This window comes from Kribbella sp. NBC_01245, from assembly GCF_036226525.1.
GTDB lineage: Bacteria > Actinomycetota > Actinomycetes > Propionibacteriales > Kribbellaceae > Kribbella.
On sequence record NZ_CP108487.1, the window covers coordinates 2820158 to 2877828 of the forward strand.

At 68.2% G+C, this 57671-nt stretch carries 43 protein-coding genes, 1 tRNA gene and 1 other RNA gene (2 of these 45 running past the window's edge); 19 read left to right on the forward strand and 26 right to left on the reverse strand.

The window, feature by feature from the left end; genetic code table 11:
• On the reverse strand, positions 1–201 hold the beginning of the coding sequence (locus OG394_RS12400) for a winged helix-turn-helix domain-containing protein (protein ID WP_328995392.1). Its footprint begins 1101 nt before the window's first position; only the first 201 of its 1302 coding nucleotides appear in the window; the start codon lies at positions 199–201; the stop codon falls past the left edge of the window.
• A 59-nt stretch (positions 202–260) separates the two neighbouring features.
• On the opposite strand from OG394_RS12400, the gene rnpB reads away from it, so the two are divergent.
• Positions 261–689, forward strand: an RNA gene (gene rnpB, locus OG394_RS12405) — RNase P RNA component class A.
• A gap of 19 nt (positions 690–708) precedes the next feature.
• Here rnpB and OG394_RS12410 read toward each other — a convergent pair.
• The gene (locus tag OG394_RS12410; RefSeq protein ID WP_328995393.1) at positions 709–1557 is read right to left on the reverse strand and encodes a phytanoyl-CoA dioxygenase family protein; all 849 of its coding nucleotides are present in this window, start codon (positions 1555–1557) and stop codon (positions 709–711) included.
• 73 nt (positions 1558–1630) lie between these two features.
• On the opposite strand from OG394_RS12410, the gene OG394_RS12415 reads away from it, so the two are divergent.
• Positions 1631–2284 (forward strand): helix-turn-helix transcriptional regulator, encoded by a 654-nt coding sequence (locus OG394_RS12415; RefSeq protein ID WP_328995394.1) that lies wholly within the window; start codon positions 1631–1633, stop codon positions 2282–2284.
• 8 nt (positions 2285–2292) lie between these two features.
• On the opposite strand, the gene OG394_RS12420 is transcribed toward OG394_RS12415, so the two are convergent.
• Positions 2293–2802, reverse strand: coding sequence for a GNAT family N-acetyltransferase (locus tag OG394_RS12420; protein WP_328995395.1), 510 nt, complete (start codon positions 2800–2802; stop codon positions 2293–2295).
• A gap of 81 nt (positions 2803–2883) precedes the next feature.
• On the opposite strand from OG394_RS12420, the gene OG394_RS12425 reads away from it, so the two are divergent.
• Positions 2884–3453, forward strand: coding sequence for a TetR/AcrR family transcriptional regulator (locus OG394_RS12425; RefSeq protein ID WP_328995396.1), 570 nt, complete (start codon positions 2884–2886; stop codon positions 3451–3453).
• Here OG394_RS12425 and OG394_RS12430 read toward each other — a convergent pair.
• From OG394_RS12430 to OG394_RS12445, 4 genes are all read right to left on the reverse strand, one after another.
• Positions 3439–4875 carry an RNB domain-containing ribonuclease gene (locus OG394_RS12430; RefSeq protein WP_328995397.1) on the reverse strand — a complete coding sequence of 479 codons (1437 nt, stop codon included), beginning with the start codon at positions 4873–4875 and terminating at the stop codon, positions 3439–3441. The genes OG394_RS12425 and OG394_RS12430 overlap by 15 nt on opposite strands.
• Positions 4876–4927: 52 nt before the next feature.
• Complete coding sequence (locus OG394_RS12435) at positions 4928–6052, reverse strand: bifunctional RNase H/acid phosphatase (protein ID WP_328995399.1); 1125 nt, start codon at positions 6050–6052, stop codon at positions 4928–4930.
• Positions 6049–6765: a zinc ribbon domain-containing protein gene (locus OG394_RS12440; RefSeq protein WP_328995400.1), complete on the reverse strand. Its 717-nt coding sequence runs from the start codon at positions 6763–6765 to the stop codon at positions 6049–6051. The genes OG394_RS12435 and OG394_RS12440 overlap by 4 nt, the downstream gene beginning before the upstream one ends.
• A 66-nt stretch (positions 6766–6831) precedes the next feature.
• Positions 6832–7965, reverse strand: a complete 1134-nt coding sequence (locus OG394_RS12445; RefSeq protein WP_328995402.1) for a Nif3-like dinuclear metal center hexameric protein — start codon at positions 7963–7965, stop codon at positions 6832–6834.
• A gap of 77 nt (positions 7966–8042) precedes the next feature.
• On the opposite strand from OG394_RS12445, the gene OG394_RS12450 reads away from it, so the two are divergent.
• Entirely contained in the window at positions 8043–8396 is a 354-nt protein-coding gene (locus tag OG394_RS12450; protein ID WP_328995403.1) for a VOC family protein, read from the forward strand.
• A gap of 47 nt (positions 8397–8443) precedes the next feature.
• Here the strand turns inward: OG394_RS12450 and OG394_RS12455 are convergent, their stop codons facing one another.
• From OG394_RS12455 to OG394_RS12485, 7 genes are read right to left on the reverse strand one after another with little or no spacing between them, the layout of a single operon-like run.
• Entirely contained in the window at positions 8444–9028 is a 585-nt protein-coding gene (locus tag OG394_RS12455; RefSeq protein ID WP_328995404.1) for a histidine phosphatase family protein, read from the reverse strand.
• 3 nt (positions 9029–9031) lie between these two features.
• Entirely contained in the window at positions 9032–10507 is a 1476-nt protein-coding gene (locus OG394_RS12460; RefSeq protein ID WP_328995405.1) for a hypothetical protein, read from the reverse strand.
• Between the two features lie 25 nt (positions 10508–10532).
• Positions 10533–11969, reverse strand: a complete 1437-nt coding sequence (locus tag OG394_RS12465) for a hypothetical protein (RefSeq protein ID WP_328995406.1) — start codon at positions 11967–11969, stop codon at positions 10533–10535.
• Positions 11970–11995: 26 nt separating this feature from the next.
• Positions 11996–12892, reverse strand: coding sequence for a carbohydrate ABC transporter permease (locus tag OG394_RS12470; RefSeq protein WP_328995407.1), 897 nt, complete (start codon positions 12890–12892; stop codon positions 11996–11998).
• Positions 12889–13767: a carbohydrate ABC transporter permease gene (locus OG394_RS12475; RefSeq protein WP_328995408.1), complete on the reverse strand. Its 879-nt coding sequence runs from the start codon at positions 13765–13767 to the stop codon at positions 12889–12891. The genes OG394_RS12470 and OG394_RS12475 overlap by 4 nt, the downstream gene beginning before the upstream one ends.
• Positions 13767–15083, reverse strand: a complete 1317-nt coding sequence (locus OG394_RS12480) for an ABC transporter substrate-binding protein (RefSeq protein WP_328995409.1) — start codon at positions 15081–15083, stop codon at positions 13767–13769. The genes OG394_RS12475 and OG394_RS12480 overlap by 1 nt, the downstream gene beginning before the upstream one ends.
• Before the next feature lie 52 nt (positions 15084–15135).
• Entirely contained in the window at positions 15136–16797 is a 1662-nt protein-coding gene (locus tag OG394_RS12485) for a glycoside hydrolase family 13 protein (RefSeq protein ID WP_328995410.1), read from the reverse strand.
• 62 nt (positions 16798–16859) lie between these two features.
• On the opposite strand from OG394_RS12485, the gene OG394_RS12490 reads away from it, so the two are divergent.
• Positions 16860–18107, forward strand: coding sequence for an ROK family transcriptional regulator (locus OG394_RS12490; protein ID WP_328995412.1), 1248 nt, complete (start codon positions 16860–16862; stop codon positions 18105–18107).
• A 216-nt stretch (positions 18108–18323) separates the two neighbouring features.
• Here OG394_RS12490 and nagZ read toward each other — a convergent pair whose 3' ends face one another.
• Positions 18324–19769, reverse strand: coding sequence for a beta-N-acetylhexosaminidase (gene nagZ / locus OG394_RS12495; RefSeq protein WP_328995414.1), 1446 nt, complete (start codon positions 19767–19769; stop codon positions 18324–18326).
• A 246-nt stretch (positions 19770–20015) separates the two neighbouring features.
• Between nagZ and OG394_RS12500 the strand changes: the two genes are divergently transcribed.
• The 4 genes from OG394_RS12500 to OG394_RS12515 all read left to right on the forward strand — a co-directional run bounded on the left by OG394_RS12500 (position 20016) and on the right by OG394_RS12515 (position 27381).
• Positions 20016–24311 (forward strand): NEW3 domain-containing protein, encoded by a 4296-nt coding sequence (locus OG394_RS12500; RefSeq protein WP_328995416.1) that lies wholly within the window; start codon positions 20016–20018, stop codon positions 24309–24311.
• Positions 24308–24925, forward strand: coding sequence for a DUF7158 domain-containing protein (locus OG394_RS12505; protein ID WP_328995417.1), 618 nt, complete (start codon positions 24308–24310; stop codon positions 24923–24925). The genes OG394_RS12500 and OG394_RS12505 overlap by 4 nt, the downstream gene beginning before the upstream one ends.
• 9 nt (positions 24926–24934) lie before the next feature.
• Positions 24935–25846 carry an ROK family protein gene (locus OG394_RS12510; protein ID WP_328995418.1) on the forward strand — a complete coding sequence of 304 codons (912 nt, stop codon included), beginning with the start codon at positions 24935–24937 and terminating at the stop codon, positions 25844–25846.
• Between the two features lie 839 nt (positions 25847–26685).
• Entirely contained in the window at positions 26686–27381 is a 696-nt protein-coding gene (locus OG394_RS12515) for a hypothetical protein (protein ID WP_328995419.1), read from the forward strand.
• 114 nt (positions 27382–27495) lie between these two features.
• Here the strand turns inward: OG394_RS12515 and OG394_RS12520 are convergent, their stop codons facing one another.
• Both OG394_RS12520 and OG394_RS12525 read right to left on the reverse strand, forming a co-directional pair.
• Complete coding sequence (locus OG394_RS12520) at positions 27496–38952, reverse strand: non-ribosomal peptide synthetase/type I polyketide synthase (protein WP_328995420.1); 11457 nt, start codon at positions 38950–38952, stop codon at positions 27496–27498.
• Positions 38953–39382: 430 nt separating this feature from the next.
• A complete protein-coding gene (locus tag OG394_RS12525) occupies positions 39383–39883 on the reverse strand; it encodes a luciferase domain-containing protein (protein ID WP_328995421.1) in 501 nt (166 codons plus the stop codon).
• 118 nt (positions 39884–40001) lie between these two features.
• On the opposite strand from OG394_RS12525, the gene OG394_RS12530 reads away from it, so the two are divergent.
• Positions 40002–40325 (forward strand): winged helix-turn-helix transcriptional regulator, encoded by a 324-nt coding sequence (locus OG394_RS12530; RefSeq protein ID WP_328995422.1) that lies wholly within the window; start codon positions 40002–40004, stop codon positions 40323–40325.
• A gap of 4 nt (positions 40326–40329) precedes the next feature.
• Here the strand turns inward: OG394_RS12530 and OG394_RS12535 are convergent.
• The 3 genes from OG394_RS12535 to OG394_RS12545 all read right to left on the reverse strand — a co-directional run bounded on the left by OG394_RS12535 (position 40330) and on the right by OG394_RS12545 (position 41349).
• Positions 40330–40401 (reverse strand) — tRNA-Val (locus OG394_RS12535).
• Between the two features lie 34 nt (positions 40402–40435).
• Positions 40436–40918 carry a peroxiredoxin gene (locus OG394_RS12540; RefSeq protein WP_328995423.1) on the reverse strand — a complete coding sequence of 161 codons (483 nt, stop codon included), beginning with the start codon at positions 40916–40918 and terminating at the stop codon, positions 40436–40438.
• Positions 40915–41349 (reverse strand): DUF3052 domain-containing protein, encoded by a 435-nt coding sequence (locus OG394_RS12545; protein ID WP_328995424.1) that lies wholly within the window; start codon positions 41347–41349, stop codon positions 40915–40917. The genes OG394_RS12540 and OG394_RS12545 overlap by 4 nt, the downstream gene beginning before the upstream one ends.
• A gap of 351 nt (positions 41350–41700) precedes the next feature.
• Between OG394_RS12545 and aceE the strand changes: the two genes are divergently transcribed.
• Entirely contained in the window at positions 41701–44430 is a 2730-nt protein-coding gene (aceE, locus tag OG394_RS12550; protein WP_328996828.1) for a pyruvate dehydrogenase (acetyl-transferring), homodimeric type, read from the forward strand.
• Positions 44431–44493: 63 nt separating this feature from the next.
• Here the strand turns inward: aceE and OG394_RS12555 are convergent, their stop codons facing one another.
• Positions 44494–44973: a hypothetical protein gene (locus OG394_RS12555; protein ID WP_328995425.1), complete on the reverse strand. Its 480-nt coding sequence runs from the start codon at positions 44971–44973 to the stop codon at positions 44494–44496.
• 87 nt (positions 44974–45060) lie between these two features.
• Between OG394_RS12555 and OG394_RS12560 the strand changes: the two genes are divergently transcribed.
• From OG394_RS12560 to OG394_RS12575, 4 genes are all read left to right on the forward strand, one after another.
• The gene (locus tag OG394_RS12560; RefSeq protein ID WP_328995426.1) at positions 45061–45915 is read left to right on the forward strand and encodes a GH39 family glycosyl hydrolase; all 855 of its coding nucleotides are present in this window, start codon (positions 45061–45063) and stop codon (positions 45913–45915) included.
• Positions 45916–45985: 70 nt separating this feature from the next.
• The gene (locus OG394_RS12565; protein ID WP_328995427.1) at positions 45986–46729 is read left to right on the forward strand and encodes a hypothetical protein; all 744 of its coding nucleotides are present in this window, start codon (positions 45986–45988) and stop codon (positions 46727–46729) included.
• Positions 46730–46802: 73 nt separating this feature from the next.
• Complete coding sequence (locus OG394_RS12570; RefSeq protein WP_328995429.1) at positions 46803–48284, forward strand: peptide MFS transporter; 1482 nt, start codon at positions 46803–46805, stop codon at positions 48282–48284.
• A gap of 39 nt (positions 48285–48323) precedes the next feature.
• Positions 48324–48860 carry a hypothetical protein gene (locus tag OG394_RS12575; RefSeq protein ID WP_328995431.1) on the forward strand — a complete coding sequence of 179 codons (537 nt, stop codon included), beginning with the start codon at positions 48324–48326 and terminating at the stop codon, positions 48858–48860.
• Here the strand turns inward: OG394_RS12575 and OG394_RS12580 are convergent.
• The 4 genes from OG394_RS12580 to OG394_RS12595 all read right to left on the reverse strand — a co-directional run bounded on the left by OG394_RS12580 (position 48815) and on the right by OG394_RS12595 (position 52632).
• Complete coding sequence (locus OG394_RS12580; RefSeq protein ID WP_328995433.1) at positions 48815–49780, reverse strand: helix-turn-helix domain-containing protein; 966 nt, start codon at positions 49778–49780, stop codon at positions 48815–48817. The two genes, OG394_RS12575 and OG394_RS12580, sit on opposite strands and share 46 nt — an antisense overlap.
• 93 nt (positions 49781–49873) lie before the next feature.
• Entirely contained in the window at positions 49874–50908 is a 1035-nt protein-coding gene (locus OG394_RS12585) for a pirin family protein (protein ID WP_328995434.1), read from the reverse strand.
• A 13-nt stretch (positions 50909–50921) separates the two neighbouring features.
• Positions 50922–51965 carry a PHP domain-containing protein gene (locus OG394_RS12590; RefSeq protein WP_328995435.1) on the reverse strand — a complete coding sequence of 348 codons (1044 nt, stop codon included), beginning with the start codon at positions 51963–51965 and terminating at the stop codon, positions 50922–50924.
• 34 nt (positions 51966–51999) lie between these two features.
• Entirely contained in the window at positions 52000–52632 is a 633-nt protein-coding gene (locus tag OG394_RS12595) for a PadR family transcriptional regulator (RefSeq protein ID WP_328995436.1), read from the reverse strand.
• Between the two features lie 53 nt (positions 52633–52685).
• Here OG394_RS12595 and OG394_RS12600 point away from each other — a divergent pair, with 53 nt between their 5' ends.
• Complete coding sequence (locus OG394_RS12600) at positions 52686–53567, forward strand: class I SAM-dependent methyltransferase (protein ID WP_328995437.1); 882 nt, start codon at positions 52686–52688, stop codon at positions 53565–53567.
• Here OG394_RS12600 and OG394_RS12605 read toward each other — a convergent pair.
• On the reverse strand, positions 53548–54207 hold the full coding sequence (locus OG394_RS12605) for a class I SAM-dependent methyltransferase (protein WP_328995438.1): 660 nt from the start codon (positions 54205–54207) through the stop codon (positions 53548–53550). The genes OG394_RS12600 and OG394_RS12605 overlap by 20 nt on opposite strands.
• Positions 54208–54390: 183 nt before the next feature.
• On the opposite strand from OG394_RS12605, the gene OG394_RS12610 reads away from it, so the two are divergent.
• The 3 genes from OG394_RS12610 to OG394_RS12620 form a co-directional block, all read left to right on the forward strand.
• The gene (locus OG394_RS12610) at positions 54391–55638 is read left to right on the forward strand and encodes a PucR family transcriptional regulator (RefSeq protein WP_442914304.1); all 1248 of its coding nucleotides are present in this window, start codon (positions 54391–54393) and stop codon (positions 55636–55638) included.
• A 78-nt stretch (positions 55639–55716) separates the two neighbouring features.
• Positions 55717–56910 carry an acyltransferase domain-containing protein gene (locus tag OG394_RS12615; protein ID WP_328995441.1) on the forward strand — a complete coding sequence of 398 codons (1194 nt, stop codon included), beginning with the start codon at positions 55717–55719 and terminating at the stop codon, positions 56908–56910.
• On the forward strand, positions 56907–57671 hold the 5' portion of the coding sequence (locus tag OG394_RS12620) for a beta-ketoacyl-ACP synthase III (protein ID WP_328995442.1). 234 nt of this gene lie beyond the right edge of the window; only the first 765 of its 999 coding nucleotides appear in the window; it begins with the start codon at positions 56907–56909; the stop codon falls past the right edge of the window. Before OG394_RS12615 ends, OG394_RS12620 begins: the two co-directional genes overlap by 4 nt.

Below are 57671 nucleotides of genomic sequence, written 5' to 3' on the forward strand. Positions count from 1 at the left end.
CAACGGCAGATAGTGGGACCGGCAGAGCACGTTCACCGAGTCGAGCTGCAGTACGCCGACGCGGTCGATCGCCCGCCGGAGGTGCCGTACGTCGACGCGGCCAGACGGCTTCGGCTCGGCGAACCCCTGTGCGTTGAGCGCGATCCGTCGCGCCGCGTCGATCGGGATCAGCTCGCCACCCGGGCGCCGTACCGCTGCCATAGGCCGAACCTATCCCGCAACCAGTCCGGCGGCCGAGCGGGTAGACTGCGGAGAGTGAACGGGTCGGCCGGGCGGCCGCGTTGTTCGCCGGTTCGCCGGTGAGCACCGAGGAAAGTCCGGACTCCACAGGGCAGCGTGGTGGGTAACGCCCACCCGGGGCAACCCGCGGGACAGTGCCACAGAAAACAGACCGCCAGCGGCTTTGGTGAACCCCGTGGTTCATCGGAGTGCGGGTGAGGGTGAAACGGTGGTGTAAGAGACCACCAGCCCCGTAGGTGACTACGGGGGCTCGGTAAACCCCACGTGGAGCAAGGCCAAGAGGACGACGGGAAACCGCCGTCTGTGTGAGCGTTCGAGGGCTGCCCGCCCGATGCTCGCAGGTAGGCCGCTAGAGGCGATCGGCAACGATCGTCGTAGATGGATGGCCGCCGCCGCCGCGCCGCAAGGCACGACGCGCACAGGATCCGGCTTAAAGGCCGACCCGCTCACTCTTCAATCCGAACGGCTTCAGAGCCAGTCTCGGTCATGCCAGTCGTTCTGCCAGCGCAGGTCGATGGGCTGATCCGCGCGCTGATAGCGGATGTCGGTGGACAGCCGCATCACCCCGCCGGCGTCAACGTTGTCCAGGGCGGCATGCACCGTATAGGCGGTGTGCACGACCATGTCGCCCGCGGCGTAGTCGGCCACCAGCCAGCGCGCGTCGTACTCGTCGGCCAGCGACGGCAGGTCCGCCGTGATCGAGGCGGCCGGCGGTTTCAGCCAGTCGTTCGCCTCGTCGGCCAGCACCCGGTGGTGACTTCGTTCGAGGTAGACCAGGCCGCCGCGCGTGACCGGACAGTCGCCCAGCGGGATCCACGATGACAACACCCGGTCGGTGCCGTCGCGCAGGTAGACCAGGTCATAGTGCGCCTGAGTCGCGGTGCCGATGCCCGTCTCTCCCGGTGCGGTGTGCCGGATGATCTTGCGCTTGTGCAGGAACGTCTCGCCGCCGAGGAACCACGCGTACCAATCCCGCACCGCCGGCTGGGTGCAGAAGGCCCGGTACGCCGCACCCGGCACCACCTGACCGAACAGCACGTGTCGCAGGGCTTCCCGGTCGATCTGCGCACCTGCCAGCCCGACCTGTGGATCTGAGCCCAGCTGGATCAGCCCGGTCGCTGCCAGAGCGTCGAAGTAGTACCGCCGGAAGCCCCGAACGGTCTCCTGGTCCAGCGCGCCGGGCAGGTAGAGGTACCCCTCCCGCCGGAGTCGTTCCCACAGGGCCTGGCGATCACCGCGCTCGGCGTCGGGGACCGCGACCAGCTCGCCTAGACGCGCGGGCGATTCGTCCAGCCGGTATCCGTTTGAGGTCAGCATAGGCACCAGGATGCTGCCGTGCCTCACCGCGGTGAATGGACTCCCGTGACCTAGTTGTTGGACTCTTGTACGCATGAGTCGTGTCCATGCCGAGCCCAATAAACATTGGTCTACCTATCTCACTCCGGGTCCGGTTCATCGGCGACTTGGACTGTTCTGCCTCGGCGCCGGCGAAGGGCAGAACCCGCCGGAACCAAGCCCGGAACGCGCCCTCGGCTGCCACGCCGCTGTCCTGCTGCGCTCGGGCCACGGAGCACTGCTGCACAGTCCGCGCCGGCAACTCGTCGAGGTCCGGGCCCCGGCCGTGCTCTGGCTGTTCCCGGGCGTGCTGCACGGCTATCGCCCAGCCGGGGCAGGTTGGACGCAGGCCTGGGTCCTGTTCGACGGCCCGGCCACCGCGGCGTACGGCGCACTCGGCTACCTCGACCCCGACCGGCCGGTGTTGCCGCTCGGCACCGCGCCCAGCGGGCCGTACGGCGACCGTCTCCGCGTCGAGAAGGCGTTCGCGCAGCTGCTCGACCTAACCCCGCAAGAGCTCATCCTCGGCGTACGCCTGAACGAGGCGAAGGCCCTCCTTACCGGATCCACCCTCACCATCGCCACCATCGCCCACCGAATCGGCTACGACGACCCCGCCTACTTCAGCCGCCTCTTCACCACCCGCGTCGGCCAATCCCCCCGCACCTTCCGCACCCACGGCGCAATCACAGCCAAATCGCCAACCTGAGCTGAGGGCTAGACGGTTAGGTCTAGGGCGTAGAAGAGGTCGGTGGCGGAGAGGGTGGCGTTGGGGCGTTTGCCGGTTAGGGCGAAGCCGCGGTCGGTGTAGATCTTTTGGGCTACCACTTGCTGGTCGGTGGTCCAGAGCTTCATGCGTTGATAGCCGACGGATCGGGCGAAGGCGAGGCAGGTGTCGACCAGGCGGCCGCCGATGCCGTGACCGCGGCCGTCCGGATGCACCAGGAGGACGCGGAGCTTGGCGGTTTCACCCGAGTCATCGTCGTCGGCACGCACGCAGAGGATGCAGCCGACGCGGCGGCCGTTGAGTTCGGCGATCCAGCCGGCCTCGCGTTCCGGATCACGGCGTGTGAAGGACGCCATGATCTCCAGCACAACCGCCTCAAAGCGGCTGTCGAATCCGAACTCGCGGGCGTAGAGCTCACCATGCGCCTGCACGACCCAGCCCAGATCCCCTGGCCGGCCGATCCGCCGGATCACCACTGCGCCTTCTACCTCACCCGTCACAACACCCTCCACAACGCACTCCAAAGGCTCTCCACGGACACCTTACTGACACAGTCGTTTCAGTAGGGTAAGAATAGCCTTGTGACGACCACCGGAACACCCCCGTCCGCCCGGGAGACCGAACTGCTCGAGCGCGCCTATGCGTACTCGCTCGAGCACGGCCTGGCGGATCTGTCCCTGCGTCCCCTCGCCACGGCCATCGGGTCGAGCCCGCGCGTGCTGCTGTTCCTGTTCGGCAGCAAGGACGGCCTGATCCGCGCATTGCTCAACCGGGCAAGGGCCGACGAGCTCGCGCTACTGGATCGCATCCCCACGCAGTACGACGAGCCCGGCCTCGAGGTGGTCGCGCGTGAGCTCTGGAAGTGGCTCTCGGCCCCAGAGCGACGGGCGTTGATGCAGCTTTGGGTGGAGGCGTACGGGCGGTCGCTGGTCGATCCGGCCGGACCGTGGGCCGACTACGCCCGCACCTCGGTCGAGGTCTGGCTGGAGCTGCTCGCCAAGGCACAACCCGCCGCGGTACGTCGTACGGCTAGAGGGCGCGCACGACGTACCGCCGTACTGGCGATGCTCCGCGGAGGTCTGCTCGACCTGCTCGCGACAGGCGACCTCAAACGCACCACCGCCGCAGTGGAATCCCTACTGCACGAGTGAGAAGGCGACCAGGCGTTTGGCGATATCGGCCGCGGTGAGCCGCACCCGGACCGGCTGCCCGAGCGGCAACTGCGTCGTACCGGTGACTCGCCCCTCGACGGCGACATCGGACAGTACGACGATGCCGCGCGTCGGTTCGCGTTCGTCGACGTCGGTGATGACGCCGTCGAACTCCTGGCCGACCTCATCCGCAACCAGGCCTGCCTCGACCATGCCGACGATGGCGCGTTCGTAGGCGTTGGCCTTGCGGTCGCACTCCTCCATGATCTTCGGGATCTCGTTCATCGACTCGTGCACCCACGCCGGCACCTCGGAGCCGGCGCACAACGCGACGCAGATCTCGCTGGTCCACCGGTCCACCAGACGGCGCAAGGGTGCGGTGACATGGGCGTACGACGACTTCATCGCGGCATGCTCCGGCTGCTCCGGCACAGAACCCGAGAACGCCGTATAACCCGCCCCCCGGAACAGCACTGTGCACGCCGCCAGCATCGCGGCATGCGCCGGCACCTTCGCGTCCAGCGTGTGGATGAAATCGGCGTACGACAAACCGGGCGGCCACGGGATGCTCAGGGCCTTGGCCGTGTTCTCCAGCCGGCTGCGCACGCCATCCTGCGAGTCGGGCAGCGTGCGGAGGATGCCGATCTTGCCGTTCATCATCAGCTGCGCGGCGGCCATCCCGGTCAGCAGCGAGATCTGCGCGTTCCAGCCCTCGACCGGGAGTTGCGCGCGGAATTCGAGCGTCCAGTCGCCGTTGCCGGTGACAACCTCCTGGTCCGGGATGGGCAGGTTGACGCCACCGCGCGCGCGCTCGCGTTGTTCGCGCAGCAGGCCGACCTCGCGCAATAACGTCAACGACTCCCCGGCCGTACCGGCGTCCAGGTCCTTCTGCACGCCCGCGTAGTTCAGCTTGGCGCGCGACTTGACCAGCGCACGCCGTACGTCGACCTCGGTACCTTCGCCCGCCGCGTCGACCGTGATGGTCCAGAGCAGCGCGGGCCGAACCTCGTCGGGCAGCAGTGACGCCGCGCCCTCGGACAACTCCGGCGGGTGCAACGGCGTGCGCTTGTCCGGCGCGTACAGGGTCTCGCCCCGCTTGCGCGCCTCCAGGTCGATCGGATCGCCCGGCTGCACCCACGCGGCCACATCGGCGATCGCGTAGTGCACGGTGTAACCGTCGCCCGCGCGCTCGATGTGCAGTGCCTGGTCCAAGTCCATCGAGTCCGGCGGGTCGATCGTGACGAACTCGATCTCCGTCCGGTCCAACGCGGGCAGACGCGGGTTCGCCGCAGCGTGCAGGGCCGCCGCGACCACCTCCGCGGGGAACTCGGCCGGCACCTCCAGCTCCCGCCGGATCGCCTGCAAGGACGCGCGGAACACCTCGGGTACTTCCTCGGCGAAATGCACCTTCTGCAACGGCACGCGCGTCCTCCGTCCACTCAGCGTCCCGACCTCGCTGTCGGGGCTGTAGGGGTCAGACTAGTGCGGGGATGGTGTTGAAGCTCCTGAGGGACGCCAAGCCGTCGGCGTACCAGTGGATCTCGGTGATGGTGGCGGGCCGCAATTCCATCCGGAAGAGCGAGGACATCGGCGCCTGGAGCACCGCCCGGACCATCAACTTGATCGGCGTCACGTGCGTCACCACGACCACGGTCTTGCCCGGGTACGTCGACAGGATCCCGTCGCGCGCCGCCCGGATCCGCCGTCCGCACATCTCGAACGACTCCCCGTTCGGCGGCGCCACCGCGGTCGAGGCCAGCCACGCGTTCATCTGGTCCGGCCACTTGTGCTGGACCTCGGCGAAGGTAAAGCCGTCCCAGTCGCCGAACGAGCACTCGCGCCACTCCGGCGAGATGTCGACGTCCAGCCCGTACGACGCCGCGACCGCGCTCGCCGTCTGCTGGGCGCGACGCATCGGCGACGACACGATCGCGTCGATCTGGCCGACTCGCGCCTTCAGGTACGCCGCCGCGGCGCGAGCCTGCGCCTCGCCGTTCTCGCTCAGACCGGGATCATCCCCGCCCGAACCGGAGAACCGCTTGTCGACCGTGTGCGGCGTCTCGCCATGCCGCAGGAAGATCACCTGGGTAGGCGGCTCGGCCTGAGCGCCCCAGCCCTGCAAGGCCTTCGCCAGGTCAGACGGCTCCTCATCGACCCCTTTCGCGGCTACCACCTCAGTAGGGCGGAGCGGGACCGTCTTGCCGTCGAGCGCCATGTTCGCGAGGGCGTCGGCGGCGGAGTTCTGCGCGCGCGGCACCCAGGTCCACTCGGTACCGAGCGGCGCCAGCGACTGGGCCTTCGCCGCGAGCGGTTTCATGTCCGGGTGCTTGACCTTCCAGCGCCCGGCCATCTGCTCGATCACCAGTTTGGAGTCCATCCGGACCTCGATCGAGGCGTCCGGCGCGTACTCCCGGGCCAGCTCGAGCCCGGCGATCAAGCCGCTGTACTCCGCGACGTTGTTGGTCGCGATCCCGATCGTCACCCCGACCTGGGCGATCACCTCACCGCTGGCCGGGTCCCGCACCAGCGAGCCGTACGCCGCGGGACCCGGGTTGCCGCGGGATCCCCCGTCGGCCTCCACAATGACGTGGTCGATCACTTGGCGGGCTCTCCCGTCCGGACGAGGATCCGCCCGCACTCCTCGCAGCGCACGACCTCGTCGGCCGGCGCCGCCTTGATCCGGTTCAGGTCGGACGGCGTGAGCTCCATCCGGCAGCCCATACAGCGCTTGCCGACCAGCGGCGCGGCGCCGATACCGCCGTTGCGCTCGCGCAGCTTCTCGTACGTCGTGACCAGGTCCGCGGGCAATGCGGCCGAGGTCGACGAGCGCTTGTCCCCGAGGGAGGCGCGCTGCTCGTCCAGCTCCTTGAAAGCGCTGTCCCGGGCGGACTCCAGCTCGGCCTGACGCCCGGCGAAGGCCGCCGCGCGGGCGCGCAGGTCCTCCTGCACGGCCTCGGCCGCCTCCAGCCGCTCCATCACCTCGAGCTCGGCGTCCTCCAGGTCGGAGATGCGCCGGTCCAGCGAGACGATCTCGTGCTGCAGGTTCTCCAGATCACGCGGCGAACCGACCTGACCGGAGTCCATCCGCTGCTGATTACGGGTCCGGCGCTGGCGGACCTGCTCGACATCGCTGTCGGCCTTCTTCTGCTCGCGCTGCAGGTCACTGACCTCGGTCTCGGCGGCGACCAGCTCGGAATCGACGACGCTCTTCTCCTTGCCCAGCTCCGCCAGGGCGGCCAGCTCGGGCACGGCCTTGCGCTTGTGGGCGACCTGATCCAGCTGCAGGTCGAGGTCCTGCAGGTCCAGTAACACGCGTTGGACAGCGGGCTCGGCGTTCAGGGTCGGCTCCTTAGTTCTTCGTTCAGTTGTTCCCCCGTGTCAGAGCCGGAGATCCCAGGCATCTGTGCAGAGGGTCGAGATGTGAGTGTCCACGCTACTGCCCCGCGCCGCCAGCTCCGAGGTCAGGAGGCGTTCGGCGTCCGCGAGCCACGGCCATTCGCTCGCCCAGTGCGCCACATCGACCAGCGCCGGCCCCTCGTCGTACGCCCTCGCCTCGGTCGCCGGGTGGTGCCGCAGATCGGCCGTCACGTACGCGTCCGCCCCCGACGCCCGAACCCGGCCGAACTCCGAATCCCCCGCGCCACCGACCACCGCGACGGTCTCGATCATCCGCTCGGGATCACCGGACACCCGTACGCCGTGCGTCGTCCGGGGCAACGCTGTCGCGACCCGCTCGGCGAACTCCTTTAGCGGCAGCGGCTCAGCCAGTACGCCGATACGCCCACCACCTCGCGTGCTGGGCAGTTCCGCGAGCTCGAGCACGTCGAACGCGGGCTCCTCGTACGAATGGGCGGCCCGCATCGCCTCCACCACCTGACGCCGTCGGTAGCGCGGCAGCACCATCTCCACCTTCGCCTCGGCCACCCGCTCGATCCGGCCGGGTTCGCCCAGCGTGGGATTCGCGCCTTCGCCAGGCCGGAACGTGCCTTCGCCAAGCGTCGTCCACGCGGCGCGGTCGTACTCGCCGATGTTCCCGGCGCCCGCGGCCGCGAGGGCATCGATCATCGCGTCGGCCTCGGCGGTCGGGACGTGGACGACGATCTTGTCCATCGGGTCGGCCGGCATGGCCTTGAGCGGCCGGGTGCGGGTCAGACCGAGGGCCGCGGCGAGGGCATCGCTGACGCCCGGGTTCGCGTTGTCGGCGTTGGTGTGGCAGACGTGCAACGCCGTACCCGACAGGATCAGGTCGTGAACGACGCGGCCCTTGGGAGTCGTCGCGGCGACGCTGTTGACGCCCTTGAGGTAGAGCGGGTGATGCGTGACCAGCAGGTCGTACTCCCCCGCGATCGCCTCATCGACCACCGCTCGCATCGGGTCCACGGCGAACAAGATGCGGCGCACGGGTTGCGCCGGATCCCCCGTCACCAGACCGACCGCGTCCCAGCTCTCCGCCCAGGACGGGTCATAGAGGCGATCGAGAACGGCCAGCACATCGGCAAGAGTCGGCGTCACCCGCCCTATCCTGCCAAAGAACGCCCTCACAGCTATCCGGACGGGAATCGTCCGCGATGCGTATTACCGTGATCGGCATGGCTATCGCACAATTCCCCAGCTTTGTCATCGACTGCCCCGATCCCGGCGTGCTCGCGAGGTTCTATGGCGCGCTGCTGGATTGGAAGGTCAGCGTCTCCGACGACTGGGCCGAGATCCGCGCCGAGGGGCAGTGCATCTCGTTCCAGCCGGTGGAGAAGTACACCCCGCCCGTCTGGCCGGGCCAAGAGGTGCCCCAGCAGATGCACCTCGACGTGATGGTCGAGGACCTGGACGCCGGTGAGGCCGCAGTGCTCGAACTCGGCGCGACCAAACACGACCACCAACCCGGCACAACCTTCCGCGTCTTCCTAGACCCCGCCGGCCACCCCTTCTGCCTCTGCGTCAGCTAGGCAGGTTTCGACGCGCGAGTGGACAGCCCGGCAGCGTCCGCCGGATGTCACACCGTCCTGTCGTGGTGAATGATTTGCCAGGGACTGTCAGCGGTTCGGTAGATCAGGTTGCTGCACGCATTCCTCAGGTCGGCGGCCGGGATCGCACCATCGGATATCGCCAGCAGAAGGCTCTTGATCACCGAGCCGTGGGTCACGACCAGGGCGGATCCTCCAGCTGACCTGGTCGCCAGCCGTTCCAGTACCGGCCAACATCGGCCGCGGACGTCCGCGCGGGTCTCGGAGGCGGGATAGACGCCATCCGGGAACCGTCTGGCGGCTTCAACCTTGGTCAGGCCTGAGGCCGCGCCGTAGTCCCGTTCCATCAGCTCAGGGATTGCAACCGGTTCGGGCAGGCCAAGGCGCGCGGCCATGATCGTGGCCGTCTCCCAGGCGCGGCACAGCGGACTGCTCACCAGCAGATCCCAACGGTCGACGGCCAGTGCGTCGGCGAGTTTCCGGGCCTGGTCTCGCCCCCGGTCGTTGAGTGGAACGTCTTCGCGGCCTTGGAGCCTGCCTTCGCTATTCCAAGCCGTCTCGCCGTGTCGGACGAGGCAGATCGACGTCACTGAGGGGGAGCCGACGCGGTCCACTCGTCAGGAGAAGTGCTTGTTCAGGATGTCGATCGCGAGCGGTTGCAGGACTGCTGCCCGCTCGCTGTCGAGGGCGGTCTTGCTTGTGACCCCTCGGGGGAGGCCGAGCCCGAACTGCAGGCGCAGCGTGATGCGGTCCGCGACCTCGACGTACAGGTCGTCACGGCGAGACTTGGGCTCCACGAACGAGAAGTGCGTTCCCGGCCGGCCCTGCACGGTGACCTCCTTCCCGTGCGGCACGTACACGGTCTTCGGCGTCGGTGGCGCGTCGACGACCGATACCGCGAAGCTTTGCCCGTGCGACTGCTCGACGAACTCGCAGCTCCGGTGCGCCAGATACTTAGCTGAACTGTTGAGAGTCGCAGGTCGGAACCCCGGCCCTAGGTGCTTGCGGACAGCATCAACGGCTATGGCGCAGTTGACATTCGGATCGGCCTTGACCCGCCGCAGAACCTCCTGAGCTCCTGTCGGCGCCTCGACCTGGTGGTAGGGCTCGCACGGCTCAAGGGTCCCGACGTCAGCACAGGCACCTGCAGCCGCCCTATCCGGCTCACCCGACTTGTAGATCAGCGGGTGCTGCGGTTTGGCCTGAGCCGGCGGCGGACCGTCGAGCACCTTCATCAGGACCAGCGCGCTCTTGTCCGCCTGGGCACAGGTCTTCGCCCGTACCGTCACCACGCGCTTGGGAGCGGTCGCAACGCCTGAGGGGCCTTGGCTCCATTCGAGGTCACAACCGGAGTACGTGTACTGGCGGACACGCTTACCGCCGAGCTGTCGGACAGTCGCGTCAGACGACGGCTTGAAGTCACGGCCGAAGCTCAGCTCGACCTGCAGTCCGTCGGGATCAGTGCACCCGTCCAGCCCGTTGGCGAAGTCGTGCTTACTCGTCGGCGCCGTCAGGCCTAGAGACCGCGCGAGCGCCGTACAAGCGTTCCAGCGGGCCGCAGGCATCCGGGCGAGATTGGCCTCCGGATTCGCCAGCCGGGTGATGACCGCCTCCGTCATCGTCCGAACTCGCTTGCAGGTAGCGGGGGTCGGGTCTCGCAAAGTCGTCAATCCCACCTCGATCGTGTGGGTGAAGCTGACGGGAATGTCCGCCTTACACCGATCGAGGTCCGGGCCCTGGAAGTACACCCGCGCACCCTTGACGGTCTGTAGGTCACTCCCGTACCGCTCCTGCCAGGTCAGCGGCGTGCCGAGGGTCAGCGTCATGCTCTCGCCCACGCCGGTCTCGAGCCGGCAGCGATGAGGCGTCATCGGCACCGCCTTCGCCGAACCCATCAGCGCGCAGGCGTCGAGCCGGGTCAGCGCCGCCGCAACCGCCGCGGGATCCCGATCCTTCGGCACCTCGGCCTTGGGATGGACGACGGCAGGCAGATCCGGCAACGGCCCGCCGTCCGGCTTGTCTTCCTTGCCTCCGGTGCACCCGCTCAAGGCGCAGACGAGCAGGACCCCGAGAACCACGCGCGCGATCGACACCGCAAAAGGCTAGGCGTACCCAGGGTCAGAAGTATTTGCCGACAATGGCGTTCGTCAGGGGTTCGATTTCGGCGCTGCGATCGACGTCGTTCGGCTTGGCCCGACCTCGTGGCGGGCCGAACGAGAAGGTGACCGACAAGTGGATCTCGTTCGTCACCGCGACCGTCGCCTGCGTCAATGTCGGAATCGGCGTGTCCAGGACCCCGGGATGCCCGCTGAACTCCTTCTGCACAGTGCCGGACGGCGCTCTCTTCCAGCCATCGGTGAGTCCGACCGTCACCTTCAACTCGTGCGACGGCTCGACGAAGACGCATTCCGGCGTCCGTTCGTCGCTGCCGACTCGCGTCACCGGCTGGAACCTCGGCCCGAGTCGATCCCAGACCACGTCGACCGCGATCGCGCACAGCACATTCGGATCTGCGTCGACCTGGCGCACCACCTCGACCGCACCGCCGCTCGGTACGTCGACCGGGTGGTACGGCTCGCACGCCGGCTTGACCGGCAGTTCGCGACACCCGCCGGCTCGCGGGCTATCCGGCTCCATCACGCCGTACGTCAACGCGCCGGCAAACCCCGGTCCCGCGGGTGGCGCCGTACTGAGCGTCTTCATCGTCGCCACCGCGAGTCGTTTCGCCTCGGCACAGTCCGCTGCCTTGAGCTCGATCTCGCGCTGCCCGAATTCGGGATCCTTAGCGCCCGAGGTGCCCTGGTTCCAGGGCACCCGGCAGCCGTTGCCCACCAATTTGTAGATCTTGCGTCCGCCGAGTGGTTCCATGTCCCGGTAGCGCAGTTGTGGTCCATAGCGGAACGACAAAGTCGCCACGCGAGCCACCGCGGCCATGTCGCTCCGGTTTGTGGGCACCTGCTCGCAGTCGTCCAGACCGGCGTCACCAGCCGCCAACTTCCCGGCCGATGCGCCGAGGACGTGCCCCAGCACCGTACAAGCGTCCCAGCGCGCCGCCGCCGGGATGACCGGAATGGCCGCCGGCTTCGCGAGTAGACGCACCGCGGTCGCGGCAGCCTTCTCGGCCGCGGCGCATCCCTTGGGCTTCTCCTTGCTACTGATCTTGATCGTCTGGGTGAAGCTCACCGGTAGGAAGACATCGCAGGCGTCAGTCCACAACGGCAGGTTGCGATAAGCCTTCGCGCCACCGATCACCAGCACTTCGAGCTTGTCCCGCGCATCCATCGACAGCGCCGCGCCGAGCCGGATGGTCAGCGCGGTCGCGGCCCGGCAGCCGTGCGGTCCGATCGGGACCTTGCCCGGCGCCGGGCCCAGCAACGCGCACGCGTCGATCTTGCGCAGAGCCGAGAGCACCGCCGCCGGATCGCGGTCCTTCGGCACCGGCGCCGCCTCGTGCACGACCGGCTGCACCTTCGCCTTCTCCTCCGGGTCGGACGAACACGCCACCGATCCGGTCATCAGTAGCAACAGGACAACGGCAAGACGAATGAACGACACCCGCGAAGATTAAGTGCCTCCAGGGGTCAGGTTTTCGAGCCGGATAGGGCGATGCCTTCGACGATCTGTCGTTGGGCGATGACGAAGATGATGAGCAGTGGCGCGGCCGCGAGGGTGGAGGCGGCCATCAGGCTGGTCCAGTCCGAGGAGTACTGGCCTTTGAACTGGTTGACCAGCAGCGGGATGGTGAAGTTCTCCTCGCTGTTGAGGAAGATCAGCGGCGAGAAGAAGTTGTTCCACTGGCCGAGGAAGGTGAAGATCCCCAGCGCCGTGAGCGGTGTCCGCAGCAACGGCAGCACGATCGTGAGGAAGATCCGCGCCCGGCTCGCTCCGTCGATGGCCGCGGCCTCCTCCAGCTCGAGCGGGATGCCCCGGATGTACTGCCGGAGCAGGAAGACGCCGAACGCGTTGAACATCGCCGGTGGCACGATCAGCGCCAGGTGGGTGTCCACCCAGCCGAGCCAGCCCATGATCAGGTACAGCGGGATGATCGTCAGCTGGATCGGCACCATCATCGTGGCCAGGAAGGCGATGAACAGCGTCCGGCTGCCGAAGAACCGGATCCGGGCGAAGGCGTAGGCGGCCATGGCCGAGGTCACCAGTGACACCACCGTGACGGTGACGGCGATGTAGAACGAGTTGAAGAAGCCACGGCCGAAGTCGGCGGCCTCGAGTGCGCGGCTGTAGTTCTCCGGCTGCCACAGTTGCGGCAGCAGCTTGGGCGGTTGCAGGAAGATCTCGTCGAGTGGCTTGAACGACGACAGGATCATCCAGATGAAGGGGCCTGCCATCACCAGGGCGCCTACTGCCACCACCAGGTGCAGAGGCAGACGCCACAGCCGGGCGGGCTTGGACTGCGGTGGTGCCTCGGCCGGCGGTTCAACCGGGACGACTTGCTGAGGGATTTCTTCGACGGTAGTCATTCGGTGTAATGCACCCACCTCTTCTGAGCGGCCAACTGCAGGCCGGTAAGGGCCAGCAGGGCAAGGAACAGGCAGGCCGCCAAGGCGGAGGCGACACCGAAGTCGAACTCCCGGAAGGCGATCTGCACGATCTCGTAGACGATGGTCCGGGCCGGTTCGGGTGCCGTGGTGTCCATGAACACGTAGATGTAGTCGAACACCTGGAACGAGCCGATGACCGACGTGATCGACAGAAACAGGATCGTTGGCGACAGCAACGGCAGGGTGATCCGCCGCAGCTTCTGCCATTCGCTCGCGCCATCGATATCGGCGGCTTCCATCAACGTGCCTGGGATGTTCTCCAGTCCGGCCATGAACATCACCACCTGATAGCCGAGCCCCTGCCAGATCCCCACGATCGCGAAGGCCGGGATGACGAACCGCGCGTCCTGCAACCAGTCCGGCGCGGGCAGTCCCACTTGCCGCAACGCGTTGTTCACCGGGCTGATCTCGGGGTTGAACAGCCACAGCCAGATCGCCCCGACGGCCACGGTCGAGGTGACCACCGGCGCGAAGTAGAAGATCCGGTAGAACGACTTCAACCGCCCGGCCCGTTGGAGCATGAGCGCGACCACCAGAGCCGCGAGCATCATCCCTGGCACCTGCAGGACCGTGAACCAGACCGTGTTGCGCACGGACGTCCGCAGTTGCGGATCGCTGAAGACGCGTTCGAAGTTGGCCAGCCCGGCGAACGACCTCGTACCGAAACCGTCCCAATGCGAGAAGCTCAGCACCACGGCGAAGATCAGCGGGCCCACCATGAACACGACCAGGCCGATCAGCTGCGGTGCGAGAAAGGCGTAGCCGGCCAGATTGCTCCTGCGCCCCTTCTTCATCACTTGGTGCCGTTGATCAGCTGAACCAACTTCTGGCTGAAGGACAGCGGGGTCTCCTTCCCCGCCTTCAGCAGCCGGTCCATCAGCAACGGCAGGTTGGTGGCGACCTCGGCGTTACCGGCGATGGCCAGCGGGATCGCATAACCCTTGCGAGCGATCTCGGTGAACAGCTTGCCGTGAGCCGGAAGGTTGCCTTCGGTCACCAATTCGTCGAGTCCGTTCACGGACGGGCAGGCGTTGCCACCGCCGGACAACCGGAACTTCTGGCCCTCCGAGCTGACGTAGTTGCCCAGGAACGCCAGTGCCGCCTCCTGGTTCTTCGCCTTCACGTTGACCGACATCGCCGCCGTCGCGACCGGCACCGGCATGATGTCCTTGCCGGACTCCGACGGCAGCGGCGCGATGTCGTACCCGAACTTGAGCTTCTTGAGGTTCGGCAGGATCCACCGCCCGTACTGGATCGTGGCCAGCTGACCGCTGTAGAACAACGCGTCCGCGCCCTGCCCCTTCGGCAGCGAACCACCGAACGTGATGTTGCCCGAGGCAAGCTGATCGAACAGCCAGGCCACCGCGGTCTGCGCCTTCGGGTCGGTGTCGAACACGGCCTTGCCGTCGGTGTCGATCGCGGTGCCACCGAAAGTCGTGATCCACGACATCAGGTCGAACCAGCCGGCCTCCAGGACCATGCCGCGCTTACCGGTGGCACGCACCTTGTCCAGCAACGACGTCAGCGCGTCCTGCGTCCAAGTCCCGGCCTCGAACATCTGCGCCGGCGTCTGCGTCACCCCGGCCTTGGCCAGTACGTCACTGTTGAACCAGAAGACCTTCGGGTTGCAGTCCACCGGTACGCCGTACAGGCCCTCGCCGCCCTTCGGCCGGCACCACTGCATCAGGCCCGGGAAGAAGTCGGCCTCCTTGACCGGGCTGTCGGCGGCGTTCAGGTAGGAGGTCAGATCCACCAGCTGCTTGGACCCGACGAGCTTCGCCATCTGCCCGTCGCCGACGTAGAACGCATCCGGCGCGGCGGCGCCCGCGAGCTGGCTCAGCAGCTTGGCCTGATAGTCGCCGACAACGGTCTGATACGTGATCTTGGCACCCGACGACTGCTCGTAGGACTTCGAGTACTCCTTGAACCGGATGGCCTCACCCGGGTTCGCCCACGAGGCCCAGGTCACGGCCCCCTTGCTGCTCGCGCCCGGACCACCACTGGAGCCACTGCCACACCCGGCCAGCACCGTGCTGCCGCCGGCGATCGCAAGGGCGCTCGTGCTGAGGAACCGGCGCCTCGACATCGCAGGCCTGAAGAGTTCAGTCATGTCTTCCTCCATAGCTGTTCGCCGCCGTCGGTGGCCCCGCCGGCGGATCGGTTCAGACGATCCAGGCGGTGGTGTCGGCCGGCAGCCGGCCTTCGTCCAGCGGTCCACTCGCGAGTACGACGGACCCGGCCGGCAGCTCCACCGGCTCAGTGCCGAAGTTGGTGACCGACCGCCAGCCACCAGGGCGGACCAGGTGCAGCACAGACGGGCCGGCGTCGATCCACTCCAACGTCTCGGCATCCTGCAGCCGGCGGCGATGCTCCAGCGCTTGCCGGTAGAGGTTCAGCGTCGACTCCGGAGCGCCCTCCTGCTCCGCGACGGCGTACGAGCCGAACCAGGCCGGCTGCGGCAAGTGCGCGCCCGCCGGGCCGAACCCGAACGACGTACCGTCCGAAGTCCACGGGATCGGCACGCGACATCCATCGCGCCCCTTCTCCGCACCGGCCGACCGCTGGAACGCCGGGTCCTGCAACACCTCGGCGGGCAACTCCCCCACCTCGGGCAGGCCGAGCTCTTCCCCTTGATAGAGGTACGCCGAGCCCGGCAGCGCCAGCATCAGCAGTACGGCGGCTCGCGCCCGTCGCAGGCCGAGTTCGGTATCGACAGCAGGCGTGGCGCCGTTGGTGAGTAGCCAGGCCTTGCCGTCTTGCCAGTCGCCATCGGCCCGTTGCGGCAGGCCGTACCGGGTCGTATGGCGGACCACGTCGTGGTTGGAGAAGACCCAGGTGGACGAGGCACCGGAGGCATCCGCCTCGGCGAGGTTCCCGGTGATGACGGCACGGAACTTCGCCGGGTCCCAATCGGCCTGCAGCAGGTCGAAGTTGAACGCCTGCCCCAGGCCCTCGGGGCTCGCGTACCGCGCGCGCCGCGTCGCCGGTACGAAGGTCTCGGCCACCGCGGTGCGCGGCGGGTCGTACTCGTTGAAGACCTGGCGCCATTCGGCATAGATCTCGTGGACGCCGTCCTGGTCCCAGAGCGGGTGGGAGCCCGGCGGCAGCGCCGGGTCCTCCAGCGACGCCCAATCCGGAAGGGGCTCGGCGAGGTCCTTCACCAAGGCATGCGCGACGTCGACGCGGAAACCGTCCACGCCACGGTCGGACCAGAATCGCAAGGTGGTGAGGAAGTCGTCGCGTACCTCGCGGTTGTCCCAGTTCAGATCGGGCTGCTCGGGGGCGAACATGTGCAGGTACCACTGGCCGTCCGGGACGCGGGTCCAGGCCGGTCCGCCGAACACGGACTGCCAGTCCGACGGCGGCAGCGAACCGTCCGGGCCGAGGCCGTCGCGGAAGACGTACCGCTGCCGGGCGGCCGAACCGGCTGGTGATTCGAGTGCCTCGCGGAACCAGGCGTGCCGGTTCGACGAGTGGTTCGGCACGATGTCGACGATCAGCTTGATCCCCGCTTCGTGCAGGGCGGTCGCGAGGTCGTCGAAGTCCGCCAGCGAGCCGAGCCGGGGATCGACGTCACGGTAGTCGTCGACGTCATAGCCGCCGTCGGCCAGCGCCGAGGGATAGAAGGGGCTGAGCCACACCGCGTCCACGCCCAGCGACGACAGGTACGGCACGCGGGACACGATGCCGCGCAGATCGCCCAGTCCGTCGCCGTCGGAGTCGGCGAAGCTGCGCGGATAGACCTGGTACACAACGGCCTGCCGCCACCAGTGCGGGTCGGGCAGCACGTCTGCCGGGTCGAACGGAGTGAGGGTGTCGGTCATTCGCAACGGAGGTTTCCTTCATTTATATAGACTCTAAATTTAGATTCCGGAGTATTCTGCTCATGGAACGACGAGAGGGTCAATGGCTCATGGGGGACGTTGTGGGTGCCACTCCGCCGCTGCTGCGGCGCGTCAATGCCGGCAAGGTGCTGTCAGTGCTGTCCGCCGGCGGCGTGCAGACCGGTTCGGACCTGATCGAGTCCACCGGGCTGACCCGCGCCACCGTGCACGCGGTCTGCAACGACCTGATCGCGATGGGCTGGGTCCGCGAGCTCGGCACCGGCCGCGAAGCCGGCACGTCCACCGGCCGGCCTTCGCGCCGCTTCGAGTTCAACAGCCGCGCCGGTTACGTCCTCGGCATCGACATGGGTGCGGGCAAGACCACCGTGCTGGTGGCGGATCTGCGTGGTGAGGTGCTCGGCAAGGCCGTGCACTCCTTCCGCGATGTGCAGCTGCCCGCGACCGAGCGAACCGGCGTCGTCGACCGGGCGGCAACGGAGGCGCTGGCCTCGGCTGGGGTCCGCGCCGACGAGGTGCTCGCGGTCGGCGTTGGCGTCGCGGCGCCGGTCAGCCGGGACGGGAAGATCCTGGACACCGACAAGTTCTGGCGGGCCTTCGACGTCGGCCTCGACACCACCCTGACGAAGCTGCACGGCTGGCGGGTCCTGATCGAGAACGACGCCAACCTCGCCGCCCTCGGCGAACGGTGGCGTGGCACGGCCAGCGGGGTCGACGACCTCGCGGTGGTGCTGTCCGGCGAGCGAATCGGCGCCGGTCTGCTGGAATCCGGCCGGCTACTGCACGGCCACCGGGGTGGTGCCGGCGAGATGGTCTACCTGGAGCTCGTGGAAGGTGTCGGCAGCGCCGACGGCATCGCGCGCCTGGCCCGCGAATGGGGCGCCGCGGCGATCACCAAACGCAGCCCGCGAACGGCGTTGCGCAAGCTCGCCGGCGGTTTGGACGCCGTCACCGCGGAGATGGTGTTCGCCGCTGCGGCGGACGGCGACGCGGTGGCACAGGACATCCTCGACCGCCTCTCCACCCGGATGGCCCGGGTGATCGCCTCCGTGGGCGTCCTGCTCAACCCGGAACTGGTGGTGATCGGCGGAGCCGTCGCCGAAGCCGCCGGCGTGCTGGTGCCGGGCATCACCGCGCAACTACCGTCCTTCACCACCAGCCCACCCCGAGTCGCGGTCTCCTCCCTCGGCGACGCCATCGTCTCCGTCGGCGCCGTCCGCCACGCCCTAAACCACGTCGAAGCCAACGCCCTAGACATCGCCCTCCCAACTCCCCAGCCCTCCGCCAACTAACCCACGCGCGGGTTAGTCGGCGACGGACACCAAAGGCCCCGCCCACGCACAACAGCCAGCCATTTTGTGGAAACCACAATCCACCACTTCTGCCGCGAGTGGTCACCTCTGCACCTCTACTCCCGCGAGTGGACGGGTCAGACGCGACCGCTCGTGCCCAGAAACTCCACGAGTCGTCGCGTCATGACGTGACCGCTCGCGGGAAAAGGGAGAGTCCTAGCGGGTCAGGGTTTTGGCTACGGCTTCGAGGACGATGCGGTTGCGGCCGGAGGTGGTTGCTGAGGGCACCTTTGTTGGGACCAGGGCGCGGTCTTGGGGGATGCCGGTGCAGAGTACGAAGGAGTCGCGGGTCTTGAGGATGTCGGCGAGGGCGGCGGACATCCATGGCGTACGGACGGCGTCTTGGACCGCCACGACCAGCGGACGGTCGGCCGAGGCGGCGAGGGCTTTCGCGATGGCCTCGGGATCGTCGTTCCGGATGATGACGCCATCCGAACCAGGAGCGATACCGGCGAAGACCTCTGGCAGGCCGCTGAAGTAGGGGTTCCAGGCCGGGTGCAGGCCCTGCGTCAGGTCGATGATGTACGGCGTACCGCCCAGTGCTGGTAGTTCCTGCCCGGCCAGCAGGCGTTCGGCCACTTCGCGGACTGGCGCGCCGTCGAGACCGGGCAGTCGGGTCCGGCCGGCCAGGTCCGTCGCGAGGCCGCGTACTCGCGCAGCGGCGTCGGCCAGGCGGGAGGCGTCGAGGCGACCGCTGGCGACGGCCTCGACGAGGTGTGCGGTGAGGCGCTGCGGGTCTGCCTCACCGATCGCGATCATGGCCAGATCGGCGCCGGCCCGGATCGAGGCGACGGCCGCGTCCTCGATCGACTGGTGCTTGGTGATCGCCTGCATCTCGAGGGCGTCGGTGGTGATCACGCCGTTGAACCCGAGCTCCTCGCGCAACAACCCGGTCAGGATCCGGCGGGACATCGTCGCGGGCTGGTCGTCGTACGCGGAGAAAACGATGTGCGCGCTCATCACCACATCCGCGCCGGCCGCGATCGTGGCGGCGAACGGCGCGAGCTCGACCGCGGTCACCTCCTCGATCGAACGGTCGACGCGCGGCAGTGCGAGGTGTGAGTCCACCGCGACATCGCCATGGCCGGGGAAGTGCTTCGGGCAGGCGGCGATACCGGCGTCGTGAACGCCCTCGACGAAGGCGACACCGTGGCGCGAGACGACGTCGGCCGTCGTACCGAAGGAGCGGGTGGAGATGATCGGGTTGGCCGGGTTGCTGTTCACGTCGACCGAGGGCGCGAGCATCACGTCAATGCCGAGCCCGGCCAGCGTGGCGGCGGCGTCCCGGGCCGAGGCGCGAGTCAGCGCCGGGTCGTCGACATCGCCGAGCGACCGTGGGGACGCCAGCGGCCAGGGGTTGGCGGGGGCCAAGTGGCTGAACTCGCCACCTTCGTGGTCGATCGCGATCAGCAGGTCCGGCCGCTCGGCCCGCAGGGTGGCGGTCAGGGTCGCGACCTGGTCGGCGTCGGCGACATTACGGGTGAAGAGGATGACCGCACCGAGTCCGGCCGCGACTGCGCGGCGTAACCCATCGGGTGCGGTGGTCCCGGTGAAACCGACGATGAGGGCGCCCGCGGCGTCTTGGTCCAGTTGATCGCTCATAAGAAAACTCTCTCCTAAAGTCGCCCGCCGCGCTAGCGTCCCCCGCCTGTCACGCGGAGGGGTTTGACCTTGTCCAGCACCGCTGAGGCCGACGTTGTCATTGCCCTTTCGTACCGTCTGATGGGACGCAACCAGGCTATGAGCGGCGTGATTAGCAGCATGATGCAGAGTTGTCCTCTCGCTGTATCGGGCAGTTACAGATAACGTTGTCTCGACCTAACCCGCTCTCGACGGAGCCACATCACCGTGACCGTGCAGATCACCCACGTCTCATCCCCCGAACTGTTCGTCGGTTCCGACGACGACCCGCGCCAGATTCTGCGGGTCGAACTCGCCCGGCCGGCCGCGGCATCCGCGCTCACCGTCCGTGTCGAGGGCGCCGGCATCAGCGGTCAGACCAGCCTGCCCGCGGGCGCCGGTCCGGTCCGGCTGGAGGTCCCGCTCGACGTCGCGGACAGCCTGCGGACGTCGTACGGCCAGGCCGTCGACTGCACGGTGACAGTGTCTACTTCTAGCGAGAAGACACTGTCTACTTCTGCTTCTGGTGACGTTGTCGCGAGTGACAGTGGGCAGGTGGTCATCGCCGAGCCTGGCTGGACGATGGTGATGGTCTCGCACTTCCACTACGACCCGGTCTGGTGGAACACCCAAGCGGCGTACACGACCAGCTGGGATCTGCAGGGCGCTGACGGCACCACGCGGCCGGTCTACACGCACAACGCGTTCTACCTGGTCGACGCGCACCTGAAGTTGGCGTTGCGGGATCCGGCGTACTGCTTCGTGTTGTCGGAGCTGGACTATCTCAAGCCGTACTTCGACACCTTCCCCGAGCAGCGGCAGGTCCTGCGCCGGCTGATCGCGGAGGGCCGGGTCGAGATCATCGGCGGTACGTACAACGAGCCGAATACGAACCTCACGGGCGCCGAGACCACGATTCGCAACATCGTCTACGGCATCGGCTACCAGCGGGACATCCTCGGCGGCGACCCGCAGAACGCGTGGCAGCTCGACGTGTTCGGGCATGACCCGCAGTTCCCGGGATACCTGGCCAAGGCCGGTCTGACCGGTAGCGCCTGGGCCCGCGGCCCGCACCACCAGTGGGGGCCGCTGCGGCAGGCGTGGAGTGATCCCAAGAGCGGAACTGCCGCGGTCATGCAGTTCGCCAGCGAGTTCGAGTGGATCAGCCCGAGTGGTGACGGCGTACTGACGCACTACATGCCCGACCACTACGGGCCCGGCTGGGAGATGCAGCACGCGCCCAGTGTGGAAGCAGCCGGCGACACGGCGTACAACCTGTTCGCGACGCTCAAGAGTGTTGCGGCCACTAAGAACACGTTGTTGCCGGTGGGCGGCGACTACGCCCCTCCGAACAACTGGATCACCGCACTCCACCACGACTGGGCTGAGCGCTATGCGTGGCCCAAGTTCGTCTGTGGCACCACTAAGCACTTCATGGACCGGGTGCGTTCTGAACTTGCCGATGAGGGCCGCAAGCCTTCGCCGCAGTCACGGGACATGAACCCGATCTACACCGGCAAGGACGTGTCGTACATCGACACCAAGCAGGCCCAGCGTGCGGCCGAGGTGGCGGCCGTCGACGCGGAGAAGCTCGGCACGTTCGCGGACCTGCTCGGGCTCGGGACGTACGCCGATGCCGCGCTGGACAAGGTCTGGCGGCAGCTGGCGTACGGCGCCCACCACGACGCGATCACCGGGTCCGAGTCGGACCAGGTCTACATCGACCTCGTGACGGGTTGGCGCGAGGCGCACGACCTGTCGGCGGACGCACGTGACGCCGCCTTGCAGGCCTTCGCCGCGCGCATCGACACCTCGGCCCTTGGCGCACAAGCGGTCGTTGTGACCAACACGCTTTCCTTCACCCGCACCGACCTGGTCTCCGTCGCCGTCGGTTCGGACGCTCGCGTCGTGCTCGATGAGAATGGCGTTGAGGTTCCGTCGGTCGTGGAAGGCGGCACGCTGACCTTCCTGGCGAAGGACGTCCCATCCGTGGGTTGGCGCAGCTACCAGTTGGTTGCTGGCAGCAACAATTCGGCATGGGACGCGGGCGACGCCGAGGACACGGTCGCGAACGAGTTCTTCAGCGTGACGGTCGATCCCACTCGCGGTGGCGGCATCTCCAGCGTCGTGGATAGGCGCACCGGCCGCGAGATGCTGACCGGCCTCGGCAACGAACTACGCGTCTACGAGGAATACCCGGACCACCCACGGTTCGGCGAAGGCCCGTGGCATCTCACGCCTTCCGGACCGGTCGTCGGCTCTTCGGCCCAGCCCGCGAAGGTCTTCACCCAGACCAGCCCGCTGGGTAGCAGGGTGGTCAGCCGTGGCGAGGTCGACGGCATCGCGTACGAGTCCGTCGTCACCGCCTTCGCGGGGCTTGACCGGATCGAGTTCACCACGCGGGTGCTGGATCACGCGCAGTCGGACCGGTTGGTGCGGGTCAAGTTCCCGGCGGACGTGCCCGGCGCGCTGCCGTTGAGCGAGGTCGCGGGTGCGGTCGTCGGGCGCGGCTTCGGCCTGATCGACGTGGACAGCGAGAAGGCGCCGTGGACCCTCGACAACCCGGCCAACACCTGGTTCGGCCTCGGCGCGACCGCGCGGGTCGACCTGATCGATGCCTCCGGCAACCAGGTCGGCACGCGACCGATGGCCGTTGCCGAGATCGTCGTACCGGATGGGTCCGAGCCGTCGGACGTGCGCTCGTTGGTGGTCGCGCTGGCCCGGGTTGGCGTGACGGCCACGACCTCGCTCGCGAGTGGCTCGCGGTACGGCTCGCTGGCGGTCGACTCGAACCTGCCGGATCTGCGGATCCTCATCGGGTCTGCCGCTGACAACCCGCTGATCGCTTCGCTCGGCTCATTGCCTGCCGGGGCGGTGTTCGTTCCGCCGAAGACCACGCTGGCCGAGGTCTGGCAACCGAATGCGGACGTGCGGGATGTTCGCGCATTGCCCGCATTGGTCTTGTCGGTTGATGACGTAGAAGCTGCGATCGACGGGCTCGCCAACGCGCGGATCACGGCCACGGTGGTGGGCGATGGCGTGGTCGAGCCGTTCGACGACTACACGGTCGCGCTGCTGACGTACGGCCTGCCGGGCTTCGCGGTGGACGCGACTGGCGCGTTGCACGCGTCGCTGCTGCGCTCATGCACGGGTTGGCCGTCCGGGTTGTGGATCGACCCGCCGCGTCGTACGACGCCGGATGGTTCGGCCTTCCAGCTGCAGCACTGGACGCACGAGTTCCGGTACGCGCTGGTCACTGGTGCGGGCGATTGGCGTGGGCTGCAATTGCCTGCGCGAGGTCAGGAGTTCTCGTCACCGTTGCTGGCGGCAACCACCTCGGCGCACTCGGGAGAGCTGCCGGCGACGCATTCGCTGCTGCAGGTTTCGCCTGAGCGCGACGTACTGCTGTCGACGGCGAAGCCCGCTGGGAACCCGATCGCGCACGGCGCCTCGCGGCCGTCCGACCCGCGCGACGGGGTGACGGTGCGTTTGATCGAGGCGACTGGCCTTGGTTCGACGGCTCGAGTGACTTCGGCTCTGCCCATCGCCGGTGCGGCCTTTGCGGATCTTCTGGAGAAGCGGGGTGCTCCCCTGGTTGCGACCGACGGCGGGTTGGAGGTCGAGCTGGCGGGGTCTGCGGTCGATAGCTTTGTCGTCGACTTCGCATCGGTTCTCCCTCGCGATCAGCGTGTGCTCGGGCCCGCTGGCGAGGTGGCCCAGCCGTCGTACGCGCGTTATTGGCTGCACAACCGCGGCCCGGCGCAGATGGGCTTCCTGCCTGTCAGCCTGTCGGTCTCCCCCACCCTCGCGACCACCGTCACGGAACCGATCGACCTCACGCTGGTAATCGCCAGCCAGTACGTCGATGCGGTCGTCGCGGGCCGGCTCGTCCTCGACCTACCGGACGGGTGGACGTCGAGCCTTGCCGATCAACGTGTCGTCATCGCCGACGGTTACGTGAAGTTCGTTGCCCGCGTCACGCCGGTCAAGGATTGCGTGCCCGGGCAGTACTTCGTCGCCGCGCAGGTGCATACCGAGACGGATGAGCTCGCGGGTGGTGCCGGGGTCCAGGTGGTTGAGGACGTCGTCACCGTCTTCGTTGGCGACAGCCCGGAGGCCACTGGGACGATCGGCTTCGGGCGGCCGCCGGCGCAGGCGCCCGACCACGGTTCGGGTGCGGTCGACGGCCAGCCCGGACGGGCGACGGGCCTCGAGATCGAGCCGTCGACCACGTCGATCCGGCTCGCGCCAGGTGAGCGGACGACGCTCGACCTGACCTTGACGAACAGCGCCCGCTCGGAGATCCGCGCCGAGCTGCAACTGGCCTCGCCGTACGGGACCTGGTCCTGGTTGCCCGAACCGCTCAGCGCCGTCGTCGTACCGCCGCGGTCGACGATCGTCGTCCAGGTGCCGGTGGTCGCGCCCGCGGACGCGACGCCCGCGCACGCATGGGTGATGCCGAAGGTGATGTGGTTCGGCCGCGCCCAGTACGCCCCGACCGTCCGGCTGGAAGTGACCGCATGACGGCGACCGTTGCCCACGGCCACGGTCATGGGCATTCGTTGCCTGAAGCACCTTTTGGCGTGATGGGGTACGTCGGCGGAGCGCCGATCGACCGGGCGTTCCTGGACGAGCGAATGGCCGCGCTCCGGGCCGGTGACGCGGCAGGCCTACTACCCCGACCTGACACCCGCGAAGGGCGGCAGCTGGTTCGTTGGGTCGCGCAGGTCGTCCTCACCGAACAGCTCTGCGCCGACGAACTGCGCCGCCGCGGTCTGACCGACGCGACTTTTAGCGATTCCGTGGCGCTGGATGTCTCGACCGCGATCGCGATCGGGTCGATTACGGCGGCGGCGTTGGCCGGTTCTGCCGTCGTACGGCAGGTGGCCGCGTTGGTGAGCGCGGACGTACGGATCCCCGCTTCGCAGCTGGCGTATGCGGCGGACATGCTCGGCGAACCACCCCCAACAGACCCGGACGTGCCGTCGCAGCAGTGGCACGCCGATCTGCTCACCAGCGCCAGGCTGGAGGCGTTCTCGCGCTGGCTGAACAAAGCCAGGTACGACCGGTTGCAGCTGGTCCACGGACTCGAGCATCCCGGCGACAGCAACCAACCTGACAACCTGCACCGGCACTGAGGGGGATCTGTGAACGACGAGACCGTTCTCGGTATCGACATCGGCGGCACCAAACTTGCTGCCGCGATCGTGAACGCCGACGGCGAAGTCCTTACCCAGGACCGGATTCCGACGCCGGTGGGCAATGCCGACCAGGTCTTCGCCGCGCTCGGCGAACTGATCGAGAAGGTCCGCGGCGACGCCACCCCGGCCGCCGTCGGCATCGGCTCGGCCGGTCCGCTCGATCAAAGGCACGGCCTCGTCTCGCCGGTGAACATCTTCGGCTGGCGCGATTTCCCGCTGGTGGATCGCGTCCGCGCGCTGGTGGACGACGTACCGGTGACGCTCGGGGTGGACGGACACTGCTTCGCGCTTGGCGAGTTCTGGACGGGCGCCGGCCGGGGCGAGTGCAACCTGCTCGGCATCGTCGTCTCCACTGGCGTCGGCGCGGGCATCGTCACGAACGGCCGTCCGCTGCTCGGCCAGTCCGGTAACGCGGCCCACCTCGGCCACATCGTCGTCGACCTCGACGGCGAACCGTGCGCCTGCGGTTCCTTCGGCTGCGTCGAGACCTACGCGAGCGGACCCCGGATGGTCGCCCGCGCTCAACGCCGCGGCTGGCGTCCCGGCGAAGCGGTCGACGCCGCCGTACTCTCCGCCGACGCAGCTTTGGGTGACGAGACCGCCCTGGCCACCTTCGACGACGGCGCCCAGGCGCTCGCGGCCGGCATCGTCGCGACCGCCGTCACCGTCGACCTCACCACCGTCGTCATCGGCGGCGGCGTCGCCAAAGCCGGCCCGATCCTCTTCGACCCGGTCCAACGCTGGGTCAAACGCCTCGCCCAGCTCCCGTACGTCACCGACCTGAGCGTCCGCCCCGCCCAACTAGACAACGCCGGCCTAATCGGCGCCGCCCGCCTAGGCCTCGACTCCCTCCGCTAAATCAGACCCCCGGCCCACCGCGGCCGCCCTCCCCTCTCTCCTCCCGCGAGTGGTCGCGTCTTTCTCGTCCCGCGAGTGGTCGCGTCCTTCCCCTCCCGCGAGTGGTCGCGTCCCTCCTCTCCCGCGAGTGGTCGCGTCCCTCCCCTCCCGCGAGTGGTCGCGTCCCTCCCCTCCCGCGAGTGGTCGCGTCCACTCGCGAGTTGGTTCGGGGTGGTTGCCCGAGGGCGGTGCGCTCTCTCCGCCGCCCGCATCGCGAGTTGGTTCGGGGCCCGCATTCGTGCGTCGTCGCGTCGACTCCTGGGTTCCCGTGCCGAATAGCCGGCCCGGAACCCAGGACTTCAGGGGACAACGCACGAATGCGCGGACCTCGGAACCGGCGGTCGGCGGGGGCGACTGCGCAGGCGCGAGGGCGAGTGGGCGATGACGGTGTGTGGTGGGGGGAGCAGGATTTCCGGAGTGAGGGGCGTCGGGCGCGGGTTGATCCGGTCGGCGTTGGCAGATGCCGGGGATTTGGTCGAAAACCGGACTAACTGAGGTTCTTTCAACATAATTCGTGCCCGGAAAGGGCCTTCCCGTGCACTTGTGCGCAATTAACACTCAGTTACCAAAATCCTTGTAACGCCGCGCCCTGCTCACGCGATGCTACGGGTGGATGGGGTGGGGGCACCGTATCCACGGCAATCAGGGGGGCCTGCCTGCCAGGGATTGTCCTCCGCGAGTGTGGCGAAGTTCTGCTTCGCCGCACTCGCGGATTGTCCGACTATCCGCCAATCAGACGATGCCACGTCCACCCAAAAGCGTCACTCGGGGCGCCATATGACGGCAGGGGTAGGTAACACATGGACGTCTTCGTTCTTCTGATATTCGCCGGATTCTTTGCCGCGCTCACCGTGGCCACCACGGCCAACGGTGGTCTGCTGCGCGCGTCGATGCGCCGGCCCGGGCTCTTCCAGGCTGTCGCGGTCGGCGCCGGGACCGTACTCGTACCGCTTGACCTCTCGGTCGCGGCGTACGGAACCATCGGCGGCGGCCAGGCCAGGTTGTCCGATATCGCCGCCCAGTTGCTCCTGCTGAACGTCGCCGCCTCGTGCGGGATCGCCGCGCTGCACGGGTACCTTCGCCGCCTCGGCTTCGCGCCGGACGGCAGCTGGACGCCCGACGACCGGCGCGCGCTCGACGACGACCCGGCGATGACCAGCGGCACGGTCCCGACCAGCGGTGAGGCGATGAGCGGCTCGGTCATGACCGGCAGCGCCGTGATGACCGGCAGCCCGGTAATGACCGGGATTCGGGTGACGAGCGGCGGTTCGGCGATGGAGCCGGCGTTGCGGCTGGGCGTGCTGGGCTGGGTCGGTCCGCTGGTGGCGCTGGTCGCCGTCGCGGGCATGGTCGTACTCGGCCAACTTCGGAACCACGAAGGCGCCGCAGCCGTCGGACCGGTCTGGGCCTTCTACTCGGTCCTGATCTGTGTCATCAGTGCCTACGCCCTGCTTCGGCAGCGCGCCAGGGGAGCGATCGATCCTCAGGAGGGATGAGGATCGACGCGGGTTCTGCACCGCGGACGGTGGATCGCCGGGCTGTCGGAGGGGACGGCGCCGGAACAACCGACCACCCGTCCGCGGTGCAGAACGCTAAACGTCGATAGCGGGCTAGATGATCCCGCCGGGGCTGAGCGTCAGCTCATCGAGTACGTCGAGGAAGGCCTTGCGCCAACCGTCGATGGTCTTCTCGTCGAACAAGTCCGTCGAGTACTCGAACCGCCCACTGAGACCGCCTTCGGTCGGAGCGAGCACGAAGTACAGCTCGGTGCGCGCTGTCCCCGGCGCCTCGAGCGGCTCGATCGCCGCTGACGCGCCCGGCAGTTCCAGCCGTGATTGCGGCGTCGTGTCCACCGTGAACAGAACCTGCGGCGACTCCGCCGGACGCTCCGGATCCACCAGCCGGTAAACCTCGGCCAGCCCGAGCGCGTGGTGGTCGAGCGCCTTGAACACCCTCGTCCCGACCTGCGCGACCAGATCCGCGAACCGGATCTGCGTACCCAGGCTCAACCGCACCAGCAGCGCCTCGCCCACCGGCCCAACGGTCTTCGCGTGTTCCGGCCGGACGCGGCTCGGGCTCGACAACGCCACCACCAGGTCGCGCTCGCCGGACAGCCTCGACATCCAGACGGCGTACGCCGCGGTGAGCACGGACGCCCGCGTACTACCGAGCTTCTCCGCCACTCGGTCGAGCAGCGTCGCCGTCCGCGCCGGTACGTCGAACCGCATCGTCGCGCCATTGCCCGACAACCGCTCGGGCCTCGGCAGGTCGTACGGGAGTGGCAGCCGCAACGGCGCTCCATCGAGCTCCGACTGCCAGAACCGCTCCAGCTCCGTACGACGCGTCGCCGCCTCCGCGAGCCGCCAACGTGTGTACTCGGTGTACGACGCGGAGGGGCCGAGCGGGTTCGGCATCCCCGCGAGCACTTCGGCGTACAGCGATGACAGGTCAGACCAGATCAAAGCGGTCGACCAGGCATCGGTGATGAGGTGATGGACCACCAGCACGAGCACCCAGCGGTCATCGGCCAACCGGCCGAGGTGGGCCCGCCACAACGGCGCCTCGCCCGGCTCGAGGCCTTCGGACGCGAGCGCCTCGCTCCAGGACTCGCCGCCGTCGGTCGCCATGCCGAGGTCCTCCACCGGCAGGCGCACCGGCACCTGGTCGAGCACCTCCTGCACCGCGCCACCCGGGCGGTCAACGAAGCGCGTCCGCAGCGCGGGATGACGGTCGACCAGCATCCAGAGAGCATGCTCCAGCGCGGCCGGATCAAGGTCGCCACTCAGGACGACCCGGTGCGCGACGTTGTAAACCGCCGGCCGCTCCCCCACCTGGTGAAGCTCGCGCAGTCGCGTTTGCGTGCTGCTCAACGGCGCCGAGTCGACCACCACACTCGCGATGCCGTGCCCGTCCGACAAGGCCCCGATCAGCATGCCGTCGCCAACGACCCGATCCTCGTCGTCATCCACGAGATCAGCCTCAGGCAACCCTGCCGCCACAGCCTCGGCCTCAGCCTCACCGGCAGCATCAACCTCATCGGCCACCGCAGCCTCAGCCTTACCCGCCGACTCGACCTCGTCGGCTACCGCAGCAGCCTCGCCCGGGTTGGCTGCTCCGGCTTCGTCCGGTCCCTCAGCCTTATCCGCCGACTCGGCCTCATTTACTGCCGCGGCCTCGTCCGGTGCCTCAGCGTTACCGGCTTCCACCTCATCGGCTGCCGCAGCCTCGTCCTCGTTGCCGCTGGCAACCGTCTCGGCGACGACCTCCACGTCCTCGACTGTCTCGGCGTCGCTCACGTCCGCGGCAGCTTCCGCCGCCTCGATCTCGTCCTGAGCTGCCACGACCGTTTCAGCGACCGCCGTCCCAGCGTCAACCGTCTCGCCGTTAGCCGTTCCATTTGCAACCGGCTCGGCATCAACGGTCGCAACGGCAACAGTTCCGTTCGCGTGGGCTTCGGCAGGAACCGGCTCGCTTTCGGCTGGTTCGACGGCAGCGGCTGCCTTTGGCTTCGAGCGGCTGCCCTTGCCATTGAGCTTCTTCGGCGCGGTCTTCCCATTCGGCACGCTCTCGACCGACGCAGTGGCGACCTCCGCACCGGCGACCGGCGCACTTTCGCCCGATGTGGTCTTGCCATTCAGCGCGCTAGTCGGAGCCTCGTCGCCCGACGCATCGTCAGCCGACGCGTCCTCGCCTGACGCGTCCTCGTCCGACGCGTTCTCGGCACACGCGTTCTCGGCAGACGCGTTCTCGGTGGGGACCTCGATTTCGATGACCTGGATCGGCATCGACGTGACGACAGGCGTCGGCTCGTTGACCTGGGCAACCGAGGACGGGTCCAGCGCGGCCGCCAGGGACCGGATGGTCTGCGCCTGGAAGAGCTGCACCACATCCGCCCGCAACCCGGCCGCCCGCAACCGCTCGATCAACCGAACCGCGGCCATCGAGTTACCGCCGAGCTCGAAGTACGACCGATCCACCGGCACCTGCCGGACCCCGAGCTCCATCGCCCAGATCTCCTGCAGCCCACGCTCCAACTCGGTCCGCGGCGCGCCATCCCCCTCAACCGGCGAATCCCAAGCAGGCAAGGGCAATCCGGCCCGATCCAACTTCCCACCCGGCGTCAACGGCAACGCCTCGATCGGCATCAGCAACGCCGGAACCAGATACTCCGGCAGTACCTTCCGCAACTCACCAATGACCTCAGCCGGCCCCGAGACGTCCTCCGCGAGTACGACGTACCCGATCAAACAAGTCTCGCCAGCAGGATCGTTGCCCACGACAACTACCGCGTCGACAACCTGCGGGAGCTCGGCCAGCACATGCTGTGTCTCTCCCGGCTCGACCCGGTTCCCACGAATCTTCACCTGATCGTCCAGCCGCCCGAGGTACTGCAGACTGCCATCCGGACGCCAACGACCAAGGTCCCGAGTGCGATAAAGCCGCGCCCCCGGCTGTTCCGGATCGGTCACGAACGCGGCAGCGGTCTCGTCCGGCCGACCGATGTACCCGCGGGCGACCGACGTACCACCCAAGTGGATCTCGCCGACCGCGCCAACCGGCACCGGCCGCGAGCGCTCATCCAGCAGCCGGACCAGCACGCCCTCGATCGGACGGCCGATCGCCGGACGCTCCTCCGCGCCGTACACGGGCTGGCTCGTCGCGATGATCGACGCCTCGGTCGGCCCGTACTCGTTGGAGAGCAGGCAATCCGGGTGCGACGCGAAGAAGTGCCGTACGTCGTCCGTGACGACCAATTCCTCGCCCACCGAGACGATCTCGCGCAACCCCGGCAGCGACGGCCCGCTGGCTAGGAACCGGGTCAGCGGCGTGTACGTCATGAAGAGCCGCTCGACGCCCGCCGAGTTGATGACCGACGAGATCGCGGCCGGGTCGAAGCGCGACTCCTCCGGCAACAACACCAACGCCGAACCCGACGCCAGCGTGCTGAACAGCTCCTGCACGCTCACGTCGAACCCGAACGACGTCCACTGCAACGTACGCAGAGCCGCTCGCTCCCGCTGGTAGTGCCGGATCAACGCGACCGGCCCACGATGCGGCACGGCCACGCCCTTCGGCCGGCCAGTCGAGCCGGAGGTGTAAGCGCAATAGGCGATCCGGGTCGGATCAGCCGGCACGCCGGGACCCTTCGCCGCGCGCGGGTCATCGGCAGAGGCGTTCGCCGGGATGAGCCGGAGGCCGAGGCGATCCGCCAGCGCGGCGTCATCGCCGACCAGCGCGACCGCGCCTGCGTCGCCCGTCATGAACGCCCAGCGCGCCTCGGGCAAACCCGGGTCCAACGGCAAGTACGCCGCGCCGGCCTTCAGCACGGCGAGCACCGCGACGACCAGTTCGACACCCCGGTCCTGACGAATGGCCACCAGCTGATCCGGCTCGATCCCGAGATCCACCAACTGCCAGGCGATCGCGTTGGCGCGCTGGTCGAGCTCGCCGTACGTCATCGAGCGCTCGCCGTCGATCAGGGCGATCGCGTCGGGCGTCCGCGCGACCTGCTCCTCGAACAACGTGTGCAGCCCGGCCGAGTCGTCCGCCGCCTGCGTGCCGGACCAACGGTCGAGCACCGCGCGGTCGGCGGCGGTCGGAGCGGTCAGCACGGCCAGCGGGGTATCGCCGGAACTCGTTGCCCTGCGCAACACCGCCTCGACGTACTCGAGCAGGCGCCGCACGGTCACCTCGTCGTACAGGGCCGTGCTGTATTCCGCCGTGCACCGGATGCCGTCGGCGTGCTGCACCAGGTAGAGCGTCAGGTCGAGCGGCGCCCGATCAGCCGGTACGTCGACCACGGTGGCGCGCAGACCGGGCGGATCGAACGCGACGTCCGGGGTGTGCCCGTATTCGACCAGCACCTGGAAGATCGGATTGCGGGCCGGATCGCGAACGGGGTTGAGCGCCTCGACCAGTTCGTCGAAGCCGGCGCCGGTGTGATCGACCGCCTCCATCGTCGCCTCGCGCACCCGGACGGCCAGATCGGCCAGCGTGGGCTCGCCGGTCAGGTCCATCCGCAACGGCACGGGCTCGATGAACAGGCCGACCAGTTCCTCGGTCCCGGCGGGGCGGTTCGAGAGCGCCGTGCCGATGACGAGGTCCTGCTGACCGGCGAACCGGCCGAGCACGGCACCAACGGCCGCGAGCAGCGTCATGAACGGCGTGACCCGGTTCTGCCGGCTGAAGGCGGCGACCTCTTCGCGCAGGCCCGCGTCCAGTTCGTGCACCAGCGACGCGCCTTCCACGGTCGCGTGGGACGGCCGCGGGCGATCGGTCGGCAGCCGCAACGGCACCAGGTCGGACAGCGTCTCGCGCCAGTAGCCGAGATCCTCCGCCTTGCGCGCGAGGTCCACCGAACGGCTCGCGGCGTACGCCGGGTAGGTCGTGGTCAGTGCGGGCAGTTCCTCGCCGCGGTAGTACGCCGCGAGGTTCTGGAGTAGGACCTGAGTGGAGTACGAGTCGAAGACCAGGTGGTGGACCTGGGCGACCAGGAGGTGCTTGTCATCGGCCAGCCGTACCAAACGGGCCCTGAGCAACGGTCCGCCGGCCAGGTCGAACGAACCGGACAGCTCGTCCAGCACGGCCCAGGCGGCGTCATCCTCGTCATTGCCCTCGGCAACGATCAACGGGAGTTCAGCGCGGCCGGTATGGACCTGCTGCAAAGGCGAACCCTCGACCACCGGGAACGACGTGCGCAAAGGCGCATGGCGATCGACGACGCGCTCGAAGGCCCAGCGCAACCGGCCGACGTCGAGCGGTCCTTCGAGCCGGATCACCTTGGACTCGTGGTAGGCATCGCGGTCCGGGCGCAGCTGCTCCAGGAACCAGATACCGCGCTGACCAGGCGTGAGCGGCGCCTGCACCGGCGGTTGTTCCGCCACCGGACGCGAGACGACCGGTGCCACCGGCAACGATTCCGCCTTTGTTGCCGCAGGCATCGACGGGGTCCGGCCGAGGACGGCGAGCTGGTCGCGCATTATGCCGGTGATCTGCTCGACCAGGGACGCGGCGACCTTGAGCTGTTCGGTCATCAGCGTGCTGATCGCCGGGCCCTCGGGACCGATCGGCGCCGACTCGACTCGCGCGACCAGCTCGGCCAGACCGTCACCGAGCACGCTCAACGCGGTCTGGGCCTCGGTCACGCCTTCCGGCAGCACCTGCGGCGCTTCGACGCGTTCCGGCTCCGGCGGCACGGTTGCCTCGGGCAACGGAGCGGCCGGCGGGTTCGCCGCGACGGCCGTGGCGAGCCGGTGCGGCGTGTCGAGTCCGCTGAAGAGATCGCGGACCTCCAGCTCGGCCGAGAACCGCTGCCGGACCTCCTGCACCACCCGCAGCATCGACAGCGACTCGGCGCCGAGCTCCAGGAAGGTGTGGTCGGACGTGATGTCGAGCGGATCCAGCCCGAGCTGCTCGGCGGTCAGGTCGAGGATGATCTCGAGCGCCGCCTGGTAGCGCGCGGCGACGGCATCCGCGTCGGTCGGCGCCGGCGCAGGCTCGAACCCACCCGGTACGCCGCTGCCGAGGTCGATCCGGGCCGCGCGGGTGGCGGCGACGGCCTCGACCTCGGTCCGCGCGGGCCTGCCGGGACGGCCCGAGTCGTCGATGCGGTGCCTGACCTTGCGGAACGGGTACGGCGGGAGGGGCACGCGGCCGCTCGCCTCGAACACCTTGTCCCAGTTGATCTCGGCGCCCTGGCGGTACAGCTCGGCCAGGGCGTTCATCGTGGCGAAGACCGGGTCCTGCCCGAGTCGCTGGGTCGGGATCCAGGTGCTGTTCGGGGCGATCCGGCGACCGGCCGGACTCAGCACGGCGTCGGGCCCGAGCTCCAGGAATCGGCGGCAACCGGCGGCGGTCAACGCCTCCACGGCCGCGCCGAATAGCACGGGCTCCCGCAACTGCCCGACCAGGTAGTCGACGTCGACCACGGTGTCGGTTTCGAGCAGTTCGCCCGACCAGGTGCTGACCATCGGCGTCCGCAACGGCATCAGCGTGATGTCAGCGGCGACGGCGGCGAAGTCCTCGAGGATCGGGTCGAGCAGCGAGCTGTGGAAGGCCCGGTCGACGTCAATCCGCTGCCAGGCAACGTCTTCCAGCAGGTCGAGCTTCTCGGCGAGCTGACCGACGACCACCTCGGCGCCAGTGAGTACGAACGAGTGCGGACCGTTGCCCGCGGCAATCTCCACGCCCGGCGTCTGCACGAGCTCGCGCACCCGGTCGGCGTTGGCCCGTACGGCGACCATCGCGCCCGGCGCCGTACCCTGCTGAAGCAATTTCCCGCGACGCGTGGTGATGCGAACACCGTCCGCCACGGACAAGGCCCCGGCCACGCACAACGCGGCGTACTCCCCCACGCTGTGGCCGACCACGAGTGCGGGCTCAACGCCGAACGAGCGCCACAACTTCGCGAGCGCGACCTCGAACGCGAACAGCGCGGGCTGTGCAGTTTCCGTCGGCCAAGCGCTCTCGGCGCCGTCGGACGATAGGAGTAGGTCGAGCAGACTCCCGCCCGTCTCCTCGGCGTACACCGCGTCGCACTCCTCCAGAGCCGCGCGGAAAACGGGGAACCGCGTCGCGAGGCCGGCGGCCATTCCGCGACGGGCGGCGCCTTGGCCGGTGAACGCGAAGCCGAGAGGGCCGGGACCGCCTCGGGGCAGTTCGCCTTGTTCGGGCCGTTCGAGGGCGGCCGCGAGCTCCTTCGCGGAGGAACCGGTCACGGCGAGGCGATAGCGCAACGCCGGACGACCGAGTGCCGCCGTACCGGCGACGTCGATCAGGCGACGGTCCGGATGGGCGTGGAGGTCTTCGCGAACGAGGCCCGCAAGCTCTTCGAGGGCGTCAGGCTCGGCCGCCGAAAGGGCCAGTACGACCGGGCCGTCGGTCCCGCGGCGAACCGCGACCGGCGGCTCCTCGAGGATGACGTGAGCGCTGCTGCCGTCGTTGCCGACGGCATTCACTCCGGCCCTCAGCGGTCCGTCCGACGAGGTCCACTCGCCGTCTTCGATCGGGCGGAACGGGCCACCGAGCTCGGGGACGTCGCCGAGCGTCGGGACCAACGTGTGGTGCTGCAGCATCAGGACGGTCTTGAGCAGACCGGCCATGCCCGCGGCGTTGTCCAGGTAGCCGATGTTCGGCTGGACGGAGCCCAGGGTGCAGAAGGCGGTCTTGTCGGTACGACGGCCGAGCGCCTCGGCGAGCGCGCGATACTCCACCTCGTCGTCAGCCGGTACGCCGATGCCGTCGACCTCGATATAGCCGAGCGTGTCCGCGTCGAGCCCGGCCTGCTGCAGCGCCTGCTCGATCACCTCGATCCGGCTCTCCAGCGCCGGTGCGCCCGCGCCCTCGTTGTTGACCGCCGAACCACGGATGACCGCGTGGATCGTGTCGCCGTCGGCCAGCGCCTTGTCCAGCCGCTTGAGCAGCACGGCCGCGACACCATGGCCCGCCACGGTACCGCCGTACTCCTCGCTGCGTTCTTGCAAAGCCGTTGCCTGCGGCACCTGAACCGCCGCGGCGCCGGCCAGCGCGAGGTCGGTATCACCACTGCGCAAGGCCTGGCAGGCAAGGTGTACGGCGACCAGGGATGACGAGCCGGCGGTCTGTACGCCGATCGCGGGGCCGGTCAGACCGAGGCGGTACGCGACGCGAGTGGCGAGGAAGTCCGGCTGGGTCATGCCCGAACCGGCGAACAGGCCGATCCGGCCCGTGCCCGCGCCAGCATAACCACCGTGCTCGAGTGCATGCTGCGCGACCTCGAGGAAGTGGCGTTGCGCCGGGTCGGTCAGCTCCGCCTCGCGCGCGCTGATGCCGAAGAACTCCGCGTCGAACGCGTCCACCTCAGCCAGCACGCCGCCGGCGGCGCCTTCTGTTTGGGCGTCCGCCTCGGTCTTGGTGGCGGTTGTGCTGTCGGTCGCGGTGGTGAGGTTTTGCCAGAACTCGGCCAGAGTCGTTGCCCCGGGCAAGCGTGCGGCCATGCCGATGATCGCGATCGGGTCGACTGCCACTGGACGCGCGGCTCGTTCGACCGGGTCCATCGTCAGCTGCGCGTGCAGGTAGTTGCCCAGGGCAAGCACTGACGCGTGGTCGAACATCGCGGTGCGCGGGAACTCGAACCCGAGCTCACGCTGAAGTCGACCGTGCACCTGGACCATCGAGACCGAGTCGGCGCCGAGCTGGTGCACGGGCGTCTTCTCGTCGACGTCCTGACCGAGCACGGCACCGAACACCCGTGCCACCAACGCGACGGTCTCCCCGGCGTCGACGGCGTCCGCTTCGGCCGCCGCGGGGGTGTGGTGGGTGGTCCCATTGAGCGACGCCTCGGGCTCAGCGCCGACCATGACCGGAATCGGCTGAATCACCGGCTGAGCCCCACCCGCCTCAAGCGACTCAACCTCATCGCTCCCGGCCTCATCCGTCTCGGCCTCATCGGTCCCGGCCTCGTCGGACTGGTCGTCGGACTCGTCCTCGATCGCTTCAGCCTCGGACTCGGTGCCGGGCTCGGTCTCAGCTACCGGCTCGGTCTCAGCTACCGGCTCGTTCTCAGCGGTCGTCTCGTTCTCAGCGGTCGTCTCGTTCTCAGCGGTCGTCTCGGGATCCTCCGCAGCGATCGCCTTGAGGACGGTCGTCTTCTCGGACTCGTCCTCGTCGTCCGCTTCGAGTTCGGCAACCGCCTCGGAATCCTCGTCAGCCGTTCCCTCGGCTACCTCGGCACTCTCGGACTCGTCGGACGTCGCTTCGGCCTCGTCCTCGACAGCAGGCTCGACCTCGTCCGCGACTACCGCTTCCTCAGCGACCTGCGCTTCAGTAGCCGACTCCTCAGCAACCGAGTCCTCGCCAACCGGCTCTTCGGCCGACGACTCTTCTGCGACCGACTCGGCCTCGGCTTCGGCCTCGGCATCGGTGTCGACCTCGGCGTCCGCGTCCACCTCGGGTACCGATTCCGGCTCCACCTCAGGCGTCGGTTCCACCTCAGGCGTCGACTCGGGCTCCGCCGTCGGCTCTGGCTCGACCTCAGGCGTCGACTCCGCCTCGACCGACGACTCGGCCTCGATCGTGGGCTCGGGGGTCGGCTTGGGCTTCAGTTCGGGGGTGGACTTGGGCTTGTGCTTGAGGAGGTTGAAGCGCGGCAGTACGACGGTTGCGTCGCCTTCGTCCAACTCCGCCGGCTCCTCGGGAGCAACCGCGGCCGCCGGCGTCTCTTCGACACTCGGCACAGGCTCAGCATCAGGTTCAACGACCGGCTGCTCGACGACAGGCTGTGCGACCGGCTCGGCGTCCTGGGAGGCGGCCTGCGAGGCGGTTTGGGAGCCGGTGTCGGCGTTGGCGTCGGACTCGGCGAGCAGGGAGCCGTCGAGCCAGCGATCCTTGAGCACCGGGCGCAGCACCTTGCCGCCAGTGGTGACCGGGAAGCGATGACGCGGCACCGCGATGACCTCGGCCGCGAGGGCGAAGCGTCCGAAGACGACGGCGCGGACCGCTTCCGACCTACCGGCTGGAGGTTCGGTCTCAGCGGCGTAGAACACCACCAGGCGATCCGTACCCGTCGCCGGGTCGGGAATGCCGCAGGCGGCTACCAGGCCCGTCTGCAGGCCGTTCACCGTCGCGGCGGCGGCTTCGATGTCGTGGGCCTGGTGGTTGTGGCCGTTGATGATGATGCGATCGCTGTCCCGGCCGGTGATAACGACCTGGCCGCCCGTGATGAACGCCTGGTCGCCCGTCGCCAGCCACTTGTGCGCAGGCCAATTGCCAACCGGGAAGGCGGCACGATCGGCCGCGGGATCACCGAGGTACCCAGGCGTGACGCGAGCCGAGGCGACCTGCAACTGCCCGACCCACCCCTCGGGCAACACTCGCCCGTTGGCCCCGACGATCCGGACGGTCACACCCGGCGCCGGAGCTCCGGCCGAGACCAGGCTCACCGGCGGCGGCAGCGTCGTACCGGACCTGTGCGCGACGGTGACCGTGCTCGGCGTGCGGTTGTCGAGCCACTCCACGGCACCGCCGGAGCCGATCCGGACGCGATGCACGTTCGCCGCGAGACCCGGCCGGGCGAAGGTGATGCCGGTGACGGTCTCGGTCATCCCCCAGGCCGGTACGAACGTCTCGGGCACGATGCCGAAGCGACTGGTGACGCGCAGGAATTCGGCCACCACGGGCACGGTGATCTGCTCGCCACCGCTCACCATCGAGCGCAGCGCCGAGAGATCCCAATGCCGGTCCGGATCGCCCTGCACCGCGGCCGTGACCAGGCGGTAGGCGAAGTTCGGCGCCCAGGAATGGTTCACCCGATGCGTCGCCATCAGGTCGAACCAGCGCAGCGGATCGGCCAGCACCCACGCGGTCGAGGCGTGGATGTTCGTACAGCCGATGAACACCGGCAGCAGGTGGTAGAGCAGGAAGGCGCCACTGTGGTCGAGCGGCAGCCAGTTCAGCGTGATCTGGCCCGGGCGGATCGGCAGCATGGCCGGCGTGCCCGCGGCGAACTCGACCAGCCCGCGATGCGTCAGCTGGATCAGCTTCGGCGTACCGCTGGTGCCGGACGACATCATCAGTACGGCGACCTCGTCCGGCGCGGGCCGGTGGAACTCGGTGGCTGGCTCATGCCCGGCCAGCGCGTCCGGGTCGAGCACGAGCAGACCGAGGTCGGCCGGCAGATCCGAGGGACGGCCGATCAGGACCGGGTTGCCGAGCACGGCCGCGATCCGGCGCAACCGCTCGCGCCCCTCGCCCGCCGTATCGCCCTCGACCGCGGGCGTGGCCAGCAGCGGGCGGATACCACCGAGGCTGCAGGCCCAGAACGACGCGAGAAAGCCGATCGGTTCGGTGCAGTGCACGATCGCGGCATCACCCGGGCGAATGCCATGGGCGCGCAGCCCCGACAAGATGCGCGCGGCGAGCTCGAGCAGGATCGGGTTGTCCAGCCGGGTCGGCCGTCCATCCGGCCCGACCTCGACCACGCCGGCCTCGGGAAAGTTCCGGGCGGCGTGCACGAGTGCCGACGGCAGGTCGCGCGGATATCCGGCCGGGATCATCAACGCCGGACCCGAGCTGATCGCTGATCGCTCCACGGTGCTCCTCATAGCGGCCTCAACCCCAGCCACCGGGGCGACCGGCGTACCACGGACACGTGCCTCCCCAACGGATGGGCCAGGCGATAAGTCACGCCCAGCCCCACGACAGAACCGGCCCCGTCTGTTCGCCCAAGCCTCACGCCAGGACAACGAGCGTGAACCTTATCAGTCAGCAGACTCGGCCAAATAAGCCGCCGACCAACCCCGCCGATCGCCCATCCGTCAACCGCCGTCTCACCTCACGACGTACTCACGGACATCCAGAAGTCAACCCGAATTCAACCGGCCGAACCCGCAACAACGGCGTACGACACCACCCAAAGGCCACCCCGATCCTCCCCCGCTGCCCCCGCCGATACCCCACCCCACCAGAAGTCCTTACGAAGATTTTGTGACCCCAACACGGTCGGACCCGAAACGCCGCCCCTCATCCCATCCTGCTGCTGCGGGCGAAGGTGTGGCTTTGTTGGACGAGGGGCCAGAGGATTTCCAGTTCGTCGTTGTTGCGGGGGCCGAAGAGCATGAGCAGGGTGGCGGGGCGTTGGCCGGCGCGGGCGATGGGGTGGAGTTCGCCCCAGCCTTGGCGTACTACCTCGGCCACGACGTCGTACGGCAGGGTGAGGTGGAGGCTGCCGTCGGTGGGGCCGTGGAGGTGCGCGAACTCGGTGCCGATGAGGAATCGCTCCGGCGTCAGGGTGGTGGGAGTGGGGCGTAGGTGGAGGGCGCGGGTGTCTGGGAAGGAGATTCCGCTTGGGCCGGTGACGACGTCGTCCAACGTGGTCATGCGGCGCCAGAGTTCTTCCTGGAGTTCGATCGGCGCGATTTGGCTGAGCTGCTGGTGCGGAATGGCTGGACCGGTGCGCGGCCGCGGCCCCTCCCGCGCCGGTAGACCGTGCAAAAAAGCCGGGAGGTCGGGGTGGGCTGGCATGGCGTTCTCTTTTCGTGGGCCCGGAGCTGACGAGAACGACGTTAGTATCTTTGGGAAAGTAGTTACCAAGGAGAAAGTGGCGGCCATAGTGGTGGATGATCCGTGTCCGATCAGTCCGGTGGTCGATTTGATCTTCGGCAGGTGGAGCAGCCAGGTGTTGTGGGTGCTCACGCATGACGGCAGACTGCGCTTCACCGAGCTCCGGCATCGACTGCCGGCCGTCAGCCCGAAGGTCCTGACCCAGCGGTTGCGGCAATTGGAGCGGGACGGGCTGATCGAGCGCACGTATTACGCCGAAATGCCGCCGCGAGTGGAGTACGAACCGACCGAGCTCGGACGCAGCTTGTCCCCGGTCTTCCAGACCATGGCCGCCTGGGCGGACTCGCACCTCGACCAGGTCGTTGCCGCCCGCCGCCGCCACGACCAAGGCGGCCGGCAGTAAAGGGTGGGCGCAGAGGGATTCGAACCCCCGACATCTGCCTTGTAAGGGCAGCGCTCTACCGCTGAGCTATGCGCCCGCTCGCCGCACCCGCAGGTACGCCGCGCCGAAGTCTAACCGAGCTCCCGGCCAAGGGCGGCCAGGCCCTGGGCGTAATCGTCGAGATCACGTGGTTGCGGAATCGGGTTCACCACCGACCAGCGGACGACGCCCGCCTTGTCGATCACGAACGTGCCGCGGACCGCGCAACCCCGGTCCGCGTCGAACACGCCGTACAACGAGGCCGCCGCGCCGTGCGGCCACCAGTCACTGAGCAGGCTGAAGCCGAGCCGCTCGGTGTCGTCGAACACCCGGAGGCTGTACATCGCGTCGCAGGAGACGCCGAGTACGACCGCGTCCGCCTGCGCGAACAGCTCCGGGCGGTCCCGGATCGCGGCGAGTTCGCCGGTACACGGGCCGCTGAAGGCGTACGGATAGAAGACCAGAACGACGTTCGACCGGTCCCGGTAGGACGCGAGCCGGATCTCCTCGCCGTGCTGGTCGCGCAGCACGAAGTCCGGCGCCTCGCTCCCCACCGGGGGGATCGAGGTGGTCACCGTTTGGTTCGGGGCGACTTCGGCATCACCAGCTTGGTGGCGGACCAGTCATCGGTCACGCTCAGACTGCTGGTGGTGGCAAGGCCCGCGGAGGGCGCCGCCTCGGCGACGTCGCTGGCGTCGACGTACCCGTCCCGGCCGACCTTCGGCGTCATCAGCCACACCACGCCACCGGCCTTCAGGTCGGTCAGGGCGTTCAGCAGGCCGTCGAACAGGTCGCCGTCCTCTTCTCGCCACCAGAGCAGGATGACGTCGACGACGTCCTCCGTGTCGTCGCCCACGAGGGCTTCGCCGGTGATCTCGCTGATGGCGTCGCGGAATGCGTCGTCACAGTCGTCGTCGTAGCCGAGTTCCTGAACGATCATGCCGCTCTCGAAGCCGAGGCGGCTAGCCTGGCTCTCGCCGTCCGCGTGGTCCGCGGTCGCGCTCACGTGTCCTCCTCCGTGTACCCGGTGTTCCGGGCTAGGCGTCAGTAGCAGTAGTCCATCGTGGCCTACCGCGTCGCGCAAGTATGCACGAGGGCCACCTTTCCTGTCCGCTAACCGCGCGCGGCGCACTGTTCCTAATTGTCGCTTCGGCACGCCTCAGGTGTCCGGTATATGCGTCCATCACCCGCCAGGCGTCCGGAAATACCGCCCTCAGCGGTGCCGGAACCTGAGTCCCGGGGACGCAAAGTAGAACGGAGTCCGGACAGGTGACAGGATTGCCGGGAGGACCGACCTAGAGAACGGCAGGACACCGTGGCTTCCGGACACGAACCACCAGCCATCATCACCGAGGGGATGCCCACCCAGCTCCCCGACATCGACCCCGACGAAACTCGGGAGTGGGTCGAATCACTGGACGCCGTGCTCGACGAGCGCGGCAAGGCCCGGGCGCGTTACCTCATGCTCAAGCTGATCGAGCGGGCGCGCGAGCGGCAGGTCGGTGTGCCGGCGCTGCGAAGTACCGACTACATCAACTCGATCCCGCCCGAGCGCGAGCCCTGGTTCCCCGGTGACGAGCACATCGAGCGGCGGATCCGGGCGTTCATCCGGTGGAACGCCGCCGTGATGGTGAGCAAGGCCAACCGCAAGGGCCTGGAGGTCGGCGGTCACATCGCCACCTACCAGTCGGCCGCCAGCCTGTACGAGGTCGGTTTCAACCACTTCTTCCGCGGTAAGGACCACCCGGGCGGAGGCGACCAGGTCTTCATCCAGGGTCACGCCTCCCCCGGTATCTACGCGCGCGCCTTCCTCGAGGGCCGGCTGTCCGCCGACCAGCTGGACGGCTTCCGCCAGGAGGTCTCCCGCGGTCCGCACAAGGGCCTCTCGTCGTACCCGCACCCCCGGCTGATGCCGGACTTCTGGGAGTACCCGACGGTCTCGATGGGTCTGGCCGCGCTGGACTCGATCTACCAGGCGCGCTTCAACCGGTATCTGCAGAACCGCGGTATCAAGGACACCAGCCAGCAGCACGTCTGGGCGTTCCTCGGTGACGGCGAGATGGGCGAGCCGGAGTCGCTCGGCGCGATCGGCCTGGCCGCCCGCGAGGAGCTCGACAACCTGACCTTCGTGGTCAACTGCAACCTGCAGCAGCTCGACGGGCCCGTCCGCGGCAACGGCAAGGTGATCCAGGAGCTGGAGGCCTACTTCCGCGGCGCCGGCTGGAACGTCGTCAAGGTGATCTGGGGCCGCGAGTGGGACAACCTGCTCGCCCAGGACCACGACGGCGTACTGGTGAACAAGATGAACACCACGCCCGACGGCCAGTTCCAGACGTACGCCGTGGAGTCCGGGGAGTACATCCGGAACAACTTCTTCGGTGGCGACCAGCGGCTCCAGGCGATGGTGCGCAACCTGTCCGACGAGGACCTGCGCAAGCTGCCCCGCGGCGGTCACGACTACCGCAAGGTGTACGCCGCCTTCAAGACCGCCTCGGAGCACGTCGGCCAGCCGACCGTCATCCTGGCCCAGACCGTCAAGGGCTGGACGATCGAGTCGCTGGAGGGCAAGAACGCCACCCACCAGATGAAGAAGCTCACCTCGAACGATCTGAAGGCCTTCCGCGACCGGCTCTACCTGCCGATCGAGGACAAGGATCTCGAGGACGCGTACAACCCGCCGTACTTCCACCCCGGCAAGGACTCGCCGGAGTACCAGTACATGATGGAGCGCCGTAACCAGCTCGGCGGCTTCCTGCCCGAGCGCCGGGTCAAGCCGAAGACGCTGAAGCTGCCCGGCGACGCCGTCTACAAGCCGCTCAGCAAGGGCAACGAGAAGACCCCGGTCGCCACCACGATGGCGCTGGTCCGGCTCTTCCGCGACCTGATGAAGGACCCGGAGATCGGTCACCGGATCGTCCCGATCGCGCCCGACGAGTACCGCACGTTCGGGATGGACTCGATGTTCCCGACGGCCAAGATCTACTCGCCGCACGGGCAGACGTACGAGGCGGTCGACCGCAACCTTCTCCTTGCCTACAAGGAGTCCGCGCAGGGCCAGCTGCTGCACGAGGGCATCAGCGAAGCCGGCGCGATGGGCTCGATGATCGCCGCGGGCACGTCGTACGCGACGCACGGCGAGCCGATGATCCCGTTCTACATCTTCTACTCGATGTTCGGGTTCCAGCGCACCGGCGACAGCCTGTGGGCGTTCGGCGACCAGCTCGGCCGGGGCTTCCTGATCGGTGCCACCGCGGGCCGTACGACGCTGACCGGTGAGGGCCTCCAGCACGCTGACGGGCACTCCCCGCTGCTCGCCTCGACGAACCCGGCCGTCGTGCACTACGACCCGGCGTTCGCCTACGAGGTCGCGCACATCGTCAAGGACGGCCTGCGCCGGATGTACGGCTATGGCCTCGACAAGGACAAGCCGTACGGCGAGGACGTCTACTACTACCTCACCGTCTACAACGAGCCCGTGCCGCAGCCCGCCGAGCCGGAGAACCTCGACGTCTCGGCTCTGCTCAAGGGCATGTACCGCTTCTCGGAGACGCCGACGGCCGCGGGCGACGACGTACCGCACGTGCAGTTGCTCGCCTCCGGTGTGGCGCTGCCGTGGGTCCGTAAGGCCCAGCAGATCCTCGCCGAGGAGTACTCGGTCGCGGCCGACGTCTGGTCGGTCACCTCGTGGAACGAGTTGCGCCGGGACGCCATCGCGGCGGAGCAGCACAACCTGATCCACCCGGAGGAGGATGAGCGGGTTCCGTTCATCACCGAGCAGCTCAAGGACACCAAGGGCCCGGTCGTCGCGGTCAGCGACTTCATGCGCGCGGTGCAGGACCAGATCGAGCGCTGGGTGCCGAACGACTACACCTCACTCGGTACGGACGGCTGGGGGCTGGCCGACACCCGGGCCGCGGCCCGTCGCCACTTCCAGGTCGACGCCGAGTCGATCGTGGTGGCCGCGCTGCAGATCCTCGCCAAGCGCGGTGACGTCAAGCGCGAGGTGGCCGCCGAGGCCGCCCGCAAGTACCGCATCGACGACCCGACCGCGGTCGCCGGCGTAAAGCAGGAAGGCGCCGGCGCCTAAGTTCCACGGCCGGCAAGCCTGAGAGCCGCCCACCCGTTCAACCGGGTGGGCGGCTCTTCTCGTTCAGCTGGTCCAGCTGACGCCCAGGTCCTGACGAGCCACCTCGTGCAGCTTGTTCAGCAGCCTCATCGCCTCGGGACCGATCGACTCCCAGCCATCCGGCTCGCGGTGCTCGGGAAGACGTACATGGGTCATCGCTTTGCGCACCTCGTGGTTCAGCTCGTGGGCAACCTCGATGGTCGCCGGGCTGGCCAGGAGCAGCAGGGTCTCGAAGGTCACCGAACGACGTGCGTTGGCCTCCTCCATCGCGGCTGCATGCCGGCTGTCGTCCGCACCCGTGTTGTGGGGTTCGAACATCACCCCGCCTGCGCGGACCACTTCCTTCACCGCGGTGGTGTAGGCGATGTAGGTCTCGAGCCTTCGCTCATCCCACCGCATCGCCATCGCCCGCTTGAATTTCGCCCGCTCCGCCGCCGCCGTCGCCAGGTACGAAGTGAACGCGCCAATGACAACCCCGACAAGGGTAAGAATTTGGGCAGTCATGCCACGAAAGACTACTGAGCGACCGGGCCTTTTCGATGGAGGCGAAAACGCTTACGCGGTGGTGATCTGGGCGCCATGGTTGCGGGCATGAGATCTCGCGTCTGGTCTGGGTTGCTGGCAACAGCGGTGCTGGCGGTTTGCGGTTTGGTCGCGGCGCCGACGGCCGAGGCGGCGACGGTGACGATCTCTGCGAACTACCAGAGCGACGCTGGCGTGTTCGACAAGTCGAAGTACCTGAACGCTAACGAGGGCGGCTACAAGACGCACAACAGCTTGAACTGGCTGCCCGAGTCGTACGACCAGTTCAAGGAGGCGGGGCTTCAGTTCGTCACGGTCACCCACCTGCTGAACGAGAACTTCTACAACGTCGTGTCCGGCACCGGCCCGAACTTCAGCTACGACTTCACCAAGCTCGACCGGGTGGTGTTGCCGCTGCTGGAGAAGGGTTTGACCCCGATGATGGGTCTGGCCTTCACCCCCGAGGTGCTCGGTGGCGCAACCAAGGCCGAGGGCTTCAACAACGCCATCCCGAACAACAACGCGTACTGGAAGCTGATCGTCCAGAACGTCGTCCAGCACTACAAGGACAAGGGCCACACCGGCTGGTACTGGGAAGTGTGGAACGAGCCCAACCTCGGTACGTCGTTCTGGAGCGGCACCCAGGCCCAGTACAACGCGATGTACAAGGCGACGGTTGAAGGCGTCCGCGCAGCCGACCCGTCCGCGAAAGTCGGCGGTCCGGCCACGGCCCAGCCGACCGGACCGTTCATCCGCGACTTCACGGACTACCTCGGCCAGAACCCCTCGGTGCCGCTCGACTATCTCAGCATTCACGAGTACGGCGGGACCTTCGACCTGGTCCAGGCAAAGGCGGACTGGCCCGCAACGGACGTGGCGACACCCCCATCTTCATCACCGAGTGGCACGCCAGCCCGAATATGACGCAGGGACCGGGCGCCATGTCCGACACCAACGTGATGGCGTCCTTACCGCCTGGAGATTGGACCAGGCGATGGCGAGACCAGGGCTGGGGAAGGTGTTCCACTTCGCGCCGAAGGAAGGCCTCACCCCGACCAAGCTGTTCAACGGTGACCTCGGGCTCGTCACCGTCGACAACCACCGGAAGTCCGTCTTCAACACGTACAAGTTGTTCAACCGCCTCCAGCCGACCCTGCTGTCGACGAACCTGTCCGGCCCAGGAACGGACACTCGTCGGGTCGGCGCCATCACCACGAAAGACCCGGCGAGCAAGGCCGTCACCGTGGTGATGTGGAACTACCAGGACAGCCCGACCGACGTCTCGATCAATATCGGCAACCTGCCGTACGCGGCCGATGGGAAGAACGTCCGGGTCACGCAGTACGTCATCGACGGCCAGGAGCCCTCCGAAGCACCCAACCACGGCTGGTCAAGCCAATGGGGCCGCACCGACAACCACCCCGAATCGGTCCGCCTGACCCTCCCGTCAGCCCGAACCCCCAGCCGGATCGACCTCTTCCCCCGAACGGATCCCGGCAACGAGGGCAAGGGTTTCCCGATCGACTTCACCGTCCGAGTAGCCACCGACGCCAACTGCACCGCATGGACCACGGTCGTCGCCCGCGGCGGCTACTGGAACCCAGGCCGCTTCCGGCAGACCTTCGGCTTCTCCCCGCGATCAACCCGCTGCGTCGAGGTCCAGGCGACCAGGCTGTACCGCTTCGCCGACTCGGGTTTCCACCTCTTCCAACTCGGCGAGATCAAGCTCCACGCCTGACCCGGGCAACTCGGCAGATCTTCAACCACTTAGAGTCGTTGGGGGTCCAACGAGTTAGCTGGGAGTAGTTGTCGTGTCACAGGGAGTCCAGACCGGTTCCGAGAAGACCTTCTTCGGCCACCCTCGCGGTCTGGCGACGTTGTTCACCACCGAGTTGTGGGAGCGCTTCAGCTACTACGGGATGCGCGCCATCCTGTTGCTGTACTTGACCGACAAAGCGCACGGCCTCGGACTCGGGCAATCCCTCGGCGAGGCAGTCGTCTCGATCTACGGCGCCTCGGTCTACCTGCTGTCGGTGCTCGGCGGCTGGTTCGCCGACCGGGTGATCGGTGCCCGCAAGACCGTGCTGTACGGCGGTGCCATCATCGTGGCCGGCCATCTGTCCCTCACCCTGCCGGCCGACGCGACCGCCTACCTGGGCATCGCGTTGGTTGCCCTCGGCACCGGTCTGCTCAAGCCGAACGTCTCCACCATGGTCGGCAACCTGTACGAGCGGGAGGACCCGCGCCGCGACTCCGCATTCTCGATCTTCTACATGGGGATCAACATCGGCTCGTTCAGCGCGCCGTTCGTGGTCGGCTTCCTGCGCGAGCACTTCGGCTTCCACGTGGCGTTCGGCGCGGCAGCCGTCGGGATGACACTGGCCCTGGTGTCGTACGTGCTTGGCCGCCGGACGCTCGAGGGTCGCGGCGACACCCCGCCGAACCCGCTCACGCCCGAGGACCGGCCGACGATGATCCGGGTCAGCCTCGCGGTCGTCGTACTGCTCGTCGCGGTGTTCAGCTGGTCGGCCTGGCGGTCCGGCGGGATCGGCCCGAAGCCGGTGGTGGACGCGATCTCGTACCTGTGTTTCCTGGCACCGATCGCCTACTTCACGATGTTGCTGCGCAGCCCGCTCGTCACGCCGGTCGAGCGCCAGCGGGTCCGCGCGTACATCCCGCTGTTCATCGCGGCGATGCTCTTCTTCATGGTGTTCGAGCAGGCGGCCACCACGCTGACGTCGTTCGCGGCGAACCGGACCGAGTTGTCGGTGTTCGGCATCACGATCACGCCGGAATTCTTCCAGTCGATCAACCCGTTCTCGATCATCCTGCTCGCGCCGGTGTTCGCCGTGATCTGGATCAAGCTCGGCGATCGCGGCCCGGCCATCGGCCAGAAGTTCGCGACCGGCCTGCTGCTCGCGGGCATCTCCTTCGGCGTGATGGCACTGGCCTCGTCGATCGCCGGGGAGGGCCTGGCCTCGCCGCTTTGGCTCGTGCTCGTGTACGTCATCCAGACGCTCGGCGAGTTGTTCCTGTCGCCGGTCGGCCTGGCCGCGACGACTGTGCTGGCGCCGCGGGCGTTCACGAGCCAGATGATGGCGCTGTGGTTCCTCGCGCCGGCCGCGGGGCAGGCGATCACGGCCCAACTCGTGCAGGCGACCGAGGGCGCGTCGGACACGTCGTACTTCGGTGGCCTGGCCGTGGTCACCATCGTCTTCGCCATCGCGTTGTACTTCCTCTCCCCCTGGATCCGCCGCCATGCCGACCAGCGAGGGAGCTCGTTCACCCACTAGAGGGATCCCCCGGTCGTGGTTCGGGCCGATGCTCGAACCATGACCTCCGTACCCCGCTGGGCCGAACGAGTCGCCCACCTCATCCCGCTGCTCACGTTGCCGTCCGGCCTCTGGCGGATCGGCCTGGCCCTCGGCTTCTCGATGGGCACGGTCGATCTGCACGGCAATCCCCTGTACGTCCGCGGCTGGGAGGTCGCGTACGTCGTGGGCCTGAGCGTGGTGTCGGAATTGCTTGCCCTATTGTCGTTCGGCCTGGTCCGGCCGTGGGGTGAGGTGGTGCCGCGCTGGATCCCCTGGCTCGGTGGGCGTCGCGTCGCGCCGTACGCCGCCATCATCCCGGCGACGCTCGGCTCGCTCGGCCTGATCGGGATCTGGGGTTACGGCTTCCGCGACCTGTTCACCGGCATCGACATCCCGTTCGCGAACGACGGCTGGGCCGCGCTGATGATCGGCGCCTACCTACCGCTGCTGCTCTGGGGACCGCTGCTGCTACTGCTGACCTGGGCCTACTACCGGCGCCGGTCGGGCGGTCAACTCAAGTTCGAGAGCGAGCGTCCGAGTTCGGTGCGGGCGTAAGAGTCGTTGTGGCTTACCAGCAGGCCGGCCTCTTGCAAGACCAGGAGGTCGGCCGTGACCTCGCGCATCGACAGGCCGAGACGGCTCGCGACCTCATCGGCGGTCCGCGGTTCATCGAGTACGGCGAGCAGGCGCGCGCGGGCATCACCCATCAGCTGCACCAATTGCGGCGATGGACCACCACGCCAGAAGGTCGCCGGCACCTCGATCGCGTACCACATGAACAACGGCTCGCCCGGCCGAACGAAGAACGCGGGCGGTCCCGCGAGAAAGACGCTCGGCGCCATCGGCAGACCCGCGTCGGTCGCCGTACTGGCGAAGTCGAGCTCGCAGCGGTTCTCCATTTCGAGCACGCCGTCGCGCCAGCGCAGGCTCGGGTGCAACTCGCCGAACATCCGGGCGGGTCCGTGCTCGGCCAACGTCCGGCTCCGCTCGGCGATATCGGCCTCGAGCACCGCCCGGAGTTGTGGCCAGGACGGCTCGATCGCCAACGTCCACCAGGCGTTCAGAGCCTCGACCAGCTCGGGCAAGTAGCGCTCGGGTTCTTCGAGGAACTGCCGGCCGAGACCTTGCAGCGGCGTTCGCGATTGCGTCTCGGCGAGATCGGCCCGCATCTGGTCGAGCGGCGTCTCGGCCAACGCGGTCAACTCGGCGTGGAAGTCGGGCGGTCCATCGTCTGGCGGCGGAGTGAGGAAGTCCGGGATCCACGAGCCGACGCGGATCAGCGAATCGAGCACCTCGCGATACTGCTGGAAGTCCGCCGAACGATCGATCTGCCGCGCGTTCCGGATCCAGGGCAGGTGTACGGCGTGCCGGGCCGGGTCCTGCATCGCCCATCGGCTGGTCACGGTCTCCCACAACGGCGAGACCGTGAAGCGGGTGGTGGCGAGGTCGTCGGGACCCAGCCTGGTGATCAGCACCGCCCTACGGTAGCCGTTCCACAGGCCTTGGATTAACCATTAGCACCAGTATCGAATCGGTCGGGAAATCGATAACCCAAGCGTTATGCCCGGTCAGCGCGAGCGGCCGCGGGGTTTCAGCTCGGTCGCGGGCAGGCCGGGTGCGGGCAGTGGGTCGCCGTCGTAGCCCGGCACCATCGCAAACCGGTCGTTGCCACCGGCATCGATCGCCGCCTGCCAGTCGGCGCGGGCGGTGACGATGTCGGCATGCGATCGGCCGATGAAGTTCCACCACATCACCAGGCGCTCCTCGAACGGCGCACCACCGAGCAACATGCATCGCACGCCTTCGCCCTCGGTTTCGATCTCGGTTTCGATCTCGGTCGAAAGGTCGATCTCGGTCCGGCCGGTGCCCAGGTAGACCATCTCGCCGTGGCCAAGGGTGAGGTCGCCGATCCGCAGCCGCCCGGCCACCACCAGTACGCCGTACTCGAACTCGGGTGTGAGCGGCAAGGCCAGAGTCTGTCCCGCATCGATGGCCAGGTCCGCGCCGACCAAGGGCGTGTACGCCGGAGCTGGTGAGGTGACGCCCGCGACCGAACCGATCAGCACTGTCGCCTTGGCGCCGTTGAACGTGGCGACTGGCAGGTCGACGTACTGGTTGAAAGCGGGTGGCACGGACGCCCGCGCGTCGTCGGGCAGCGCGACCCAGAGCTGGCAGCCGTGCAGGATCGACGGGCCGTCCGGCACGGAGACCTCGGAATGCGCGATGCCATTGCCCGAGGTCATGATGTTGAGCTCGCCCGGGCGGACGATCGCGTGTGAGCCGACGCTGTCGCGATGCTCGATCTCGCCCTCGAACAACCAGCTGACGGTCTGCAGGCCGGTGTGCGGATGCGGCGGTACGAGCATGCCGCGCGGGCCGGGTGCGTCGTACGAGTCGACTCGTGCGCTCAGGTCGTCCGGACCGTAGTGGTCGACGAAGCACCACGCGCCGATCATGCGGCGGTTCTTGTTCGGCAGTAGGCGGCGGACCTGGGTGGTCCTACCGAGCACGACCTTGCGCGGCTCGAGGAACTCCAGCGCATCGTCCTGAACGGCCTCCGCGCCGCACTCCGACTCGGCGGGATCGCGCTCGAGATTGCTCACGTCACGGCCCCTTTCATACCGCGGCCCATTGCAGCAGGGTTTCCGCGCCCCAGGTGTTGATCACGCGATCCGCGGTGACACCACATTCCTCGGCGCGCTCGCAGCCGTACACCTGCCAGTCGAGCTGTCCCGGCGCATGCGCATCGGTGTCGATCGAGAACAGACAGCCCGTCTCGACCGCCATCGACAACAACCGCCGAGGTGGATCCAGTCGCTCCGGCCGCGAGTTGATCTCCACCGCCGTGCCGAACTGGTGGCACGCCTCGAACACGATCTCCGCGTCGAACTCCGACTCCGGCCGCTTACCCCGCTCGCCCGTGACCAGCCGGCCGGTGCAATGCCCGAGGATGTCGACGTGCGGATTCGCGACGGCCCGGACCATTCGCTCGGTCATCGGGCCGGACGCCATCCGCAGCTTGGAGTGCACGCTGGCCACGACGATGTCGAGCCGCGCCAGGATGTCGTCGTCGCAGTCGAGCGAACCGTCGTCCAGGATGTCGACCTCGATCCCGTTCAGGATGCGGAAGCCGTCCAGCTCGTGCTCGAGTTCGGCGTTGAGCTTCGCCACCACGTCGAGTTGCTCCAGCCGGCGGGCCCGGCTCAGCCCGTTGGCGACGGTCAATCGCGGCGAATGATCGGTCAGCACCATGTAGTCGTGCCCGAGGCGCTTCGCCGTCCGCGCCATCTCCTCGATCGGGCTGCCGCCGTCGGACCAGTCCGAGTGCAGATGCAGATCCGCCTTCAACGCGGCCCGGAGAGTTGCCCCGCCTTTGGTCAGGTCCTTCGCGTCCTTCTCGAGTTTCGTCAGGTACGCCGGGGTCTTGCCCTCCAGCGCCTCCACTATGACGGCCTCGGTCTTCGGCCCGATCCCGGCCAGCTCGGTCATCGTCGCGGCCCGGTGCCGCGCCCGCACCTCGACCACGGGCAGCCCCTCGATCGTGTCGGCCGCCTGCCGGTAAGCCCGCACCCGGTACGTCGGCTGCCGATCCCGCTCCAGGTAGTACGCGATCGACCGCAACGCCTCGACCGCCGCCGCCACACCCGCCTTATCCACCATCCCCCCATCATGCCGCGTCACTGGGGACGAGTGGTCACCTCTGGTCCGGGTCGCGTTGCGCGATCCTTTTCATGATGGTCCAGTCCGGCGTGGCCTGGCTGGGATCCTCGGGCCAGGTCTCGATGGTGGTGGTGGCCCAGTCGGCCCACGCGTCGACCATGTCGGCGAAGTCGGTGTGGAACCGTCCGACCACGCTGACCACGGCGGCTCGGTCTGGGAATGGGCCGGTCCCGGCGAGGTAGTCGCGAGCGACGCTGACGTTCTGCGCGTTGCGTTCGCGTGCCCAGTCCTTGATGGTGGCGACTGCGTTCAGGGTGTCGGTCTTGGTGCCGTGGTCGGAGAAGAAGACCTTGAGGAGTTGCTCGAACTCGATGACAGGCCCCTCGCCCGGTGTGCCAAGCCACTGGCGCAGGGCGCGTCGGCCGGCCGGGGTGATCGTGTAGATCGTGCGGGGACGGCGCCCGACGGCCTCCTCAGTGGCGGTGGCCAGACCGTGGACCACGAGCTTCTTCGGCTCGTTGAACAGATTGCTGCGAGCCCTTGGCCACAGCGGACGCAGGCTGCGATCGACGTGTTTGGCGAGCTCGTACGTCGACCACGGGCGGATCGCCAACATCCCGAGCATGGCGAACGAGGTGGTGTTCAGTTCGTCTTTGCGTCTTGTCATATAGTCCTCCGAGGACCATTGTAGTCCTCGAAGGACCATGAAGGAGGTTCACGGTGAATGAGCCGATCGCGATCAAGGTGGACCCGGCCAACACCGACCAGGCGAAGGCCTGGGGTGGGAACGAAGGCGCGTACTGGGCGGTCAACGCCGAGCACATCGACCGCGCCGTCGAGCGATATCACGGCCCGTTCATGGCCGTGGCCGGTATCTCGGCTCACGATCACGTGCTCGACATCGGCTGCGGGACGGGCCAGACCACCCGCGACGCCGCACGCGCCGCGAGCTCGGGGTCAGCTCTCGGGGTCGACCTGTCGCCGGCGATGCTCGACTACGCCCGGCAGGCCGCCGCCAGGGAAGGCGTGCGCAATGTGCGATTCGAGCAGGCCGATGCCCAGATCCACCCCTTCACAGCCGAGGCGTACGACGTGGCCATCAGCCGTAGCGGCGCCATGTTCTTCGGGGACCCGGTTGCCGCCTTCACGAATATCGCCCGGGCGCTTCGTCCAGGCGGGCGCCTCGTGCTGTCCACCTGGCAGGGTTTCGGCGACAACGAATGGCTCCGCGAGCTCATGACCGCCATGGCTGCCGGTCGCGACCTTCCCGCGCCACCACCCGGCGCGCCCGGCCCGTTCTCACTCGCGGATCCCGACCGAATCCGGGCCATTCTCGGCGCGGCCGGGTTCGTCGATATCCAGCTCGAACCTCACCGCGAGCCGATGTGGTTCGGCAAGGACGCCGACGACGCGCAGCGCTTCGTCCTCGGCCTCCTCGGCTGGATGCTCGAGGACCTCGACGACGACGGCAAGCGGCGCGCCCTCGACAACCTGGCAGCCACCCTCACCGCTCATGACACCGGCGACGGCGTCCTTTACGGATCCGCGGCCTGGACGATCCAGGCCACTCGCGGGAAACACGTCAGAGGCGGCGGGTCCTGACCGCGAGTGCGTGCGGGACAGGGTCCTCCCTGGGCTCCATGACGCGCTCGATCGCCAAGCCCGCTTGGAGGAACGTGGTCAGGAACTCGGCCAGTGGGAGGTGCCGCATGCCGACGTTCGCCCGGATTCCCTCGTCGCTCCAGTACGGCGCGGGCTGGTGCCGGCCGGACTCGCGATAGGTCGTGTGGGCGGTCCGGGCTCCGTCCTCGTGGTACTCCACGTGAGGACCGTTGAAGCAGGGGTGAACCCCGTAGGAGATCAGCACGCCACCCGGCTCGAGCACCCGGGCGGCCTCCCGGATGGTGCCCGCGAAGTCGTCCACGTCGGTGGAGATCCACAAGGTCGTGACAGTGCTGAAGGCGCCGTCCCGGAAGGGAAGGTGGGCGCCGTCCAGCTCGACCAGCGGCGCGTCCGACCTGGTCCGCGCCAACCGGAGCTGGTCGCTGGAACGGTCCGCCCCGACGACCGAACGACCGGTCTGCTCGATCGTCGCCAGGTTCCAGCCGGTGCCGCAGCCGAGGTCGAGACACCGGCCTGTTCCCTGGCCGAGCAGCTCGAGCAGATACGGCCGGTTGTCCTCGGCGCCTTCGCGGAAACGCTCGTCGTACCAGTCGGCCAAGCCGTTGTACCGGGCTGTCATTCAACCACCGTAGCCAGCGCCTGGTAACAGGGGCGGCAGACACGATCCAGCCGTCGGGGCAGCTCGAGGGCGGGCGCCCAAAGGAAGGGCCGACGGGGTGCGACTTCGGCTGGAGCGGGTAGATAGGCGGGTACGACGTAAGGTCGGAGGGTGGCGCGCCGGGTGGAGAACGAGAACGAGGCTGTGCCGGAGAAGGCGCGGCGGAAGCGGCGTACGGCTGAAGAGGTCGCGCATCAGGCGCGGGCGGATCGGCTGCAGAGTGCGACCGGGGCGTTGTCGACCGCCGCGACGGCCGCGATGGACGAGAAGCTGCCGTGGTTCCGGCAGTTGTCGGCGCAGGATCGTTCGTGGATCGGGCTCGTCGCGCAGTCGGGTATCACCGCTTTTGTCGACTGGTTCCACGATCCCGACGCGCATTCGTCGATGCCGACGCGGATGTTCGGTTCGGCACCGCGGGAGTTCACCCGGGTCATCTCGCTGCACCAGACGGTCGATCTCGTCCGGACGACCATCGAGATGATCGAGAACACCATCGGCGACCTACTACCGCCGGACGACGTACCGATCGTGCGCGAGGCCATCCACCGGTATGCGCGCGAGGTCGCGTTCGCGGCGGCGACGGTCTACGCCCAGGCGGCGGAGATGCGCGGCGCGTGGGATGCCCGGCTGGAGGCGCTCGTGGTCGACTCGGTCATCCGTGGTGAGGCCGACGAATCCGTCCGGTCGCGTGCCTCGGCACTGGGCTGGACCGGCTCGACGATGGGCCCGCACGCGAGCGGTCAGACGTCGTCGCAGGTCGCCGTCGTGGTCGGGCGGGCGCCGGATGGCGACAGCGGGAACACCAACGTCGCGGACGCCGTACGGCATGCGGCTCGGCAGCACGGGGTGGACGCGTTGTGCGCGATGCAGGGCGACCGGCTGGTGATAGTACTCGGGGGTACGAGCAAACCTGTCGAGATCGTACAAAAGCTCGCGGACCGGTTCGGGCCTGGCCCGATCGTCGTCGGGCCGGTGGTGAAGGACCTGATGTCGGCCGTCACCTCGGCGCGGGCGGCGGTCGCCGGCCTGCGCGCGGCACCCGCCTGGCCGGACGCGCCCCGGCCGGTGATGGCCGACGAACTGCTGCCAGAGCGGTCACTTTCGGGTGATGGTCACGCACGGCGACAGTTGGCCGCGGATGTGTACGGGCCTTTGGCCATTGGTGACGGAGTGTTGTTGGACACAGTCTCGACGTACCTCGATGCCGGTGGTTCTATCGAGGCGACGGCCCGGGAGATGTTCATCCACCCGAATACCGTCCGGTACCGGCTGCGACGCGCCGGGGAGATCACCGGCTACTCCCCGACGAACCCCCGCGACGCTTTTACATTGCGTGTCGCACTAGCCCTCGGCAGACTGCTGACACCCGACGCGAGTAGCCACGTTTTGTAGGATAGTGACAAATACGGCCCGGCAGAATTCGTGCGCATCCCAGACCCACGAAGCGCCGGGCTCAGGGAGAGTTGTCACGTGCTCGTCATCGTCGCGCCTGGTCAAGGCGCCCAGACCCCAGGATTCCTCGAACCGTGGCTGGAAGATCCCGCCTTCGCCGGCCGGCTCGACTGGTTGTCCGCGGTCGCCGGAATCGACCTCGCCCACTACGGCACGAAGGCCGACGCGGAGACGATCCGCGACACCGCGATCGCGCAGCCACTGCTGGTCGCGTCCAGCCTGCTCGCCGCCCTGGCGGTGTTCCCGCACCCGTCCGACGCCTTCCGCACGATGGGCGCGGCCGCCGGTCACAGCGTCGGTGAGATCGCCGCCGCCGTCGGTGTCGGCGTGCTGAGCGCGGAGCAGGCGATGGTGCTGGTCCGCGAGCGCGGTAAGGCGATGGCCGCCGCCGCGAAGCATGCAGCCACCTCGATGACAGCGGTGCTCGGTGGCGACCGCGACGAGGTGCTGGCCAAGATCGCCGAGCACGGCCTGGTCGCCGCGAACGACAACGGCCCCGGCCAGGTCGTCGCAGCGGGTACGGTCGAGCAGCTCGCCGCCTTCGCAGAGGACGGCCCGGCCAAAGCGCGGCTGATCCCGCTGTCGGTCGCCGGCGCCTTCCACACCGAGCACATGGAGCCCGCGGTCCAGGTCCTCGGCCACTACGCGCAGGCCATCACCACGCACGACCCGCGCTCGCGCCTGATCTCGAACCGCGACGGCCAGATCGTGCACGACGGCCGCGAGGTCCTGCAGCGCCTGGTCCAGCAGGTCAGCGCGCCGGTCCGCTGGGACCTGTGCATGCAGACGATGGCCGACCTCAACGTCACCGGCATCCTCGAGATGCCGCCGGCGGGCACGCTGACCGGTATCGCGAAGCGCGCGCTCAAGGGCGTCGAGACCTTCGCCCTCAAGACGCCGGACCAGCTGGACGACGCCCGCGCGTTCGTCGAGAAGCACGGCAGCCCGTCCGAGATCGACGCCTCGCCGACCTGGCGGCTGCTCGTCTCGCCGATGAAGGGCATCTTCACCCGCGGCGAGCAGGAGCCGCGCGAGAGCGGCGATTCCGTCCAGCCCGGCGAGACCGTGGCGATCGTGAAGAGCCTGCGCGACTCGCTCGAGGTGAAGGCCCCGCACGGCGGCATCGTGGTCGAGTGGCTCGTCGAAGAAGGCGATCCGGTCTCCCCCGGTCAGCCACTGGTTCGTCTCCACCCCCAGGCAGGAGCCCGATGACCGGATCGATCACGCAGTCCAGCGGCGCAGGTCACGCGACCATTCTCGGCCTGGGCGCCTACCGCCCGCGCCGGGTGGTCAGCAATGCCGAGATCCTCGAGCACATCGACTCCTCGGACGAGTGGATCCAGACCCGTTCCGGGATCAAGGAACGGCGCTGGGCCGATCCGGACGAGACCGTGCTGGCGATGTCCGTGTCCGCCGCGAAGGACGCCCTGACCGACTCGGGCATCGACCCGGCGCAGATCGGTTGCGTCATCGTCGCCACCGTCACGCACCTCTACCAGACGCCCGCGATCGCCACCCAGATCGCCGTCGAGGTGGGTGCGCCGACGGCGGCCGCGTTCGACGTCTCGGCCGCTTGCGCCGGGTTCTGCTACGGCGTCGCCCTGGCGAACGACCTGGTCCGCGGCGGCTCCTCGCCGTACGTGCTGGTGATCGGGGTCGAGCGGCTCAGCGACATCACCGACCGTACGGACCGTGGTACGGCGTTCATCTTCGCGGACGGCGCGGGTGCGGCCGTGGTCGGCCCGTCCGACCAGAACGGCATCGGCCCGGTCGTGTGGGGTTCCGACGGCACCCAGCACCACGTGATCGCGCAGAAGGAGTCCTGGCAGGAGGCGGCCGAGAGCGCGAACTGGCCGAACCTGACGATGGAGGGCAACCCGGTCTTCCGCTGGGCGTCGTACGAGATGGCCAAGGTCGCCCAGCAGGCGCTGGACGTGGCCGGCGTGAAGGCCGAGGACCTGGACGCGTTCATT

Bases quoted from the DNA above. Each gene is read 5' to 3' on its own strand.
- OG394_RS12410 (WP_328995393.1), bottom strand. From the start codon at position 1,557: ATGCTGACCTCAAACGGATACCGGCTGGACGAATCGCCCGCGCGTCTA.
- OG394_RS12415 (WP_328995394.1), top strand. From the start codon at position 1,631: ATGAGTCGTGTCCATGCCGAGCCCAATAAACATTGGTCTACCTATCTC.
- OG394_RS12450 (WP_328995403.1), top strand. From the start codon at position 8,043: ATGGCTATCGCACAATTCCCCAGCTTTGTCATCGACTGCCCCGATCCC.
- OG394_RS12470 (WP_328995407.1), bottom strand. From the start codon at position 12,892: ATGACTACCGTCGAAGAAATCCCTCAGCAAGTCGTCCCGGTTGAACCG.
- OG394_RS12475 (WP_328995408.1), bottom strand. From the start codon at position 13,767: ATGAAGAAGGGGCGCAGGAGCAATCTGGCCGGCTACGCCTTTCTCGCA.
- OG394_RS12480 (WP_328995409.1), bottom strand. From the start codon at position 15,083: ATGACTGAACTCTTCAGGCCTGCGATGTCGAGGCGCCGGTTCCTCAGC.
- OG394_RS12485 (WP_328995410.1), bottom strand. From the start codon at position 16,797: ATGACCGACACCCTCACTCCGTTCGACCCGGCAGACGTGCTGCCCGAC.
- OG394_RS12490 (WP_328995412.1), top strand. From the start codon at position 16,860: ATGGAACGACGAGAGGGTCAATGGCTCATGGGGGACGTTGTGGGTGCC.
- nagZ (WP_328995414.1), bottom strand. From the start codon at position 19,769: ATGAGCGATCAACTGGACCAAGACGCCGCGGGCGCCCTCATCGTCGGT.
- OG394_RS12505 (WP_328995417.1), top strand. From the start codon at position 24,308: ATGACGGCGACCGTTGCCCACGGCCACGGTCATGGGCATTCGTTGCCT.
- OG394_RS12515 (WP_328995419.1), top strand. From the start codon at position 26,686: ATGGACGTCTTCGTTCTTCTGATATTCGCCGGATTCTTTGCCGCGCTC.
- OG394_RS12525 (WP_328995421.1), bottom strand. From the start codon at position 39,883: ATGCCAGCCCACCCCGACCTCCCGGCTTTTTTGCACGGTCTACCGGCG.
- aceE (WP_328996828.1), top strand. From the start codon at position 41,701: ATGCCCACCCAGCTCCCCGACATCGACCCCGACGAAACTCGGGAGTGG.
- OG394_RS12555 (WP_328995425.1), bottom strand. From the start codon at position 44,973: ATGACTGCCCAAATTCTTACCCTTGTCGGGGTTGTCATTGGCGCGTTC.
- OG394_RS12560 (WP_328995426.1), top strand. From the start codon at position 45,061: ATGAGATCTCGCGTCTGGTCTGGGTTGCTGGCAACAGCGGTGCTGGCG.
- OG394_RS12565 (WP_328995427.1), top strand. From the start codon at position 45,986: ATGGCGAGACCAGGGCTGGGGAAGGTGTTCCACTTCGCGCCGAAGGAA.
- OG394_RS12575 (WP_328995431.1), top strand. From the start codon at position 48,324: ATGACCTCCGTACCCCGCTGGGCCGAACGAGTCGCCCACCTCATCCCG.
- OG394_RS12590 (WP_328995435.1), bottom strand. From the start codon at position 51,965: ATGGTGGATAAGGCGGGTGTGGCGGCGGCGGTCGAGGCGTTGCGGTCG.
- OG394_RS12595 (WP_328995436.1), bottom strand. From the start codon at position 52,632: ATGACAAGACGCAAAGACGAACTGAACACCACCTCGTTCGCCATGCTC.
- OG394_RS12605 (WP_328995438.1), bottom strand. From the start codon at position 54,207: ATGACAGCCCGGTACAACGGCTTGGCCGACTGGTACGACGAGCGTTTC.